We start from the raw sequence: 57671 nt of genomic DNA on the forward strand, positions 1-57671 counted from the left end.
TCAAAGCATTGAAGAGATGCAAAAACCAATGGTACGTCTAGATACTTTGGTTGCTGAGTTGAAAACGGGTTCTTACCCAGCGGAGAAAGAGCAAAACTTTATGGAAGGTTTCTCTAAGATCCAAGCATCAATTGACTCAATTGAGCAGAAACTAGAACAAGGCCAATTCGAAGAAGCGAAGCAAGAGCTACGCACAATTGATGGCCTACGTGAGCAATACCACGAGAAGCGTAACCCAAGCATCTGGAGCAAGCTATTCGGCTAACCTTTTGATGCTCCGCTCTGAGAGTATCCCTTAGGTCATACAGAATTTTAAACGCCACACCAGCTTTCGTTGGTGTGGCGTTTTTATTTCGAGCTAAATGACTATGTGAATGATATCAATAATGTGCGTTAGCTTAGGTTTTTAACATAATGTTAATTAATCCGTTTAAACGCCTATTTAGCTGATTCATAATGTTAGAAATTTATAAACCCTATTTATAGATTCGTACTAGATGCGTCAAACGTCGTTCAATTACTCCATGCTATGGGCTACCGCTTTAAGCTGGACGCTCATTACACTGATGCCTGTTATCAATGCTCATGGTAACAGCGCGGGCGTGTGGGCGACGTTATGTACGGTAAATGGGTTTGAGCTAGTACAAGTTGAAGAAGGTGAGCCGCAAACACACAATGGTAAGCCGTGCCCCTTTAGCCACTTTTCTAGCTTCCATCATGATGAAATTCCAACTGCACTACTGACAACTCGACTGAGTTTGATTGTCTCAGACAGCTACGCTTTTTTGGCTCTAAGCGAGGCTTTTAAGAGGCACTCTCCCAGAGGCCCACCTCTCGCTATTTCCTAACTTAAACAACAAATAAAACAACATACAGTAAAGTTAATCTGCTCACACCTTTCCTCACTTTCTGATGACCTCAGAAGGTGTTTTGGTGCGTGCAAAAGGAAATATCAATGTCGAGAATTGAATCTCAACCTGTTGCTTCGGCTCGAAGTAAAACCCTCTATTTTCTCACTTGGCGGTGGCACTTCTACGCAGGCCTGTTCGTTATCCCGTTTATGTTGATGCTGAGTATAACCGGACTGGTGATGCTACTTGATGACGAGCTTGAAAGTGTACTGTATCCAGAAGCACTTATCGTTCAAAGCAGTGCCACTGACGCTATGGTACCGATTGGCGACCAGTTAAATGCGGTTAAAGCGCAATACCCTGATGGCACAATCACTCAGTTCATTACCGCAAAGTCTGAAAGCTTACCAAATCGTTTCTCAGTCAACTTGTCTGACGGCCGCTCGGTTTTTGCCACTGTCGATCCATACTCTGGAGACGTCATCGGTGAGATCCCGCGCAGCGAGAGTTGGTATCAGCTGGCAAATGAAATACATGGCACCTTGCTAGTAGGGGATTGGGGTGACTATTTGATCGAGGTGGCAACGAGTCTCTCTATCCTTCTTTTAGTCTCGGGTATCTATTTATGGCTACCACGTGACAATGCAACTAAAGCTGGATTCTTAAAGATCCGTTTCTCATCTGGAACTCGTATTCTGATGCGTGATCTACACGCGAATCTTGGTGGCATTCTGTCTCTGGTTCTGTTGCTGTTCCTTCTCTCCGGTCTTGCTTGGGCTGGGTTCTGGGGCGGTAAAATGGTTCAGGCTTGGAGCAGTTTTCCCGCGCAAATGTGGGATGATGTACCACTGTCCGATAAAACACATGCTTCTCTGAATCATGGTTCCGAAGAAGAATTACCTTGGAATTTAGAGCAAACACCACTCCCGGAATCGCACGACCACTCCGCAATGACAGACGAGCATAGTCACCATGATGTCTCCACAGAGAGCATCTCCCTTGAGGTGGTCATGCAAACTGCGTCTAGATTGGGCTTTACCTATTATCGCGTCAATTTCCCGCGCTCTGAAACAGGAGTGTATACCATCACCGCCAATACCATGGGTGGCGATATTGTGGATCCGAGAAAAGACCGAACAACTCACCTAGACCAATACTCAGGTCGTATTCTCGGAGAGGTGACGTGGAACGATTACAACGTGATGGCAAAGACGCTCGCTGTTGGTATCTCTCTTCACCAAGGGGACATCAGTATCGTGAACAAAATCCTAAACGTTCTGTTCTGCTTGGCCTTTATTGCAGTGTCGATCACTGGCGCAGTCATGTGGTGGATGCGTCGCCCTGTGGGTAAAGGAAAGTTGGGAGTGCCGCCTAAGTTTGAAGACGCAGGTATTTGGAAAGCAGGCTTGGTGACTGTGGTTCTTATCTCTGTACTGTTCCCATTAGCCGGAGCAGCGATAGTCATCGCGATGTTACTTGACTGGCTCCTATTCTCACGTGTTGAAAGGTTGAGGATGGCTCTGAGCTAGATAGCTTTAAGCTAGATGGAACGCCGGCCCTCGATGCGCATTACTCATCGAGGGGCGGTATATTGATTTAAACGGCTAATGCTATGTATTCGATCGTTCTTTACGCCTGATAAAGCTCCAGAGGCAATCCATCAGGGTCTGCGAAAAAGGTAAACTCTCGACCAGTGAACTCATCTACTCGAATGGGTTCGACTTCCACGCCTTTACTTTCTAGGTAGCCTTTCATTTGTTGAACATCATCGACACAGAAAGCTAAATGTCTTAACCCTTGAGCTTCTGGAAAACTCGGCCTTTCGGGTGCATTTGGGAAGCTGAACAGTTCAATTTGAGCACCACTCGGTAACGCTAGGTCGAGCTTGTAAGATTGGCATGCTTCTCGATAGTTCTCGGCAACAATTTCCAGTTCTAGAATCTCGGTATAGAAGCGCTTTGAGACTTGATAATCTGAGCAGATAATCGCCGCGTGATGAATTCCTTTCAGCATTATTTTGTTTCTCCTGCCAGTTTGTCGCTTAAGTGTTCCATGGCGTAATCAATGAAAACGCGCAGACGCGCTGGCATGTATTTCGTTTGAGCAAACTGCATTGCGATAGCGCCGTGGTAGTTGCTTTTGATTGTCCAGTCATTGAGGACTTGAACGACGCTTCCTTCAGCGAGCGCATCCTGAATCACGAAGTCGTGGAAGATACCGATTCCCAATCCTTCTTGTACCCCTTTTAAACGCATTTGTGAGTGGTTTACTGCGTAGCGTCCACTGACCGATACCGTGTGGAACTCATCATCTTTAAGGAAATCCCAAATATGGTCTTTGTCGGTCTCCGCAAGGTACAGACAGTCATGTTGGCTAAGATCTGTCGGATGTGAAGGGGTTCCTTTATTCGCAAGGTAATCTGGGCTTGCACACAATACGAGGTTGGTTTTGCCGAGCTCCTTAAGCACCAAACTCTCATCGGGTTTATCTGTAAGGCGAAACGCGATATCAATTCCCTGACGCAGAATGTCGATGTCCCCATCGGCAGCGCGCAGCTTTAGTTGAATCTCTGGGTATTGATTAAGGAAAGGGACAACGAAGGGTTGCAACACAGAGTTTAAGAAAGCCTCGGGCGCTGCCACGATCAGAGAACCAGAGGGCTCAGTGTGATCAGAGGTGGAGAGCTCAACCGCTTGTTGTGCCGCGTTAATCATCACTACGCTCTGGTCGTACACCAGTTGACCTGCCTGGGTAATGATAAGACTACGAGTAGTGCGTTCAAACAGCTTTACTGACAGTGCTTTTTCCAAACGTGTTATTAGCTTGCTCAGCGCCGATGGCGTCACACCAAGTTGTTTGGCTGCGGCGGTAAAGCTGCCCTCATTAACCACCAAAATAAAGGAGGCAAGGTCAGGAAGTAGGGTTATCAGTTTTGGGTTGATCATAAAGTTAGGTACTCGGCCAGTGGGCTGATTTTTTAGAAATCGACAATCAGCATCATACGTCAAACTCCATTCAATATTAAGCGCAGTGTTTTGTGTGGCTTGTATCACGTTTTGGTGGCGGATTAAGCAGAAGATTCCGTGTTTTATAAAAACAATTACCGCCTATGTATTTATTCAATCAAATACATATACTGGCTAAATAGTCATAATTAAATCAGTTGGTTAAGGGAAAGGATATTTATGGATAGATCGGAGAGCTTATTTCAAAAGCAGCGTATAAAACGGTTTAATTTTTCAGTATGGACAGTTCTGACTGGAACGTTACTCGCCCGAACAAGCTACTTTATGGCATGGCCTTTTCTGATCGTCTTTCTCTATGAAGATTACGGTGCGTCTGCGATTGAAGTCGGCACCATGCTAGCGGTATCCGCCGTCGTTGGGGCTGGAACTGGTCTCTACTCGGGCTACCTTTCGGATAAGCTAGGGCGCAAATGGGTAATGGTGCTAGGCAGTTGGATTGCCTCGATATCCTACACCGGTATCGCATTAGCGAGTGAAGTGTGGCAGTTCTATGTGCTGATCATGATGACAGGTTTGATGCGTCCAATGATTGAAGCGCCAGCCAAAGCAGTAATAGGTGATAATCTCAGCGATTTGAAAGATCGTGAATTAGCACTGAACATTCGTTACTTCTTACTTAATTTGGGTGGCGCACTTGGTCCACTGATTGGTATCACTTTGGCGCTTGCCCAGCCACAAAACCTGTTCTTTGTTGCTGGTGGTACTTATGTCGTTTATGGTTTCTGGCTGCTGTTAGGAATTGAGCGCAAAGGTACTTTTACCAAGCCAGACCCCTCTCAACTGCCTAATTTTGCCGCGACGCTTAATGTGATTCGCAAAGACAATATTTTTGTAAAACTGATGGTCGCCAACTTCATCATGATGTTTGTCTACGCGCAGGTGGAGTCGTCTATTCCTCAGGTCATCGTACGTTCATCAATCACTGATGCCGCGCAACTCATTGCTGGGTTAGTGTTGGTGAATACGCTGACGATTATTGTCTTCCAATTCCCAATGCTTAAATGGCTTGAGCATGTGCCGCTGTTTGTACGAACTCGAATCGGCATGATTTTGATGGCGATTGCACAAATTGGTTTTCTTTTTACACCAAATGATTGGCCACTAGGTTGGGGAATTGCTTGTTTTATATTAAGTTTAGGAGAAGTGATTGCTTTCCCAACCCTTAATGTACAAATCGATAGAATGGCTCCGCCACATCTAAGAGGTTCTTACTTCGGTGCGGCTGCACTTTACTCTCTTGGCTTTGCTATTGCGCCACTGCTTGGTGGTGTGGTGATAGAGATGTTGAGCGCCTACTGGCTATTTGTGCTCTGTTTCATCCTATGTTTGGTGATGATTTGGTTGTACTGGTTGGCTGAGCATACCGAAGACAGTGTCGAAAGAGAGCCGATTACCCAGAGCTAGCGAGATAAGCCTTGGGTGTTAAGAGACCGATAATAACTAAGGCAACGTGAGTTATGGATAAATCGAATTTTGCACAAGAGTTAAAGTGCCTGCGTGAAGAGAAAGCTTTATCTCAGGAAGAGCTGGCCGATATTTTATCGGCCTCTCATCGAGCATTTTCCGGTATTAACCAGGTGATGGTTAGTCAGTGGGAGCGTGGCAAAACGCTCCCTAGCTTTGTACGTCGCTTGGGCATCGCCAGCTTCTTTCAGCGAGAGTATGAATTCTCGGTAGATGAGATGGGGCATGTGAAAGGTGCCTCTAAGCTGATGGACACACGTTTTAATATTGATATTGGCTACGATTATCACATCACTAGCGTTGAATCGACAGATGTCAGCGCGTTGTCTGACGAGCGTTTGAGTTCGATTAAGAACATGCATCAAAAGCTGTACGGGCAAGACTTTATCAAGGTTTCGAGTCAGCTTGGGATTGAACTTGCCAACATGAAAGCACTCTGTTTCCTATATAACGGTGTCATCATTGGGCACGTTATCTATGATGGTGCTTCTAAAATGTTATGTAGTTTGGCTGCGGTCAGTGTCACTATCCGACGCAAAATCTTCGATGATCTCGCTAATCGTTTTAAAGGTACCGAGTTTCGATTCCCAACGATAGATCCGGCAATGTGCCAGTTTCTCTATGACCTCTATTTTGAACCCTACACCACAAAAATGGGCATGGTGTTCTTCAAGGCTGAGATCACCAAAGTAGTGAGTAACCCGTTTTCGCAGACCATTCAAAACAAACACGATATCTATTTCAAATACTTGAGGTATCAAGATCTTAAGCAAAAGAAGAAAAGCGTCGAGTTTGTCTTAAGTTAAGCCTAATTACATTAAAAGCATTAGGTCCGGTAGAGCGACAGGCTTGCTGTATAAGAAGCCTTGGTAACTATCAAAACCCAGTTGCTGCACTCGATTTCGAGTCGTGTGGTCTTCTACACCTTCTGCTACTGTCGAAATCCCTCTTTTTCGGCAGTACTCAATCACCGTTTCGATCAGCTGTGATGCTTCGCTTAAAGGTTTGTTAATCAAAGAGCGATCGAATTTCACTTCATCAATACTGAGTTTTTGAATTTTGTCGATGTCTGAATAGCCGATACCAAAATCATCTACACTAAACTTTACACCAAGCGCCTTGTAGCTCTCCATTTGAGATGCCAACGAAGAACAAAGCTCATCATTCTCACTCAACTCAAAAGTGAGCTGCTTAGCTGGAAAAGAGCTGTTCCAAAGCATTTCTCTGACTCTCGCCACATTATCTGAGTTCGCTAACACTTGTTTACTGATGTTTACTGCCAAGTTTAACGACGGAGAAACAGTACGTATCTCAGTGAGCGCTTGCTCTAATACATTAAAGAAGATGGTCTCTTCATAACCAAGCGCAAACGCGCGATCAATGAATGTACCTGGTGCGAAGATACCGTGTTCAGGGATATCCAATCGGAAAAGCGCTTCTACTCCAATTACATCTGTATTGTCAGAGCCGTCGCTAGAGTCAGTTTTTACTTTTGGCTGGTAAAAGCATGTGTGCCACTCATTGGCGAAAGCTTCCTTGATCAATTGGTCAGATAAGTTCATTGGTCAGTGCGCTCATTTGTTAAGGGAGGCGCATTGTGGGGGCATATGCGTTTAGTCACTATATCGTTTTGCGGGAAAATTTTTTAATTCGACATAAATCGAACTATTAGTGTTTGTGAGTTCTTTTTCTAATCAGGTTGGGCGGTGAATTGTGACTCTCTTCATAGTTAAGGTATTTGATTCGTGCCTCAGGTTCATTAATGTTTTTCCAACTAGAGGGATAATCGAGATCGAGATGTTCTACTAGAATGTAGGCATAAGTTTTACAGTGTAAATGGCGCTCACGTCACCGTTTATACTCCCCCTATAAATAAGCAGCGAATGCGCTGTGAATAATAACTAGGAAGGAATTAGACAATGTCTTCTGCATTCTACCAACAGATTGAAAAACAAATTGAAGAAGTAAAGGCTGAAGGTCTTTACAAGTCTGAGCGTGTAATCACTTCTCAGCAGCAAGCGGCTGTTAAAATTTCAACAGGCGAAGAAGTACTTAACTTCTGTGCAAACAACTACTTAGGTCTAGCTAACCACCCTGAACTTATCGAAGCTGGTAAAGCGGGTATGGATCAACACGGCTTTGGTATGGCGTCTGTACGTTTCATCTGTGGTACTCAAGACATCCACAAAGAGCTTGAAGACAAACTATCTACATTCCTTGGTAAAGAAGACACGATTCTTTACACATCTTGTTTCGATGCGAACGCAGGTCTTTTCGAAACTATCCTAGGCAAAGAAGATGCAATCATCTCTGATGCTCTAAACCACGCTTCAATCATTGATGGTGTTCGCCTATGTAAAGCAATGCGCTTCCGTTACGCGAACAACAACATGGAAGAGTTAGAGCAGCAACTTATCGCTGCTAAAGAAGCAGGCGCTCGTCACACGCTAATCGTGACTGACGGCGTATTCTCTATGGACGGCGTAGTAGCAAACCTTCCAGCTATCTGTGACCTAGCAGACAAATACAACGCACTAGTAATGGTTGATGATTCTCACGCTGTGGGCTTCATGGGCGAAAACGGCGCTGGTACTCACGAGTTCCACAACGTTGTTGACCGTATCGACATCATCACAGGTACGCTAGGTAAAGCAATGGGCGGTGCTTCAGGCGGTTACACGTCTGGTAAGAAAGAAGTGATCGACTGGCTACGTCAGCGTTCTCGTCCATACCTATTCTCTAACTCAGTTGCTCCTGCGATCGTTAACGCGTCTATCCGTGTTCTTGATCTTCTAAAAGAGAGTGGCGAGCTTCGCGACCGTCTATGGGAAAACGCAGCACACTTCCGTACTCGCATGGAAGACGCAGGCTTCACAATGGGTGGTGCTGACCACGCAATCATCCCAATCATGCTAGGTGATGCAAAGGTAGCGGCTGAGTTCGCTGAGCGTGCTCTAGAGAAAGGCATCTACGTTGTAGGTTTCTCTTTCCCTGTAGTACCAAAAGGCCAAGCGCGTATCCGTACTCAAATGTCTGCTGCACACTCTCGTGAACAACTAGACCGTGCTATCGATGCATTCATCGAAGTAGGTAAAGAGATGGAAATCATCTAATTCCGAGGCTTTACTCAGAATATAGATAAAAAGTTTTTTGATTCTCGCCTTACAGTTAGACGAGATGAACTAGGTAACATTATGAAAATTAAAGCACTTTCTAAGCTTAAGCCTGAAGAAGGCATTTGGATGACCGAGGTTGAAAAACCTGAAATGGGTCATAATGATCTTCTTATCCGTATTAAGAAAACCGCCATCTGTGGTACAGACGTACACATCTACAACTGGGATGAGTGGTCACAAAACACAATTCCAGTACCTATGGTTGTAGGTCACGAATACGTGGGTGAAGTTGTTGGCATCGGCCAAGAAGTTCGTGGTTTTGAAATCGGCGATCGTGTATCTGGCGAAGGTCACATCACATGTGGTCATTGTCGTAACTGTCGTGGCGGCCGTACTCACCTTTGTCGTAACACAACAGGTGTTGGTGTAAACCGCACTGGTGCATTCTCTGAATACCTTGTGATTCCAGCGTTTAACGCATTTAAGATCCCTGCAGAGATCTCTGATGATCTAGCATCTATCTTCGACCCGTTCGGTAACGCAGTACACACCGCGCTTTCTTTCGACCTAGTAGGTGAAGACGTGCTAATCACTGGTGCTGGTCCAATCGGTATCATGGCTGCAGCAGTTGCTAAGCACGTAGGTGCTCGTCACGTAGTGATCACTGACGTAAACGAATACCGTCTAGACCTTGCGAAGAAGATGGGTGTAACGCGCGCAGTTAACGTGATGGAAGAGAAGCTAGAAGACGTGATGGCGGATCTAGGCATGACTGAAGGCTTCGATGTAGGCCTAGAAATGTCTGGCGTACCATCTGCGTTCAACAGCATGCTAACCAACATGAACCACGGCGGTAAGATCTCTCTACTAGGTATTCCACCATCAGACATGGCAGTAGACTGGAACCAAGTAATCTTTAAAGGCTTGGTTATCAAAGGTATCTACGGTCGTGAGATGTTCGAAACTTGGTACAAGATGGCTTCATTAATCCAGTCTGGCCTAGATCTATCTCCAATCATTACTCACCACTACAAAGTGGACGACTTCCAAGCTGGCTTCGACATGATGCGCTCTGGTATGTCTGGTAAAGTAATCCTAGATTGGGAATAAGCCCATAGGGAAGCCCCTTAGCTAGTTCTACAATGAAAATGCCCCAAAGAAATTTGGGGCATTTTTATATGTGTCGTTCAGATTACTTATCAACATCCCCGAGTACACCTTCGTGGGACAGGTCACCTGATAGTTCGGCTTGTATCTCAGCAAGGCTTTCCTCTTCTGAAGCTACGATCTTTCCTGTTATCGCATCGACTTCAACTTCATAAGCTTTATTCCCGTGCCTAATGAAAACATCCCACTGGGTATCGGGTTCATCGTGTCGAATTCCCAACACTTCTACGCCTACAGATTCTAGAGCAGCTTCAATGGCTTCTGCTTTACTGATGATATTCGCGTCAGACGCTGCATAACTCGGAATGCTTGCTATGCAGAGTGCTGTAATGGCTGCGCATATAGCGAAATTCTTCATAGGTCTCTCCATTAACTAAACATGCTTTGTGCTTTAAACCTAGTACGGAGTGTATGACTCATCAACGATGCGTAATGGTCTCTCTTGTTGGTTTTAGAATGAGACTTCTAATGCAAGTCATGTCTATTTGTACCAGTAGCATCAATACTACGCTTGAGTATGTGAATAAAATGTAAACACATTCAGACAGCTCTAACTAGCAGAAAACAAAAAATCCGACACTGGTCGCCCAATATCGGATTTTTAGATGCGTAGGTGGGGTGGATTAACCCGCAGCCGCCTGCATGATAAGACCGCAGATGTATGCGCCGTAAGTACCCAGTGCGTAACCTAGAACGGCCATAAGGATGCCCACAGGTGCTAGAGCAGGATGGAAGGCTGCAGCAACCACTGGAGCAGAGGCTGCACCACCAACGTTTGCTTGAGAACCGACCGCCATGAAGAACAGTGGTGCACGAATCAGTTTTGCCATCACAATCATAAGAATTGCGTGGATAGACAACCAAGTAATACCAATGAAGAAGTAACCTGGGTTATCGAAGATTGCAGTTACGTCCATTTGCATACCGATGGTTGCAACCAGAATGTAGATAAATGCAGAACCGATTTTAGATGCGCCAGTGTGCTCTAGGCTACGTGTCGATTTAAAGCACGAAGCAATCAGTGCAAATGTTGTCACCATTACGATAAGCCAGAAGAAGCCAGAAGTTAGGCTGTATTTTGCAAGCTCAGGTGCATTGGTTGAGATCCATGGTGCAATGATGTCGCTGAAGAAGTGCGCAAGACCAGTTAAACCAAAGGCAATCGCAACGATTTTCATCAGATCGGTCGTTGTTGTAGGACGAGCGTTCTCTTCTTGGTATTTAGATACCGTCTCTTTTAGCTCTTCGATAGATGATGTGTCGGCTTTCAACCATGCGTCAATTTTCTTCTGACGACCAGCCATAATCAGAAGTACTGCCATCCAGATGTTGGCACAGATAACATCAACGGTAATCATCGCAGAGAACAGCTGGTCGTCTACATCAAATACTTCTTTCATTGCTGCTTGGTTAGCACCACCACCAATCCAAGAGCCGGCTACTGTTGTGAGGCCACGCCAAACGTCACCAGATACAAGGTCAGGGTTAACCTGATCGATGATAAGAATTGCAGCAGGGCCACCAATGATGATGCCGAGCGTACCAGTAAGGAACATGATCACAGCTTTTGAGCCAAGACCGAAGATCTTACGAAGGTCTGCTGAGATAATCAGAAGCACCAGTGCGCTTGGAAGTAAGTATCGGCTAGCAACAAAGTATAGCTTTGAGTTAGAAGCGTCGATGATGCCAAAACTGTTAAGTAGTGAAGGTACGAAGTAACAGAGCAATAAACCCGGAACGAACGAGTAGAATTTTTTAAGTGCGCTATTTTGGCTACTTTCCGTGATAAATACACCGCCAAGAATAACGGCTAACAGGCCCATTATTACTGCATCATTAGTAATCATTATTATTTTCCTCCTTTAGGTGATGGCAAACGCCTCACTTTTTGAAGTGCAGGACTATACCCATAAGCCGTATTCGTTACAAATTGTAACAATAGAAATAGTTTGAAATGTTTTTGTTAAATTTAATGGGCTTTACGTGTGACTTTGCTGGTTAAATAATTGGCTGGGTGAATATTTATTGGTGGTTAATTATTTATGCATAAAGGTGTATGCAATGTTATTCAAAGCCAGTGAAATGGACGTTTAAGTGTGATGTATTCGGATTGTGTTCGGTAGGGTTGAGAAGGGTACGTATAAAATATCTAAAGAGAATGTCCTGCGATATGTTTCATAAATGTAAACGGGTGCATAAAAATACGAATTTCGTTCGAAATGGAAAATCAAATATAGATCACATAAATGCAGCTGTGATAGCGGAAATAGATACGATTTTATCCGCCATGTTGACGCAACTGAGAGTCTTCCCTGCGCTTAAACGAAAAAACGCGGCTGATTTAGCCGCGTTTGGGTGTGAGGTCGTGATGACTTACGCTTCTTCTTCCTCGAAATCGTCAGCGTAACCTTTCGGTGGTGGCGTCCAACCACGCTCCGAGCGGGTATGCTTGTCTGAACGGTCTTTCTTCATGTCTTCTTTCATCGCTTCTTCTAGATGAATGAAGATTTGACGATAGTTGTTGTCGTAACGAGGGTTATCTTCAGCCGCAGCCCAAGCTTTATATAGCTTCTCTGACTTACGATTTTCAACACGCATATAAGTCGACTTTTGCTGTTCAACAAAGAATGGATGGTGACCCAGAGAGCGAAGCGCCTCTGCACCCATTTCCAATGCTGAATGGTACGTCTCTGACTCAATAAAGTCGGCACCTACTTCTCTTAAACGGTAGCTGTGTCCACGGTCGAAGGCACGAGCCAATATTTTCACTTTCGGGTAAGTGTGTTTCACGTATTTCACCAGCTCGACACTCGCATCTTGATTATCGATGGCTACAACGAATAGTGCCGCATCTTCGATACCTGCTGTGTGCAGTAGATCTGGTCGAGTCGCATCACCAAAGTATGATTTGATGTTGATTGAGCGAAGTACATCGACTTGGTTGGCTTGGTGATCGAGCACCACCGTGTTTACGCCGTTAGATACCAATAGACGGTTAACGATTTGGCCGAAACGACCAATACCCGCGATGATCACAGTGCCTTTCTCTTCGATAGTGTCTTCTTCTCTATCGTTAGATTTCTGTTCATAACGAGGAAGGATCACTTTATCGAACAAGATGAAGAGACCCGGAGTTAGGAACATCGACAAGGCGACAACAAGAGACAGAGTTTGAACGATATCAGATGGCAATACATGGTTTTGAGCAGAGAAGCTCAATAGTACAAAGCCGAACTCACCAGCTTGCGCCAAGCTCAGTGTAAATAGCCAGCGGTCGCTGTTCTTGATCTTGAAGATTAGTGCCAAGGTAAATAGCACAGCTGCCTTTAGTAGCATGACACCTAGAGTCAGTCCGATGATTAGGATGAAATCATTGAACAGTACATCGAAGTTGATTCCCGCACCTACCGTAATAAAGAACAGACCAAGCAGTAGTCCTTTGAACGGGTCGATGTTGGATTCCAGCTCATGGCGGAATTCACTGTTGGCAAGTACCACGCCTGCGAGGAAAGTACCTAGCGCTGGAGATAGGCCAACTAGGCTCATTAATGCTGCGATACCAATGACAAGCATGAGTGCCGTTGCTGTGAAGATTTCACGCAATCCAGAGCTTGCTACAAAGCGGAAAAGTGGACGGCTTAAGAAGTGACCACCCACAACAACTAACGCAATCGAAGCGGTAATCACAAGGCCGTACGCCCAGCCCGGTAGTCCAGCAACCAAACTTAGCTCGTCATGATGATCTGCCGCGGCCGATACTGCATTTTGTGCAGCTTCAACTAATTCCGGTAGCGCCAATAGTGGGATGAATGCCAACATTGGAATCACGGCGATATCTTGGAATAGAAGAACAGAGAAAGCATTTTGCCCGCCTTCTGTTTTCGACAATCCTTTCTCATTAAAGGTTTGAAGAACAATCGCAGTAGAAGAGAGCGCAAAGATGAGACCGATGGTTAGTGCGATTGTCCAAGGTTGTTCAAATACCAGCGCGATGCCCATGACAATTGCCGCTGTACCGCCAACTTGTAGGCCACCCAAACCCATTAGACGATTACGCATTGCCCACAGCATTTTAGGCTCTAGCTCTAAGCCGACTAAGAACAGCATCATCACCACACCAAATTCGGCAAAGTGTTGGATGGTTGTTGTTTCTTCGCCCACAAGGCCAATGATAGGGCCGATAACCACACCTGCAATTAGGTAACCCAGAACAGAGCCTAAACCAAGGCGCTTAGCAATAGGTACCGCGATAACAGCGGCGACTAAGTAGATAAAGGCTTGTAAAAAATATCCCGTCATTCTTTAGTCCTTGTTCATGATTTCATCGAGGTAGTGGTTTAGTTTGGCGGCTTTTTTCGCTTTCTTATAATCGATATCGCCGGCAACTAATGACTCCAATAAGAATTTGTAGCGCTCAACGTGCCCAGCGATACGATTCTCTTCTAATGCGGTTCGTGAGCCAAACAGAGCATAAGGCGCTAAATACTCCATACCACACAGAGACGCAGTTTGTTCAAGAGGGTGGAGCAATTCTCGAATCGTAAAGTGGTTGTAGCCGTCTGTTTGGTAGGCATCTTCTTTACCGCCCGCAGTAATGCTACACAGGAACTTCTTGCCTTCTAGCTCATGGCCATCGGTACCGTAAGCAAAGCCGTACTCTAAAACTAAATCTTGCCACTCTTTTAGAATGGCTGGAGTCGAGTACCAGTAGAGTGGGAACTGAAAGATAATGATGTCGTGGTCAAGAAGACGCTTCTGCTCACGGTCAATATTGATCTTGAAGGTTGGATACTCAGCGTAAAGATCGACACACGTGACGTTTTCAATTTTCTTTGCTTGGTCAAACAGTGGTTTGTTCGCTTCAGAGCGGTGTTGAGATGGGTGTGCAAACAACACCAGAACTCGATTCTTCGACATATGGCCCTCTTTATATAATTCGAACAATATCTACTCGTTACAATAATAGAAGAGTAGTTGAAGAACAATGAATTAGCTTGGATTTGATCGAGATAACGTACGACTATTTGATAGAAGTGGAAACGTTTGCGATTTTGGGGCTTTTTGCGACAAGACTTGTGAAATAGAAATCTAAATATGCAGTATTAAGTGGCAAAATAGCGTCTTGTTTCGTGTTACCTTGAGTCAGAAATCAGAGTCGCAAAGACGACATCAATTGAACATCGAATAAAGGAAATACCCTATGGCTAAGGACCTACGTCAGCAGTGCAAACTTTTTCTCTCCGGTCATTTCGATCCGACACCGGCACAACTCTTTTCACAGATGGCTCAATGGTCTGAAAAGCATGAAATAACGCATGATACCTATGGTGATGGCGCGTTTATTCAAGAGTTCGAACAGAAAGTTGCCGAGCTTCTTGGTTTTGAAGCTGCGGTATTTGTGATCACCGGAACAATGAACCAACCGACTGCTCTACAAATCGTATGTGATGAGAAGCGTTGCCAGAACGTTGCTATGCATGAATCGAGTCACATTATCCGTCATGAGAGCCAAGGCTATCAGGTTCAGAATCGTTTCAATGTCCTGCCTTTAGGTAATGTGCATCGCACTTGGAATGTGGACGATTTGAGAGCGTGGCCTGATGAAATCGCTGCTGCGCTCTATGAATTACCTATGCGTGAAATTGGTGGTCAGCTCCCTGATTGGGAAGAGCTAGAAGCCATCAAAGATTACTGTCAAACCAATGATGTTCATCTCCATATGGATGGCGCACGCTTGTGGGAGTGTGGTGCCTATTACCAAAAAACTTATAAAGAGATTGCTAATGGATTCAACTCTGCCTATGTCTCTCTATATAAGGGCATCAATGGGTTAGGTGGCTCTTTGTTACTCGGTAGTAAGGCATTCATTGAGAAAGCATCACTATGGATGAAGCGACAAGGTGGTAATGTTTACCACAGAACTCCATTTATTGTTTCGGCTGCCATGCAGTTTGATGAGCGTTTGGCGCAGATGCCAGCATTGTTTGAACGCACCAAACAGGTTTATCAAATTCTTCAAGACTACCCGCAGTTCATTGTGAACCCTAAACAGCCCCAAAGTAATATGCTGCATCTTTACTTGCCGGTGAGTGTGGAAGAGGGCATTGAGTTAAGAGATAAAATTGCAACGCGAGACAAAATTTGGATTGGGAATCCGAGCCCTTGTGAGTTACCGCACCAATGTAAGATTGAATGGTATGTGGGCGACAATCTATTGAATCTTCCTGATCATGAATTTATCGATGTTCTTGATATGTTAGTTGCTGAGTTAAGCTGATTGAGCACTTAGTTCCAAACAAAAAGGCAGTGGTTATGCGCCACTGCCTTTCTCGTTCTGTCGTTTGTCTACATGTATTGATTGATGTAGACATCAACTAAAAACATAAACACTGGAATGGTGCTGAGTACGGCGAAAAAAACGATAGGTACCCAGTTTTTCATCTTCTTTTTTGGTTGCTCGTTGTTGCTCATAAAGCCCGACCTTTACTCTTGCTGTTTACTAGGTTTTATACCTACACAGTCTATTCGTTGACTAACTTGCAGCTATAGTAACAAAGAAGCTCACACTTGCTAGGATTTGTGTATGAGAATCGTGGTGAGTATCAAATGATCTTTATTTTCAAAGGTTCATTGGCGGTTCATCTTTGTTTTGAAATAATAACCTTAACAACGGCTTACAACGTGTAATGTCGCATCTTAGATTTATGGAGAGCACTCAATGAAAACAATCGGCAATATCATTTGGTTTTTGTTCGGCGGTGTATTTATGGGATTGGCGTGGTGGTTCTTCGGATTATTGGCATTCATCACTATTGTCGGTATCCCTTGGGGTAGAGCGTGTTTTGTGATGGGTAACTTCTCGTTCTTCCCATTTGGCCAGGAAGCTATCGCACGTGATGAGCTGACTAACGAGGGCGATATTGGCACCAGCCCACTTGGCATGATAGGTAACATCATCTGGTTCGTATTTGCGGGCGTGTGGTTGGCGATCGGTCATGTGCTATCTGCAGTAGCATGCTTTGTAACCATCATCGGTATTCCATTTGCCATTCAGCACTTAAAGCTTGCTGTGATTTCACTGGCACCTATCGGTAAAACGGTCGTCGACAAGCGCGAAGCTGAAGCCGCTCGTGTTAGAAATTACAAAGGCTAAGGCTTCACTGAGTTTTAAAAGGAAAAGAGCATGCGATTGGGCATGCTCTTTTGGTTTTAACTGACGTTGTTTTATTTTGTTTTATTCCTGAGTGACTTCCATATACTGGCCATCAAGTAATCCAGAGTAGTTATCTTTGATGAATGAGCCAGTGAGGGTACCGCCATTCTCTTCATCGACACCGTATTGACCGTGGCAACCACGTTGTAGGCTCAAGCCATTAGTATTGGACTCATCCCACTCAAAGGTGTCAGTCACGGTTAAATTACCTAAGATCTGGAACATCGAGTTAGATTCACACTCAAATACGCCACTTGAAACGTCACCATCCGATACAAAAGAGCTCGCTTGAGCGATTTGAGTTTCATTGGTGATGGTTGCATCACCCCAAACTGAGATTCGCGAATTACCCCAAGCTTCCATTTCATTACTTACGGACAATGCATCCGCTTCGAGTACCGATCCGGATTCAACAATGACATCTTCAGCAACCAAATTAGCCACGTATATAAAAGAACTGCCAATGGCTTCAAGGGTCGTGAAGGTGACATTTTCACTGTCTACCACCAAACTGGAGTTCGCATCGGCGATAGCTTGAGCAGCTGCACCGGTAATACTGCTACGAATATCGACACTGGCGTTTCGATTAAGGTGTAACGCGAGGTTGTTCACTGAACCAGAATTGACTCGAAGATAAGCGGTGCGAATTGTTACGTTGGTTTGATACTCATCACCATCTTGTACCGCAGTTGGTAAGGTGACGTTATCAAAGCGCACAGATGAACTGTTTCTCGCAAAAAGGGCCCCCCCAAGGGTGATGTCTTGAAGTCTGACACTGGATTGGCCATCAATGAAAACTGCTTCTGGTTCATCTTCAGTAGTACCAGCAAGGATACTCGCACCATCGGAGCCAACTATTTTTACGTCATTACGAACAATGAATACTGCATTACAGGCGCCTGTGACATTGTAGGTTGTTCTAGTGGTGGTATTTCTTGAATCATCTAGTGCGTCTTTTAACGCATCGGCATCTTCACCGCAATTGATAGCGACGGTAGTGTATGGGTCTGATGTAGTCCCATTTGCTTCTAAGCTGGTCACCCTTGCATCGATAGCGTCGACGTTATCGTCTATTCCATCTAAGTCGGCTCCCAACGCGGTGATATCGTTGTCGAGAGCTGTGAAGTTGGCATTCACTTCACTCGCTTTTGCTGGAGTATTTGCGGTAAAGACATTTGGTACGTCAGCCAAAGTAACAGAGGTAAACGCGCTGCTAACTGCGGTGGCCAACACAAGTTTCATCGTGGTGTTCATGTTAAATTCCTTATATATCCGTATTCTTCGAACAGGCGATTATTGCCAGTTACTGTCATCCCAATTAGTACTATCCCAAGTTAATGCTGTGCTTGTTTCACAGGCATCACCGATACCGTCATTATCTGAATCGGCTTGGTCAGCGTTCGCAGTATTCATACAGTTGTCATCGAGGTTATCGACGCCATCATTATCTAAGTCACCCGAACGAGTGCTGTCATTCGGATAATCATCATCTAGGTTGTCGTAACCATCTTCGTCGTCATCACCAGCACGGGTGTTATCATTCGGAAACTCATCGACATCGTTGTCGTAACCATCGTTATCCGTGTCGTTAGGATATTGGTCATCGTTATTGTCGATACCATCATTATCCAAATCACCGGAACGGGTAGGATCCTCTGGATATTCGTCATCTAGGTTGTCGTAACCATCTTCGTCATCATCGCCTGATCGCGTATTGTCATTCGGGAATTCATCTACGCTATTGTTGTAGCCATCATTGTCACTGTCGTTAGGATACGGATCATCGATTTCATCAATATTGTCGTTATCTAGATCTCCAGCTTTAGTCGCATCGTTAGGGAATAGGTCGACATCATTGTTGTAGCTGTCGTTATCGCTATCATTTGGATACTTGTCTTCCAAGTTGTCGCCTAATCCATCTTCGTCAGCATCGACCCACTCGTTAGGGTTGTTTAAGAACTCGTCGACGGAATCTTTAACGCCATCGCCATCTTCATCGGCGATAACGATGTCTGCGGCGTTGCTCAAGTCATCCTTTATCTGATCTGGGGTCTTCTCATCGTCAATGGTATCGAGAATGGCTTTGATCTCTTCGTTGATACCAGCCACAACGATGGTGAATTTTCCTGCTTCTGAAGAACCTTCTTCCGTTGCTTTTTGTAAATCTTCTGGCTCTTCTGGGAGGGCGCCTAGTTCAACGATTTTTTCTGCGGCATAGGCGGCTTTTGGTGCGCCATCACCTTCCAAGAAATCACCAAGCACATCGTCGGTATCTATGCCTAATTGAGTTGCGACTTGTTGAATTGCATCTTCTTTTGAAAGGTTCTCGTCCTGCTCTAACGTGTTGTGAACGAGTGTTGAAAGGGGAGTAATGGCTGTCTCGCCTGCCGGGGCAGACATGACATAGCTTTCGGTGACTTGGCCTTGGGTTTCATCGACGGTTTGTCCAGCTATAGCTTGAACAACAACTGGATATTGGGAGGGGTTTTCGATACCGCTGACATCTAATTCAGCAACACCGCCTTCTCCAGAGGTGGCTGTGGGCTCTCCGTTATCTAAAACGTAATTCCTATTGAGATCGAGCCAGACGGTGGCATTACGCAGATATCCATCAATGGCTGTCACACTATAAGAACTAGCACTGCTAGATGAGTCTGAATCGGAGTCGTCAAAACACCCAACCAGACCCACACTAGCAGTTAGCCCTAACACAATAGTGAGTGGGTTCTTTTTCATTAGTTCATCCTAAACTGACGTTATATTGAGTTGTCGCATAAGAAAGCTAGGAAACGAAATTCAGTTGTGCAAGGTGACTAAAATGCTCAGTTTCGTTATATGAATAATAAGGCTTGGTATGTATTGGCAGGGTTTATTGATCTTGTTGTTAATAACACTAAGACAAATAACAAGTAATTTACCGAATGGTGGCTCTGATGGGGGAATGTGGTGATTAGTAACTACGAGTTTGGAGTGTGAAAATAACAATAACCATTGTTTTAATATGTGATCTATTTCACTGCGTGTTTGTGGCTTATCCTGTCAATTATTGTGACTTTGCTCGATAAAAAAATGGGCTCACCGATGGCAAGCCCACTTTCAAACTAACATATAAAGTTTGGTATTTTATAAATTGAAGGGCTACATTGCCGCTTCAAAAATCGCTGAAATTTCTTCGTGCGTTGCTTGTTTCGGGTTAGTGAAACCACAAGCGTCTTTCAGTGCGTTGTCAGACAGTGTTGGGATGTCTTCTAGTTTCGCACCCAGTTGAGCGATACCAGCAGGAATGCCAACATCAGCCGCTAGAGTTACGATAGAAGCGATAGCTGCTTCAGCACCTTGCTCTGCCGTCATTTCTTCAACATTTACGCCCATCGCTTTAGCCACGTCACGTAGACGCTCAGGACATACTTGCGCGTTGTAGCGTTGAACGTGTGGAAGAAGAATCGCGTTACATACACCGTGTGGAAGGTCGTAGAAACCACCCAGTTGGTGCGCCATTGCGTGTACATAACCTAGAGATGCGTTGTTAAACGCCATACCAGCCATGAATTGTGCGTAAGCCATTTGCTCACGAGCTTCGATGTCGTCACCGTTGCTTACTGCTGTGCGTAGGTGCGCTTGGATAAGCTCAATCGCTTTGATTGCTACAGCATCTGTAATTGGCGTTGCCGCGATAGATACGTACGCTTCGATTGCGTGAGTCAGTGCATCCATACCTGTAGCTGCAGTTAGTGATGCAGGCTTAGCAAGCATTAGCTCAGGATCGTTTACAGAGATCAGTGGCGTAGTGTGCTTATCTACGATTGCCATTTTGATGTGGCGAGCTTCATCAGTGATGATACAGAAGCGAGTCATCTCAGAAGCCGTACCAGCTGTTGTGTTGATAGCTATCAGTGGCATCATTGGTTTTTCAGATTGGTCTACGCCTTCGTAGTCAGCAATCTTGCCACCGTTAGCCGCAACTAGTGCAATACCTTTCGCACAATCGTGTGGAGAACCACCACCTAAAGAAACGACGAAGTCACACTCGTTGTTTGTTAGTAGCTCTAGGCCGTCTGTTACGTTAGCCGTTGTTGGGTTTGGTTGAGTACCATCGAACACAACTGTGTTAACGCCACGCTCTTCAAGTAGATCTTGTACTTGTTTAACAACACCGATTTGGTTCAAGATTTTGTCTGTAACGATCAGACCTTTCTTAAAACCTTGTGATTGAATGCTGTCCGCTGCGTCTTTTAAACAGCCTGTGCCCATGAAGTTGATTGTAGGGATAAAAAATGCACTAGCCATGAATTGCTCCAGTTAAATTATGATTTTTGCTTGAGTTCTATGTTGGCGATAAAGACCTGTGGAACAATTGATCTGAGACAATTTTCGCGCCTAACTACCACTTTGTAGTTAGGGATTGTGACGTGCTTCATGAAGCAAACGGTTAGCTAGTTTCTAATGATAATTTGAATAATAATAGGTGGCGCCAACAGTACGCCATCTATATGAGAATGAATATTGTTGATGCAAGAAATACACATAAAGTTCTAATATGATTAACTTTTTGTTTTCTCAGTATCGATGGTTTCATCAGTAGTTTTTTCACTGTTTACGATTTCTTTATCGGTATCTTGTGCGGAGTTTTCACCGACGAAAGCATCGTAGTTTTTGACAAGAAATGGTGTGAGCATGACTGACGATGGTAAGAAGTGCTTCATAATACCTCCGGTATTGAGATGTGTTTCTTGTATGTTATTAGTTTAATATGTGGCAAAATTTGCGATACATCATAAGTTGATGCGTGACTTCTATAAAAAGTCAGAACTTTCTACAAGCTCACAGTTGTGTTGAAAGTGTGCAAGATGAGGCATCGCCTCTTAAGAATGATCAAACCCAAGTAGGATAGGTAATGAAGTACGACTGGATATTTTTTGATGCGGATGAAACGCTCTTTCACTTTGACTCTTTTAAAGGAATGAAGCTGATGTTCTCTCGTTTTGGCGTCGATTTTGACGAACAAGATTACGCGGCGTACCAAAAAGTGAACTTACCGCTATGGGTTGATTACCAAGACGGCAAAATTACTGCAGATCAGCTTAAGCACACGCGCTTTGAGTCGTGGGCGAAACAGCTAGATACAACAACAGCAGTACTTAACAGTGCTTTCTTAAATGCAATGGCCGATATTTGTACCTTGCTACCGGGGGCGAAAGAGCTGATGGATGCGCTGCAAGGCAAAGTTAAAATGGGCATCATTACCAACGGCTTTACTGAGCTGCAAGCCATTCGTTTAGAGCGAATGGGGATGACGGACTATTTTGACCATGTGGTGATTTCAGAAGAAGTTGGCGTCGCTAAGCCCGATTTCGCCATCTTTGACCATGCGCATCGCATTAGTGGTGCACCTGCCAAAGAACGCATGCTGATGGTGGGTGATAACCCTCATTCAGATATTCTAGGTGGCATCGATTTTGGTATTGAAACTTGTTGGTTGAACGTTGACTGTAAGCCACGACCAAGTGGAATTGAGCCGCACTACCAAGTTGCATCACTGAGTGAATTAAAGGCTCTATTGCTCGCTTAATCTCAACAAAAGATGGCAGATGTTGAAGGTACCTAATTTTTAAATTGGGTACCTTTTTATTGGGGTTGTTTGGTGAGTTGTGAGTTGGGCTTGAATACCACTACATAAACGGTAGCGGGAAAGCATCACTAGGTTCTGGTACTGCGAATTCTTCAGCATCAATGATCAGCGACCCATTTCGACCTTTATCCTTGATGGAATACAAAGCTTCATCGGCTTTTTGGATGAGTTCAGAGTCGAGCAGCAAGCTCTTGGTACTGTGATCGAATACAGCTCCTCCGATGGATACGGTGATCCTGTCACTGCATGGTGAAGCGCTGTGCTCAATGTTTCTTTGATACAGGTCTGCCATGAAGCTGCGTACTTTCTTCTCAAGTTCTGGCTTCATTATGCATTCCGTAAGAATAAGAAACTCAGCACCTCCAAATCGGAATACCTTACAGTGCTCTTTGGTGAAGTGGATTCGAAGTAGGTTAGCGATCTCCTTTAATACGTCATCACCTTTTACGTGGCCATAACTGTCGTTGTACTGCTTGTAGAAATCCACATCGCACAATAGAACAGCGATCTTATTCGCCGCTTGTGGGCATTTTTGTAGCCTCTGAATCGATGAACCGAGCGAGACTCGGTTAAAGAGACCTGTTAGGGGATCTAGGTTCGCCAAGCGATTAAGCTCTTTTTTCTGCGCCTCGAGTTGCTTCTTGTGCTGTTTATTCTGCAAGTCGACCGCGATGTAGGAGCCAAGGTGCTTAATCAAAGACATATGATAGTCCTGGTAAGCATGTGGTTGGTGGGTCTGTATCGTGAGTACTCCCAACGTCTTATGATCGAGCGTTAATGGGATCATGATAACAGACGGGTAATCCTCTTGTGTTGTACCGACAAATGCATGGGCAGTCGGATCGTTATTGACAAGTTTTTGGAGCACTTCAGGGGAAAAACTGCCGTGTACGAAAGGCAGATTGTTCTTAATACAATAGGTGCTTAAAGTCGACTCACCACGACAATCGATAGTGAACGGTGGTAGCAGATTACCAAGGTCAATAAACTGCTCGTAATGGAGCTGCTCAGTCGCCTCGTCGTACAGACCCAAAGCGAGACAATCGACAGACATCAGCTTTGAAAGGTCGTTGTACAGACGAAATACCATGTCGGTAAGGTCATTGTGTGAGCCAAGGTACTCGCCAAATGAAGAGATCAATTCTAAGTTTTTAGCCAGTGACTGTGCGTTCTCTAACTGGGGACGCTCAGAGTGGAGCTGATAAAGCTGAGAGATCGATTCGCTGTTACTTTCACCGTGCAGCTTGAGCGCCTTTGACTGTAAATTGAAGGCTTGCTCTAGTCGTTCACTCTTCACCGCTGCGTCACGGTTAAACTTCGACTCTTGATGCAGGATTGAGGCAAACGCCTCCAACATCTTAGCGCTTCCGAATGCTTCAACGAGAGGCAGTGCTTTTTGGATATGCGTGTCGAGATGATCAATATGCTGGTTCTCGATAGCACAACGACAATATTCAAGCAGCGCATCTAATAAGTAGAAATCATCTGATAGTTGCTCTGCGCATTGAATCGCCTCGCAAAAGTGCTTAAGCGCGTGTTGTGGCTCTCCTAAGAGCTCTAAATGGGCACCGAAGGCGTTGTGATAAAAGAATTCACCGAGTGGACTTGCGTGTCGCGATAACGTTTCGCTGTACTGCTCAAACTGTTTGATAGCCACATCAAACCGACCCAGTTTGCTATTGGTGAACGCAAGGTTGGTTAATACCGGCGAGATCACCATCTGTTCTGGGGTTTGTGCGCTCGTTTCCCAAGCTAATTCACAGTAGTAGTGCGCTTTATGAAAATCCTCTGCTTCGAGAAAGATATAGCCTAAGTTCGCGTAGATTCGCGCAAGCAAGTAGGGGCTATCAATGTGTTTGCACTCAGAAGCCTTAGTCAATTCAACAATGGCTTCGGTGAAATTTCCCGAACGAATCATGGCGATACCCAAACCATATTCGATGTAATATTTCAGGATCAAAGAGGGTGAAGCATCGGCTTTATTCAGAGCTTGACTAAGATAGACAAGCGCCTGTTTAACCTTGCCTTTTCTCAGTACACAAAAACCGTCTACAAACAGTTTTATAGAGCTTGGGATGGTTTTATCTTGTCGAACTGCTTCGGCATCCATCGCTTTTTTGACTTGGCCGATAGCCTCTGCGCCTTGAGAAGCAATGACTTCTTTTAATTGCAGGTCTAGGTAGTGAGTAAAGCTATCGGTATAGTTCATTAAAGTAATAGTGATGGAATAAATATGATTATATTGTACGAAGTGTTGTTTATTTTAGGAAGTCTTATTTTGTTTTTTCTATCAATTAGCTAAGTTTCTGGTTTATGCTCGCCATTTGGGAAATGGCTTAAGTTCGCTTTGTAAAAAGGTAATCAAGTGTTAAAGACTCATCGTTACAGTTGTTATGGCGTGATGGCCATTCTATTGTGGAGCTGCTTAATCGCGCTCTCACGCAGTGTATCTGAACAGTTAGGACCGATTGGAGGGGCAGCCAGCCTTTATACCGTGAGTTCGATCCTGTTGGTCTTTACCATGGGGTTACCGAAAATTTCGCGCTTCTCTAAATCGTATTTGCTGATTGGAGGCTCGCTTTTCGTCTGCTACGAGATATTTTTGGCGCTTGCACTGGGTATGGCGAACAGCCGTCACCAAGCCATCGAAATGGCCGTCATTAACTACTTATGGCCTGCGTTAACAGTACTGTTTGCCGTTTTACTCAGTAAGAAGAAAACTAACTTATTGGTATATCCAAGTATCGTCCTTGCTTTCTTTGGTGTGGCTTGGAGTATCAGTGGTGATCAAGGCCTCTCGGTACAACAGATTGCCGCTAACGTCGCGACGAACCCGCTGACGTATTCCATGGCGTTCTTTGGCGCGATTATTTGGGCGGTGTATTGCAACTACACGCAGCGCGTGGCGAAAGGTCAGAATGCGATCGTGTTGTTCTTTATCGCAACGGCTGTAACGCTATGGATTAAATATGCGCTGAGTGACGAACCAGCAATGGTGATGACAACGAGCGCTGCTATCGATCTTGTTTTGGCGGGCGCGGCAATGGGAGCGGGTTATGCGTTGTGGAACACGGCGATACTCGGCGGAAACATGGTGTTTCTTGCAACCATGTCTTACTTTACGCCAATCTTCTCGACGCTATTCTCTTCAATGCTGCTTGGTCTGTCACTCACAGTCACTTTCTTGCAAGGCGTGTGCATGGTGACCATTGGTTCATTGGCGTGTTGGTGGGTAACAAGAGAAAAGCCGATACAGAAAGCATCGGCTAAATCAGAGAGTAGTGATATCGAACAAGCGAAAACTTAGTTGTGAATTCCTTCTTATTCTAACTAGCAATGCTCAAGTTGAGTTTCAGCTCATAAGGCATTTTTGATAGGCGTCGCTTCAGTAAGCGGCGCGTCTTTTCAATATCATTGACCGCTATGGTTTCTTGGTTATTGGTGTGAATATCAACGTTGATTCGCAGCTCTTGACCTACTTTCGTTACGCCTTTCAGCTCTAGGTCTTGTTCCGCTTCCTTATCAACAGCGATAACGTTCTCATCAACCTTTTCACAAATCTCTTTGTTCGCCGACATCATCAGTAGTTCACGCATTGCTTGCTTAAGCATATCGAATGGTACTTTGATGAAGTAGAACGACATCAGAACCATCATCATCGGGTCAGCGTACACAGCAAACTCGGCGTAAGGTGACAAGGTGATTAACCACGCTGCAACGAAACCTGCAGTAACCGCCACACTCAATAATGTATCCATCTGCCACTGTTTCGATTCTGCTTCAATCAAACCTGAAGAGAATGACTTACTTTTGTTGGCGATGTACCACCATGCGTAACCACAACCCAGTACGTTCAATGCACCAAAGATGGTCGCGATTGAAGCGTCGACTTCACGACCGCCAGTCATTAGCGCGCCAACGGCAGAGTAAAGTGAATAACCTACGACGATAAGAATTACCGCGGCTTTAAAAGCGATAACGATAGGCTCAATAATCGCACGACCAAAAGGGAAGTTAGAGTCTGATGGGCGATTAATGTACTTAGATGCAGCTAGTGACAATAAAGTTAACAGTAAACTGATCAGCGAATAAACACCGTCGAATACGATGACGAGGGAACCAACAATTAAGCCTAGTGCCAAGCCTCCCAATGCAAAGCCAGATGCAAGAAGGGCTGAGAACATTAATACTCGATTTTCGTTTTGGTTTGTCCTGTCACACATAATGATTTCCTAGTGTCTTCGATATCTTCATTGTTCTAATACTGAGCGAGTTTTACAAACTCAATCTGCCTTCACACAGAGAAGAAAATGTAGTGTTTATCAATTATTAAATTAAATCATAAGGTTAAGTGAAATTTTACCTGTCACATTTTTTGACGCTGACTGATATCGATAAGGATAGTTTGAGGAGTACTAAAGGGATGTGAGTCTTAAATAACAAACGCAGTCAATAGCTATTGCACCGACATTGATGGTGTTGATGAGCACTAAGCGTGATTAATGCTCATCGAAATCGAAAAGAGATTAAACGAAGTGTCTGGAGAAGACCGAGATATAGCCTGACATTTAAAAATCAAACAGATAGTCGCTGATCTTGTCCGCCAACCAGTTCATACCTGGGTGTTCCGCCATACCTGCCGCAGTAAACATACAGTAATCTTCTTGAGTTAAACCGTAAGTGTGTTTAATCACAGATAGTTTTTGTTCGCGGAGTAGATGACGAATTAACGGCTCTGGCATTACGCCCCACGCGTCTTCACGCATGATGGTATCGAGCATGTAATCGAAGCTCGAAAACCCTATGTAGCGACGCGAGAATGGGTCTAGCACTGGGTTGTCTTTCTCGTTGAGGTAAACCATGGTCGCCTGCATTGAGTTACGTAGCACTTCATCAGAGACTCGGCGCATTTGACTTAGTGCGTGTCCTTTCTGGCAAACCGACATCATTCGAATCTTACCCAGCGGGTTGTAGAGGATCCTCGGGTCATCAACACGTTCGTAATCGACACCAAAGGCAAAGTCGACCTGTTGGGTTTCAACAAGGTTGGCCAAATCACCACTCGAAGCCAGAACAATATTGAATGAGGTCGAAGGGTAGCGGTTGTTCAGCTTATGCGATAGGTCTTGCCACATCTCATCGGGAAGTGAGTCGTCACGTGCTATCCAAATCTCGGCGTTAAACTCACCAGAAACATGCAAACAAGTCTGCTTTATGCGAGCAGCCGTGACCAACATGCCTTCGCAATCCTTGTAGATAGCTTTTCCCGCTTCAGACAATTCAACGTGGTTGCCACTGCGAATGAACAGTTCAACATCCAGCTCTTTCTCAAGTGCTTTGATCGACATGCTGAGCTTAGTACGGTTGCATTCGAGCTGGCGTGCAGCCTCTGACACTGAGCCGAGGTCTGCCACGGAACAAAACGCTTGGATTTGAGACAAGTTCATAGATTTTCCGGAATGAGCGAGAATCGTAAGATTTATATGTGAATATTGTGCTGATTCTCTTAGAAATAGTCCATCATTGCATGATAACTCTATGACGAACGGGTCAATTTAGTTTAATCTGAGAGGGTTCCGAACGTACAAGAAGTAAAGATGGAGGCCATGATGGCGAAACAATGGGACGAGTACGCAAAAGACTGGGATAAAGAACCTGCAACGGCTGAATTCGCAAAAGCCGTATTTGACCAGTTGAGCCAGCTCGTTGATCTAGACGGAACCCGTGTCCTTGATTTTGGTTGTGGCACAGGTCTGCTTAGCCAAAAAGTGTCCCCTTTTGCAAAAGAGATTATTGCTTTAGATTTCTCTGAAGCCATGATTGAAGAACTCGACAAAAAAGAGCTACCCAACGTAGAGCCCGTTGTTGATATTCTTTCTCGTGGTTTAGCAGCTCAACACCCTGCATTTCGAAAGCAATTTGATGTCGTAGTCGCTTCGTCTGTGTGTGGCTTTATTCCGAATCTGCAAGATACGGTGAGTTTGATTTACACACTTCTAGAAGAAGATGGACTGTTTGTTCACTGGGATTGGTGTGTAGAGAGCGATGACGAAGCGTCTGGTTTAACACTGAGTCGCTCAGAGAACGTGTTAATGGCGGCAGGCTTCTCAAACGTAGAAGTGTCCGTACCATTCTCGATTGATACCCCTCAGGGTGAGTTAAAAGTGCTAATGGGTGTAGGTCGTAAGCAGTCTTACCATCCGTACTAAATCACGCTAACGTATTGATACTAAATAGATAGAATAAACCCATGCTGTTTTGCAGTGTGGGTTTTCTTTTGGGCGTTACATTAAACGGTCGTTTTCCATAATGGAAATGTTTAATTGATTAAATATCAATAGTGGAAAAGTAATTACTCTATTAAAATAAGACCATATAAATATAAAGGGTTTTATCATGAGCCACCAAACAACGTCATCACCAATGCCTGAACTTCAGCAACGTTTCCACAATATTATTTCGGATGCCAACCTTTCACCTAAGCAGAAGTCGAGCTATTTAGCGCTAGAAGCGGAAGCAAGCCTACCGTATATGCCAATCAGCCAAGAAGCTGAACAAGCACTCAAAGACGGGGTGCTGTGTGACATGTTTGAAGGCCATGCGCCGTTTAAGCCGCGCTACGTCTTGCCAGACTACTCTAAATACTTACATCAAGGCTCAGAGTATTTAGAACTCAGCGCGGCGACCAATTTAGATGAAGCGCTCAACATGTTGACGATCATCTATCACCATGTGCCATCAGTGACCTCTATTCCTGTATACCTTGGTCAACTAGATGATGTGTTAATGCCATTTGTTGGCGATCTGACAGACGAGCAAATCTATCAAAAACTAAAACTGTTCTGGATTATGCTGGACCGCACACTCCCTGATGCGTTCATGCATGTGAATATCGGCCCTGCAGATAACATCATTTGTCGCACTATTTTGCGAGTAGACGCTGAACTTAAGCAGATCGCACCTAACTTAACCTTTATGTACGATCCTGCAGTGACACCTGACGATCTTTTACGTCAAGCGGCGAGCAACATCTGTGAATGCAGTAAACCTCACATCGCCAATTATCCAGCACACGCGAGTACTTACGGTGATAAGCGCTTTGGAATCGTGAGTTGCTATAACTCCCTGCCGCTTGCGGGTGGTTCAAATACCTTGGTTCGTATGAATCTAAAAGAGGTCGCGCTAAAGTCTAAAGGCGGCGCTGATTTTCTACAGCAGGTACTGCCGACATACGCCAACATCATGGTTGAGCTGATGGATGCTCGCAGTCGTTTCCTTCATGAAGAGTCGAATTTCTTTGAAGGCTTCTTAACGAAAGAGGGCTTGATCGAGGAAGCGCGATTCGCGCCTATGTTTGGTATCTACGGCATGGCGGAAGCCGTCAACATCCTGATGGAGAAAGAGGGTGTTGAAGCTAAGTACGGACACGACGAGGCAGCCAACACACTTGGCCACACCATCTCTGAAAAACTTGCAGAGATCGTTGAATCCTCACCAGTTCAGTATGGATTAAATGGCAAAGCACTGTTGCATGCACAAGGCGGTATTAGTCTTGATAAAGATGTAACCCCAGGTGTTCGTATTCCTTACGGAACTGAGCCGGATCCGGTCTCTTACGTACGAGCAACCGCAGGTCATCATAAGTTCTACACATCAGGCATCAGTGACATTCTAACGATTGATGAGACTGTAAAATCGAACCCTGAGGCGATGTTCAACCTATGTAAAGGTGCGATTCAAGCCGGTTATCGTGAGTTTACTGCAAACGTGGCGTCGAATGACTTGGTGCGTGTGACAGGGTACATGATTAAGCTCTCTGATATCGCAAAATATGATGATGAGGGTTCTCGTACCAATACCACTTTCTTGGGCGCAGAGGCGGCAAAAAATACCGGCATTTTGGAGCGTAAACCACGTGTGGCGAGCCTAGAAATGTCGCCAACCTACGAACAATAAATTTTCTGATCTAACGACTCACATGGCTAGGGTTACTAAAAATACAAAGGCAGAAAAACAAGCGAAGGTCAGCCGTGTGCTGACCTTTTCTTGTGTTGACGGGCCGGGAAATCGCTTAGTGTTGTTTCTACAAGGGTGCAACTTTGATTGCATCACTTGTCACAACCCTCACACCATCAATCACTGCAACCATTGTGGTGATTGTGTTCCTGAATGCCCAAGTGAAGCGCTAACTCAAAATAGCGATTCTGGAACGGTTACTTGGCATCCGGAAAAATGTACACATTGTGACAGGTGCATTGATGTGTGCAGTCATAAGTCGAGTCCGAAAATATCATTGATGACCGTTTCCGATGTTCTTGAAATCGCGAGAGAAAATCAGTTCTTTCTGAGTGGGGTTACTATCTCAGGCGGTGAAGCAACAATGCAGTTGCCGTTTATTATCGAACTCTTTAAAGCAATCAAAACGGATCCTCAGCTCTCTCATTTAACCTGTTTTATTGATAGTAATGGTTCACTTTCACCGGAAGGCTGGAATAGAGTTCTACCGTACCTTGATGGCGCAATGATCGACCTAAAATCATGGCAAAATGAAACGCACCAATGGTTAGTTGGACGCGAGAACCACCGCGTACTCTCTTCAATCAACTTCTTAGCGGAACATCAAAAGCTGCATGAAGTTCGCTTGCTGCATATCCCCGGAAAAAGCGACTTAGATACAGAAGTCGAACAGGTAGGGCGTTACCTTAGTTCGTTGCCAGAAAACGTAGTGATTCGACTCAATGCGTTTCAGCATCATGGTGTGATAGGGGAAGCCTTAAACTGGTCAAAATGCACTAAGCAACAAATGAATGAGTTTCATGACCAGTTATTCGCTTACGTCCAGCGACCAATGCTGACACCGCAAGTCTACACCTAAACTCACTTTTGCCCCTACAAAGCCTAATACCAAGTTCATGGCTGATTTGCTTATTATCTTTACTCTCTTTTCTGTATATCTAAACAGTTTATTAAATTTGAAGGTTGTTTGAATATGGAAAGTGGCATGATTTATTGAGTCTTTGGTCTCGTTTTGTCGATGGCTAGCTCTGTAAGTTGTGGTTTCTTAATGGTTTTGTGGCTTTCATACCTTGGATAACACGCATTGTTAAAAAGTGATAACACGCAGGCGCGTTTTAATGTGAGGTTAGAGTACATATATCGATATCTTTTCTTTAATTTTTAACAGCTTATGGTAAGTTGAACGGAAGTTAGGATGCTCGAAGAAGTAACCGTTTATGTGTAGAGAGTTTTGATCAATTATCAAAACCAACTTTTAGCTGAAGAAAAAATTTGCTTATAATACCGTTACATATGTAATTTAGTCCTGAGTTTTTTATAGATGGGAGACGTTGTGTCAAAGAGAGATTTTCTGTTTTATACTGTTGTTATAGTATTCATTGCTACATCGATAGTCGCTTTGCTTGGTTTGGTCAATGTAATTGCCATAGATAAGGATTATTTGGTACCGCTTGTTGGTAGTTTGCTCATTCAAAGTGGTGTAGTGGTGTTTACACTACTTAAGGGTGAAGGAAAAGAACTATTCGAAGATAGAAAACGTCAAGTAAAGGATTTAGAAAAGAAGAACAAAGAACTCCAAGAACAAGTGAAAGAGCTCCAAAACAAAACAATTGGGAGTGATGCCGAACATAATCAAAGCTGTAGTGAATGCGAGACAAATAAAAGTCAGCTTGATGAAAAGTCAGAACAATTAAAAAAGTATGAAGGTTTAACCACCGCCATAGGAGGCTTGTTGTCTGGCGGAACTTCATTTACTCTAGACAGTGTAATGAAAGAGCTTCCTGGACATGATAAAGCCGATATCTTGCGAGTGCTGAATTTCTTGGTAAAAGAGGGCGTAGCAAAAGGAAGTGCGGGGTATTGGAGCCAAAGCACCTAACAAGAGACTATGGCGTCAATAGTTAATTTTTGGCGCTATCCTTATCCTACATAACACCGTCTCTTAACATCGAATTTAAGATCACAACCATCTTTCTCATACAGGCAACTATAGCTACCTTTTTGGGTTTTCCTGCCGCAAGTAATCGTTCATAAGTCGTCTTAAAAACAGGGTTACATTGCATGGCCGACATCATCGCCATGTACATAACGGTTCTAACTTGAGCTCGTCCTCCTTGTATCACCCGTTTTCCTTTAAAGCGTCCACTTTCTCTTGTTATTGGTGCTACACCAATGAGAGAAGAAGCTTGTTTGTTAGTGATAAATTCCAACTCCGGTACATTACTGATTAAGGAGGCAGCAAGGACTTTACCAACGCCTGGCATGCTTTGGAGAATGGTATTTTTGGATTGATACTCAGGGCAGCTATCAATTAGTTTCGTTATCTTTGCTTCGACTTTTTCTATCTGGTTTTTTAGTGCAGTAAGAATGGGAGAAATTGTGGATGCGATATTCTTTGGTAATATTTGTAGTCGATTTCTTTCCATGGTCTGCATGGTGAGTAGTTGGTTACGTCGTGTCACTAAGTCACTCATAAGACGTATATTTTCGCTCTTTAGTTGAGTGAGTTCTGGCTGAACTCGTTCGGCATAATATGCGATAAGAGCGGCGTCTAAGCGGTCGTTCTTAGCGCGCTGACCAATGGCACCAGCGAACTTTTTAATGCGTAGCGGGTTAGCAACAACGTAAGGTAACTTCGCTTTATCGCAGGCAAGTATAAAGGGCATTTCTAATCGGTCTGTCGCTTCGATAACAACGCGTTGAGGTTTGTGTTTCTTAATGGTTTTGATGGCATCATTGATGCCTTTTTCGTTGTTTGGAACGGTGAAGTAAATGTTGAGTGGGCGGATATAGATATCTAATTGTGACTTACCCGTATCAACGCCGACATTAATATTTTGAAGTGTGTTTGTATTCATAATAAGCTAACTCTTGCTTGCAAATGCGGGCTCGAGACCCAGAAGACTATTCGAGTGTGGTGCTTGGAGTTCTATCTAGCGTTCGTACTTGTTATCGGTCTCTCATTAGAGGAGCCATCATTTAATCGAACTACCAGATAGAAGAACTTTAGTTGCAGCTAAAGTCTGGGTCTCAGCTTACCCGATTGGAGTGCTTATTTTCCATACAAGTATTTAAGACTGATTCGCAACGCTCGGCGCTTTTGGTTTCAATTTGTTTGGTGATTAAGGTGCGGTGTTTTAGTAAGGTGGCAGCGTTGCTCACAACTTAATTGGGCGTTATGTTCTTTTCCTCTTGATTGCAGTGAAACTGCCCCCATATAAGTGGCTATATCCATCTAAATATTGGGGTTTATAATGTGGGATAAACGCTTCAAACCAGCCATTGATAGTGGCTTTAAACGCAATGAATTTTCTCGAGATCGCGCAAGGATTATTCATTCGGCTTCATTTCGCCGTTTGCAGGGAAAGACGCAAGTTCTCGGGTTAGGGGAAAGCGACTTTTACCGCACCCGTCTAACTCACTCATTAGAAGTAGCTCAACTTGGTAGCGGTATTGCTGAGTTTCTAAAAACTAAATACCCTGAAAATGAAAATCCAGAAATCTTCGAGCTAATCCCAGAGCAAAATTTAATTGAGTCTATTGGTTTAGCACATGATATCGGTCATCCACCTTTTGGTCATGGTGGTGAAGTTGCATTGAATTATTCTATGCGCAATGACGCTGGTTTTGAAGGGAATGCTCAAACGCTTCGTATTTGTACGAAGCTCGGTGAATATTCTGAAGAAGAAGGGCTAAACCTAACCAGACGTACATTACTAGGTCTAATCAAGTATCCTGCATACCACAATGATGTAGTTAACAGGGAGCTTTATACTGAAAATGGTGGCATCAATTTAGATGGCTTTAAGCCGCCTAAATGTATTTATGACTGCGACAAAGACCAAGTGGATTGGATCTTGCAGCCTTTCACAAATGATCGTGCCAAATTCATGTCATCAGAGCCTAAAGTAGGCAAGCATGCTAAACCTAAATATAAGTCGTTCGATTCGAGTATCATGGAATTAGCTGATGACATCGCCTATGGTGTCCATGATTTGGAAGATGCAATAGCACTTCGGTTGGTTGATCAATCAATGTGGCGTAGAGAGGTTGTTGATAAACTTACCGACCCACTAAATACCTACCCATTGGCCAGCAAGATCGAAGAACTTACCCAATTATTGTTTTCTGGCGAAAACAAGACAAGGAAGCGCGCGGTTGGACAATTGGTAAACTATTTCATTAACAAGACAGAAGTAGTGGTATTAGGCAAATTCACACATAGATTGTTTGATTATCAAGGTGAACTAGATAAAAAGGCTCGTGAAGAACTCGATATTTTCCAAGAGTTTGTTGTAAATAACGTAATTTTCACTCCTGAAGTACAAACACTTGAGTACAAAGGGCAACAAATGATAGTTCAGCTGTTTGATGTAATTTCGAATAACCCTAAGCGATTGCTGCCTAAGAAATATTACGAAATGTATAAAGCTCAGAACGACAACCTAAGAGTTATTAGTGATTATATTGCTGGTACAACTGATGACTACGCAACTCGGTTGTATCATAAGATTTTTACGCCTTCTTCTGGTTCGATCTTTGATCGCCTCTAAACGAACATAACAATCTGTTTAAGAGTGATTCGCAACGCGTGGCATTTTTACTATGCGTTGCGTTTTGTGTTTAAGGTGGTATGCGGCGGCATCGGTATTGCGTCGCTCACATATATGGTCTCCCCCAGTTTTGCAAGCCAGCAGTATGATTAAAAGCGCAGGTTAACTTCCATATATACGGCCTGTTTAACGGCTATTGCCTTGGCCAAGATGAGGAAGTCGAACACGAAGTCCTAATCACCTTATCGACTTTATAAGACAGTGTGAGCATAAGGTTTTCAACGTGTAGGATTTATCCTGTTATTCATCTTACTACGTACTTTGCAAAGGGGTGGTGATTCTCATTAGCTTTGTGTTGGTTGATACTCTTCATTTTTAGTTATAACAGCCCACGCTATACGCATGAGTTTGTTTGCTAAAGCGACAGCGGCTCTGTTTGGTCCTCGTCGCTCTTGGAGTTCAAGCATCCACTTACTGAGATTATCGGATTTAAATTTGGCGCGCCTTAGCGCTGCTCTTGCTCTATGAACGAGTAGGGAGCGGATATACGTGTTGCCTCTTTTGGTTATCCCAAGAAGAATGGCGTTGTCACCGCTGGTATCTTGCTTCGGCACAAGGCCCATTGCGGCGGAGGCATTTCTACCGGTTTTGAACTGTTGTCCGGAGCCAAGCCATACCGCAACGGCTTGGCTAGTGAGTGGCCCAAAGCCTGGAATAGACATGAGTCGCTTTGCGTTTTCGAACTGCTTGGCGGTTTGGTTAAGTTTATCGTCGAACCATTTTACTTGTTCGTCGATGTATAAATATCGCTCGTACTGATGGGATAATAGCTCTCTTAATATACAAGACAGTTGGTTTTCATCGTTCTCGAGTATTTCGGGAATGGCTTTTCTGAAGGCTGTGGCTCCTTTGGGCATGATAATACCGTATTCAGATATGAGGCCACGCACTTGATTAACGACACGAGTTCTTTCAGTGACGAGCAGACGTCTCATTCGAATAAGAGATTGGATGTCTTGTTGCTCGATGGATTTATGAGGCATAGGGTGAGGTCTTTTGTAGAGCGCGACTTCGGCAATGGCTTCGGCGTCGTTATAGTCGTTTTTCTGTTTACGCCTTTGAGTTTTTACATGCTGCGGTGCATAAAGTAGGACTAGATGTCCGAGCTTAGAGAATTCACGAGCCCAGTAATGGGCACCAGAGCATGCATCCATAGCAATGGTACAAGGCTCTTTATTGGCGATGTAGCTAATTAGCTTACTTCGTTGAAGTTTTTTACGAGAAAGGTTCTTTCCTTTATGATTGATTTCAAAAAGAAAGAAGATATTTTTTGCTAAATCGATGCCGATGATTTTATGCATGAGTCATGGTCTTCTCCTTTTACTCCGGACCTGAACACTCCAAGCATGGCTTACGGCCATGTGAAGTGGTAGGGGGAGACCATCTCATCACCTTAATGCGGCTACATGGATTCCCCCGGTTGTCAAACATCCGCTAAACTTATGTTGATGGGTCTTGGACTGCCGCTCTACATTCGGCCTACTTATCGATGATTCGCATACGTCGTGGCCCTGATGACTTTGCGCGACTGCGGCGCCTTATTCGTTAGATGACATCTCGTGTGTCCGCCGCATTAACAGGCTCTCCGCAAGTGGTCTTAACCTATCTCCATCATTAGCGTCTGCAATGACCCGGTGGGTTTAACTCTTTATGCTGCTTAAGGTTCTACTTAAGCAGCATAGTTTTCATATTCAGTTTGATTGTGTAAAAGCGACCATATAATTCGCGCGTTCTTCGCGGCAAGTGCCACTATCGCTCGATTCATTCCTCTGCGCTCTAGAACGCCTCGACACCATTGACTTAGCTTATCTTGCTTGTCGCCAAGGTTGGCAATCACGGTCCTTGCGCCGTGAACCAATAGTGTTCGTAAGTATTTATCGCCGTGTTTGGTTATCCGACCTAAGCGAGGCTTTCCTCCTGTGGAATATTGCTTTGGAACTAAGCCTAACCAAGCAGAGAAGTCGCGACTTTTGTCAAATTGAGAGCCATTACCTATCGAAGCGAGTATCGCTGTTGCGGTTTGTGGCCCAATACCTCGAACCTTCATCACTCGCTGGACATTAGTGCTGACCTTGGCAAAGGAATCGAAGACTTGTTCAGTATCGGCGATACGTTGGTTGAGTCCGCCAAGGTGATGATAAGCATCAGCTATCAATGTTCTTGCAAGGAGTGGCAGTTCATTTTCTGCATCTTCGAGCATTAAGGGAACCTGTTGCATCAATGAAGAACGACCAACAGGAATGATTAATCCGAATTCCGAAAGCAGAGCACGCATGCGATTCATAAGCGCGGTGCGTTCACGAACCCAATGTTCTCTCATTCTATGTACAGATAGGATGGCTTGTTGTTCGGGGGATTTTATGGGCACAAAGCGAGTTGAAGGTCGCTGAACAGCTTCACAAATAGCAACAGCATCATTAAGGTCGTTCTTTCCCTTAGTTCGATAAGGAATTACGTATTTAACAGCCATAATGCGGACGTCATGACCCAGTTTATTGAGTGTTCTGGCCCAATAATGTGCACTACCACACGCTTCAACGCCTATACGCATGAGTGGCATATTTGCTATTGTAGTCAATAGTTTAGAGCGTGTTACTGACTTATGAAGTATGACTTTACCATTTTGGTCTACGGCATGAAGGCTAAAGTGGTTTTTAGCTAGGTCGATACCGCAAAAATAAGAATAATCAGACATGGTGCCTCCGATGCATTTAAGGGCCACATAAGTGTGGCAGATCCTCGGTAGGGGGAATCCATGTCATTCGTTATGACGATTAGGTAAGTTATGAGAATTGAAATTAATCCTCCAAGTTCTTTTTCTAAGCAAGAACTTGATGAGTTTGAAAAAATCGTAGTCGATGCTGGAGAAGTTCAGGCTGCGGGTTTTAGGGAGCTACTGGGTGCTGCACATCGTTTGGTTCTACTGTATGTAGATGATGAGTTGGCAGCGACAGGTGCGATAAAAACACCAAGAGAGACGTACAGAAATCGTGTGTTTCGCAAGGCATCCGTTCCAGAATTGACTAATCAATTTCCTTTCGAGGCTGGCTGGATTTTTGTATCCGAACGTCATCGTCGCAAGGGGTTTTCAACTAAAATACTCCAAGCTATAGCGTCAGAACTTGAAGGTCAGGGTTGCTATGCCACTACTCGAGCGCACAATTTGGGTATGCATGAGATATTTAAGAGAACGAAATTCAAACAATTAGGACAAGACTATAAAAGTACAAATGGCGATTATAACCTTGGTCTATTTGGAGTATCGTCATAACAAAAACATCAAGGTGACGCGTTACACTCGGCGGTTTTGGTATGGAGTTCGCTGCACTTGGCTAGTTCAGTGGGGCGCACCTTATGTTAGGCGTTAAATTGCTCAAGGAATTATCGGGATTCATATGCAGAACAAATACCAGTATATATATGAAAAATTAGTTAAAGTTCTACCTAACAAGCCTTGGATAAAGGCATACTCCAACCTAATGAATGGAGGAAAAGTACCATCGTTGCCAAAGCTTATGAGCAATATGCTTGTCTATGGCTTACACCTATACGAAACAAAAGCGCACTTCCTGAAAGATCATTATGAAAAGGGAATTGTGGCTGAATCAATGTCAACGTGTAATGCTTTTTTGGGTATATATCACTCTTTAGAGAAAGATAATCAAAGTAAACTCCTGAAAAGGTTCCAATCATCATTTTTTCAGCCAAATGATATGCGCGCCATTTACTATGAGTTATTTATGTATTTTTACTTAGTTAGCCAAGAGCACGAGGTTGAAGTAAAAGATGATGATACTAGCGGTGATACTTATGACTACCTAGTCAGAACGAAAGCTGATGAGTACATCCAAGTAGAATGTAAGTCTTTTGCCTACGACAAGGGGCTGTATGTTTCGGGCGAAGATGCGAGTGAGTTATATAGTGCGATATTGAGCCAGTCACATGGCTTAGAATGTAATATTGACAACCAAATCAACGTATATACTATCGAGCTTGAGCGAACAATACCAAAAAATAAGAAAACTAGAGATCTGCTCGTTGCTGAGATAATCAGTCGTTTAAATAATCCTCACGCACCTGCAGATAGTAAAGTAAAGATTCACCATGAAGTGTATAGTGATGTTGCGAATATAGATGAAGTAGATAGCCATTTAGATTTACCGATCCAAAAAAACGGCGTTGAAGTTGGTCGAATAGCTTCTCCACCAAATGACTGTAAAGGTAGGTTTTGTTTAATTATCACCACTAATGTCAAAGCTGCGATACTGCGTGAATTTGAGGGGATCTGCAAAAGATCAGCTAAAGAGCAACTCCCTAATACAAAGCCATCATGCATTTCGGTGGAAATTTCTAATTATGAAGTGTTTAATGCTCTAAAAGACAGCCCTAGATTTGAAAATAAAATAAAGAATATTTTTAAACAGCAGCACTTAACAAGTATCCTCTTGTTTACTAATACTCAAGGAAATATTGCTTCTGATGGTTCTCACTTTTACGTATCACCAATAGTTAAAGAATTCAAAAATACAAGCTCTTATTTTTCTGATGTATCAAGCCTTAAGTTGGAATGATCCGCAATTTAACAAGTTGCTCAAACGGACGTGAAAACAGTTGGCTCACGCTCGTTCCTCGCTAATTTTAGCCAACTGCTTCACGCAGCTTTGCAAAGCGTTATGTGTAATCGAGGAAATATGAAAATTTCATTATTAGCGGATTGTCCTAATGAAGCATCGAACATTGCCAATTGGTATCTACAAGAGTGGGCACATAATGACCCAGCAGCAACATTAGAAAGTGTGACTCAAAAAGTGGCATTAGGTGCCAATAGAAGTGAAATACCAATGGCTTTTGTTGTGCATTTTGGAAGTGAATTAGCGGGCGCTGGTGAAATCAAATATCGAGAATTACCAGAGTACCAGGGATTTCATTATTGGCTTGATGGAGTCTATGTTCCTGTTGAGCATAGAGGAAAAGGTATCTCAACAATGTTGATTGAGTTTGCAAAATCTAAAGCTCTTGAGTTGCAGGTGCCAGCTTTGTATCTACGCTGTGAGGAGCATAACGTTAAGCTATATGAGTCTCATGGTTTTAATGTTGTTTGTTTAGAGCAGAACAAGTTCATTATGGAGCTTCAAGTTAACACATAACAAGAGACTATGGCGTCAATAGTTAATTTTTGGCGCTATCCTTATCCCACATAACACCGTCTCTTAACATCGAATTTAAGATCACAACCATCTTTCTCATACAGGCAACTATAGCTACCTTTTTGGGTTTTCATGCCGCAAGTAATCGTTCATAAGTCGTCCTAAAAACAGGGTTACATTGCATGGCCGACATCATCGCCATGTACATAACAGTTCTAACTTGAGCTCGTCCTCCTTGTATCACCCGTTTTCCTTTAAAGCGTCCACTTTCTCTTGTTATTGGTGCTACACCAATGAGAGAAGAAGCTTGTTTGTTAGTGATAAGGCCCAACTCCGGTACATTACTGATTAAGGAGGCAGCAAGGACTTTACCAACGCCTGGCATGCTTTGGAGAATGGTATTTTTGGATTGATACTCAGGGCAGCTATCAATTAGTTTCGTTATCTTTGCTTCGACTTTTTCTATCTGGTTTTTTAGTGCAGTAAGAATGGGAGAAATTGTGGATGCGATATTCTTTGGTAATATTTGTAGTCGATTTCTTTCCATGGTCTGCATGGTGAGTAGTTGGTTACGTCGTGTCACTAAGTCACTCATAAGGCGTATATTTTCGCTCCTTAGTTGAGTGAGTTCTGGCTGAACTCGTTCGGCATAATATGCGATAAGAGCGGCGTCTAAGCGGTCGTTCTTAGCGCGCTGACCAATGGCACCAGCGAACTTTTTAATGCGTAGCGGGTTAGCAACAACGTAAGGTAACTTCGCTTTATCGCAGGCAAGTATAAAGGGCATTTCTAATCGGCCTGTCGCTTCGATAACAACGCGTTGAGGTTTGTGTTTCTTAATGGTTTTGATGGCATCATTGATGCCTTTTTCGTTGTTTGGAACGGTGAAGTAAATGTCGAGTGGGCGGATATAGATATCTAATTGTGACTTACCCGTATCAACGCCGACATTAATATTTTGAAGTGTGTTTGTATTCATAATAAGCTAACTCTTGCTTGCAAATGCGGGCTCGAGACCCAGAAGACTATTCGAGTGTGGTGCTTGGAGTTCTATCTAGCGTTCGTACTTGTTATCGGTCTCTCATTAGAGGAGCCATCATTTAATCGAACTACCAGATAGAAGAACTTTAGTTGCAGCTAAAGTCTGGGTCTCACCTTACCCGATTGGAGTGCTTATTTTCCATACAAGCATTTAAGGTTTCAAGATACTTTGTCTAATCGATATCGAGCGCGTTAGATCTCGAACTCTAACGCGTTTCTATCCAAAAACCTGTTTCATCAGGAGCAGTACTTACTTTCCAAAAGTCTCGATCTTAGTGGTCTACCGACGTTTAAAGCCGTTTCTCTGGCGTGATGAACTGATCACATAGCCATTTCATTGCTTGATCATTCATGTTTGGACGATTCCATACCAAGCTGTACGCGACTTTTCCATAATCGAAAGGCAGCGGCTTCGCGATGAGCCCTTTGGCTTGTAGGGCTTTCTGCGACCATAGCTTTGAACAGGTAAACAAGTATGGCGTTTGATGGCAAAGCACGGCGGCTGAGCCAAAGTCAGCTACCGAAATAGCGACGTCACGAGGTTTGTGGCACTGCACCAAATTTTGTTCAAAGAAGGGCTGTGAAAGCTCGTTATCGAAGATGCCGATGTGTTTATAGCTGAGGTAGTCTTCGATAGTCAGCGTTGTATTGGCGAGTGGATGATCAGCTCCCATCAAGCATACCATTTCATCTGATAGGATGGTCTTCCATACCAACTCTTTGTTTTCTGTTGGAGGTTGTGAAATATCGTGAGGCAGTAAAATAGCATTCACTTTACCGCTCAAAAGCGAGTCAAAACCGAATTGCTGCTTCGAGTACACCTTTAGCGCTGCGTTAGGAGCTAACTGAGTGGTTATCTGACTGATGGTTGGAGAAAACACTTCAAAGGTACTCTCACGCATCGATAAGGTGAAGCTGCCTTGGTAAGTCTCGGGAACGAAGCTCTTTTGATGCAGAAGGCCATTCATGCTCGATAAAATGGCATGTACGGTTGGTGCGATCTGGTGTGCAAACGGAGTAGGGATGAGCTTGGTACCATCGCGGTAGAAAAGCTCATCATCAATAATCTCTCTAAGCTGAGAGAGTGTCTTACTGACGCTGGATGGCGTTACATACAACTGTTCCGCAGTTTGGGTCACGCTATGAGTATTGAGCATAACGTGAAGAACAGTAAGGTGTTTAAGGCTAACGCGCGATAGGTGGAGATAATCCATCTCTACTCCAGAATCAAAGAATGAGTCTGGATTCTAACGCGCTAGCTTGTGATGAGCACGCGAAAAGTGACCTGCGCAGAAAGCACCGACAATAGAAAGTTCGCCTGCCAAACAGAGCGCTGCACACACTTCAGCCAACGCTTGTGATTTACCGTTGCCGTGAAGCCCTAACAAGTCCAGACACGCTTTTTGGCTTGGCAAACCCGTACCACCGCCTACAGTGCCGAGCATCAAGTTCGGGAGGGTTACGCTAGCGTATAAGCCGCCTTCTTTGTTGAGTTCCATACGAGTCATACCAATAGCCGACTCAGCCACACATGCTGCGTCTTGGCCGCAAGCGATATAGAGCGCAGCCAGGGCATTCGCATAATGGGCATTGATACCAATGGTACCGCTGAGTGCGCCGCCAACAGTGGTCATTTGTCCAAACTGAACCATTTTCTCAGGGGTTGTATGGAGATACTTCTCGACCAACTCCGCAGGAATATTCACTTCTGCCGTCACTTTTTTACCGCGCACGCTGCGCAGCGTCTGTGTATTGGCTTTCTTGTCGCCCGATAGATTGCCATCAAGAAACGCATGGTCAGGTTTCACGGGTGTATGTTCAATGATGTACTCGAACACGGCATTGGTAGCAATCGTCACCATGTTTTGACCAGAAGCGTCGCCTGTCAAAAACTCAAACACAAGGTAAACGTGGTTGCCTTCGATGTTGCAACTGATGTCAGTGAGTTTGCCGTGCGATGTCGTAGATTCTGCAAGCGCTTTAAAGTGATCGTATTGCGTCACGACCCATGCGACGAATTGACCAGCTTGCGCTAAGTTCTCGAAGGCAAAACCAGGAGTGCGAGTTACACCTTCGTTGAGCAGCATCGCGCTTGCACCACCACAAGCAGAAATGAGCTTAGAACCACGGTTATACGAAGCGACGAGCGCAGCTTCTGTGGTCGCCAATGGCACCAAATAATCGCCTTCGGCAAACAGACCGTTTACACGCAGTGGGCCAGAAATACCGACAGGGACTTTAACGGTGCCAATGAAGTGTTCAATGTTCTTTTCGTAGGCAGAAAATTGCGAAAGGGTATGAGCATCAAGCAGTTCAGCTTGGCTTTCTGCATTATCAAGGGCTGTCCAACGGCGAGTAAGGTTTTTCTCAGTCAAGTAAGGGCTTGGAGTCAGCTTTTTACTTGGCTTGTCGAAATGGGGTTGAAGCTTTTGTTCTAATTCTTCTGCGGTGATATCGCCACCTAAGATTGAAACATAGTCGCGACGGTGCAGGTTGAGTTTTGGCATAATTATTATTGGTACAGTTGGAACAGCAAGAGATATTTTGCGCTGATTCTACCGAGTAATGAGGGAGAAACAAGCGTCAGATATAATGAGTTACAGTTTGTGCAGCAATCGACAAAGAAACGCGAGGCTTTGTTCAGAGATTATGAGCAAGCTGTTAATCGCCATATTAGATGTGAATGTCTAACAGGCTTCCAATGGCTTCGTTCTGGCGCTCGATGACAGAAGCGCCCACGCGATTGTAACTGGCGCTTTGTGTGAGTTTTACTAGCGCATCGCTGTGAGAAGGCATTGGTTCACTCACGGTTTCTTTTTGAAGTGGGTCTGCAGTAGGGAGTTGATTAAAGCTGAGATCGCTTTTAGGTGCCATTTCTTGCTCTAACTGAGGTTCATTCTGAGCAAGCTGATTCAGCTCCACAGCCGCTTCTTCCGCCATGTTGGCAGACTGCTGCATGATTGCGTAACCAGAATGTATACCTGAAATGGACATTCATTAACCTCATTAAATTCCTAACTTGAGTTTAGGTTGGCTAAATATTGAACGCAAGGGAAATGTGTGATCTATGAGTAGGTTAATTGTAACTAAGTGGTCGTTAGGGGAAAGATATAGGAAGTTCTGTGCTTGTTGGAATGTACTAAGAAATCCATCCATCAAACTATTGAAGAGATAATAAAAGGGCTGATTTGTGGAGAAGTGTGAGTGAACTGCTATATTGATAAGTTGTCAGGCGTGGTAAGAAGGCAAACGCTTGATAGTAGATCAGTCGGGAAGATAAGGGAGCTGTTTAGCCGATTTTATCTTAACTAAACAGCTCGCTTAGTGCTTTCATTTCTTCGTCCGTAAGCAAAGGTTGTTGCTTATTGTCGACTTTGCTGTCGATTGTCTCGTCTATTTCACCTTGAAGAGCGATAAGTTGTTGATTGCTCAATAGATGAATCTGCTGTTTTAGAGCTTCAAATTGTAGTGCGTTCATGATACGGCCTTACGACATCTGTTACGCTACTGTAAGCATAGTACTCTAGTAGCATAGATCCAGTAAAATGATAGGAAAATCACTAAATATTTTGTGATTCCAATTTATAAGACAACTATAAGTTTATGTGACCAATTTTTGTCCGAGAAATGTCAGGCAAAGTTAGTGCTCGGTCAATCAAAGTCAGAGGATTTTAGTAATGTAAATTTCAATGGTGCCAGCAGTGGCGGGGCTTGGTAGGGTTGGGTTCGTAAGTTGTTGATTTATATGGTATGGCATTGAGATTAAAAAGATAGCTCAAGATGAATGAATTTTGAGCTATCTTTTTGTTTGTTATAGTCTTTGTTTTTGTATGGTTTTTTAGCGTTCTATTGAACTATTTATTGAACGTTACTTTAACCGCAAACTTAGTTGCCAAGGTATGCAATTCAGGCAGCATTCGGTAGATAAGGTGGAGTTGTTGCAACACCATTCGGACAGAACTTTCGTCTTCTTCTCGCCACTCACTCAAACGATTATCCAATTCAGGGTCGTAGCTATTTTTGATTTCACATTGCTCGCTATGGCTATGAAGCTGAGAGTACAGAGCATCTAAGTGCTCGTGAATTACGCGATGTGCATCTAGCACTAGCTTGTGAGTCGCTTCATCATCAATACGCGTTCTGTGCGCGCCTAATGCGGAGATGTAGCTAAGTAGAGCATGATTGAGAGTCAGGAAACGAAAACTCTCATCGACTGAGGTTCGATATTTGCCGGGCTCTACCAACATGCTACTGATTGCCACGGTTAAGTTGGCATCATTGTTGTGCGCGCTACGACGAGCGATACGATAGCTGAGACTGTCTTTCTTACCGATACGATATTGCCCAATGATCTGCGCCAGATAGGACTTGTTGGCGTCTAGCGCATCGGCCATCACTTTATGCAAACGCTTCGACTGCCAATCCGGGAACAGGTAAACCACCGCAAGTACGGCTAACGCACAGCCAATAAATGTATCTGCAAGTCGAGGTAGAACCACGGCATAGCCTTCACCGAGTTGATTGAAGCAGAACAGCACCAATAGCGTGATGAAGCCGGTGGCAAACCCGTAGTTATTAATACGGAAAGCAAAGAACATCACACCGCTGACCACGATAAACACCAGTTGGCTCTCTTGAGATGGGAAGAAAGTTAGAAGTGGGACACCAATCAACAGGCCGGCCACGGTACCAATCACACGCGCAGTAAGCTTTTGACGAGTCGCACTGTAGTTTGGCTGACACACAAAAAGAGTCGTTAGCAGGATCCAGTAACCTCTCTCAATCTCGAAGCCCTGAATGATTCCATAACCCAACGTTAGCGTCACCGCCATACGTATAGCATGACGAAATAGCATTGAATCTTTGTTAAGGTTGGCACGTATTCTATGCCACATAGCCTTTAGAGTGTGAGGGTTGGTGTCATCCAACACATCTTCTTCAAGCTTCTCGGCATCTGGGTTATTGATGTTTGATAGCTGCTTTTCTACCGTCGCTAAGTTGTTAAATAGGAAATCGAGCTGACTAAGCAGTGGTTTCCATTCCGGACGGTTTTGTTGATGAAGGTGGTTTAAAGAAGACATCAACTCATCTAAAGCCAGAACTGACTTATCACTGTGTTGATATTCTTCCCCGACTTTCAGAGAACTCGCGATTTCATGACAGGCTTTTGCTTGTGCCTCTAGTAGATATTTAAAGCGGAACAGTACGTCTGATCGTTCAAAGTGTTTCGCCAGCTCTTGATAGCGATAGTGGGTAGAGCTGACGCGCTCATGAATATCTTGGGCGATGAAATAGGTATTAAGAAAGCGGTCGCTTGGCCCATCAATGTGACCTCGCTTAGAGCGATTCAGCAGCGTGGCTTTACACATATTGAGGGCATTAACTGTGCTTGCGTTGAGTTTCGCTTCAATAATGCGGTGTGGTTGAGGGACTAGGTCAGTCACTGGATAGAATAGCTCTGCCTTCGACTCCATGTAGTTGCCAATCTGGTCAAAAACGGTCGCAAGGTTTTGTTGTACAGGCTGCATTGGCCAAACGATTTGCCAAATCATCGACATAAAGTAGTACCAAGCCGCACCAGTTAACAGTAGCAATGGCTGGAACCACAAATTGGTGCTTTCGTGTGCACCTAGCATGGTGTAAATGGCCACAAGCAGCGAGCCAAAAGCGATACTGGCGTATTTAGGACCAATGGCACCAAGCATGATGAATGCGAATGTCGACATGAACAAGCCAATCGCGAATAACCATGGCGTTTCGAAAAGCAGTTCTATGGAAAAAGCAGCAATGGCAAAACAGATAAAGGTTAATGTGAGTGCTTTGAGCCTTCCAGTAAAGCTATCGTCACTTTCAGCCAATGCGGCGGCAATAACGCCAAGAATGAGAGGGGTGATTAACGTATTTTGTTCGTAGTACCAAGCGGGCACCACAACACCCAATAAGGTGATAAGAATGAGGACGCTGTAATTTATGGTTTTGTTCGCCCAGTAGAGGCGTAAATTATCGGAGAAGTTCACAGTCGCTCGCTATTCAAGCTAAAAACATAATCCTAACAGAAATCAAGCACAAGAATTTGATACTAATTCATAATTAACCCCAGGTGGTCATGAAAACGGCGATAAGAAATGGGATATTATTAATTCTTATTGCAACATGATATAAATTCACTATCTCCCAATTAAGAGCAAGCCCAATGCAGCTAAGCGCAAATAAGACTGCACAGTTTTTTATCCAAAATGAATATCATCAAGTTGAGCTAGATGGCTCACGTTTACTTCTCTCATCTGTTGGTAGCGAGGAGCGTATCCCGTTCACGATATGGAGTGGTAAAGTCGCGATAAAACGCGGTTTGTTTTGGGGATCATTGCAGTTCTTTGCCAATACGCATGAAGGAAAACAACGCAGCTGGTTGGTTCAAGGTTTGCCATGGGATGAGTGTCGCCAGTTTGCTCGCAGCGCGGTGAATGCATATCAACAGTGGCATGATACTCAATGTGAACAACTGGCAGAGCATGTACCTGAATGGGAAGCCGAGCTAACACGTCTTGAGCAACTGCCTGCTTTCTTGCCGCACTCTCAAGTCGATCAATGGGTGAATAAAGTCAATCAAGGCTTAGAGTCGATGGTTATGACCCTTGATGAAGCTGCTCTGCGCATGCCTAAGCGAATCGCGCGCCTTTCTCCATGGTTACTCGATACGGAAGAGCAGCAAGCTGAGCGCAACCGACTATGGCTTGATCGCGAGCGTCAAAACTGGGAAGTGTTATTTGCGCAGTGTGAGTCTTCACCACTTAACCTTTCTCAGCAATATGCGGTGTTGATGAACGACGATCATAACTTGATTCTAGCGGGTGCCGGTTCGGGTAAAACCAGTGTTCTTACTGCTCGTGTTGCTTACCTGCTTCAGAGCCATCAAGCTCAGGCAGAGGAAATGCTATTGCTGGCGTTTGGTCGTGAGGCCGCTGACGAAATGAAACAGCGCCTAGATAGCAAGATTGGTCTCTCAGCTGAAAAAGTGCAGGTGAAGACATTCCACCAGTTAGGACTCAAGATCCTTAACCACGTTGAAAATGAACCCGTGACCATTTCTCCATTGGCACTGGACAGTAATCAACGTCAAGCGTGGTGTATCGACTGGCTGAAAAAGCACTGGATGACTCCGACTAACTTCAAGCGTTGGCAAAAACACCTCGCCAAATGGCCTATTGCTTACCTGAAAGGTGATGAAGAGCTGGGTAGTCACGTTTCCAACCTTAAGCTAATCGGATGGTTAGAGAAGCAATTAGAGCAGTTAAATAGCTCAGGCTTAACCAAAAAAGAGGTTCAGCAACAGCTTATCGATCACCCAGATTATACTCGGTTGAATAGCGAGCTCGCGCTTTGCTGGCCGTGTGTGACCGCTTGGCAGAAGAATCTGAAAGAGCAGAATCAAATCGATTTCTCGATGATGATTAGCCGCGCCACTCAATACGTGGAAAAAGGACGATTTATCTCGCCTTGGAAGTTCATCATGATCGACGAGTACCAAGATATCTCTCCAGACCGCTTGGCTCTAGTAGAAGCACTGTGTAATCAAACCAAAGCGGAACACCAGGCGTCTATTTTTGCGGTGGGTGATGACTGGCAATCTATCTATCAGTTTGCTGGTGCGGATGTCGATCTGACCACAGGGTTTAAAGATCGATTTGAAAGTTCGACGATTCATCATTTAAACACAACTTATCGTTTTAATAACCAATTAGGCGCGGTTGCGAATCGATTTGTGCAAGAGAATCCGATTCAACTGCCGAAAGAGCTCAATAGCTTTAAGCAGCAGAAGCAGAAGGCGGTTTATACAGCACCGAGTAAAGATGTTGAGAAGATCCTCGATCAGCTCAACCGCCAAGTAAAAGGAAATGCGACCAAGTCAGTATTGCTACTAGGGCGCAACCATTATCATAAGCCTGAGTTGTTGGCGGATTGGCAGAAGATTTACACATCATTAGACATGAGTTTTATGACCTGCCACGCAAGTAAAGGTAAAGAAGCTGACTTCGTGATCATTCTTTGTGTAGATGAAGGGCAATTCCCAACGAAGAAGAAACAGCTTCATATTGATGGCGCATTGACAGAGTCTTCAGATAATTTCCCTTATGCTGAAGAGAGAAGACTGTTCTACGTCGCAATGACACGAGCAAAGGAAAAAGTCTGGATTACTCACAGTGGTGATGGTTCTGGCTTTGTACAAGAATTGCATCAATCGGATTATCCGGTTGTCCGTAAAAAATAAACCGTAGCCAAGCCAACATTTTTGGTAAGGAGGCCGAAATGGAACATGGTTCGATCAATTATATTGAGTTTGCAGCAAAAGATTTAGACAAGACCAAAGCGTTCTTTGAATCCGTATTTCAGTGGCAGTTTGAAGATTATGGACCAGAGTACACGGCTTTTACCGCTAAAGGGTTGATGGGTGGTTTTTATCAGTCTGAGTTAGCCTGTGACGCGAGCGCTGGTGGTGCTCTGATGGTGTTTTACAGCCAAGGTTTAGAACAGACTGAGCAAGAAATAGTGGAAGCGGGTGGCATGATTAAGCGAGATATATTTGCCTTTCCGGGCGGCCGACGTTTTCATTTCTGCGAACCAAGTGGGAATGAAATGGCGGTGTGGAGCGATAAGTAAGCTCTACCTGTTTGAGTGCGTTTTCTAGTCGTGCCCAAACATTCGTCGTTACCAAATAAAACAGCCTGCAAGTGCGCAGGCTGTTTTTGTATTTTTGTTGTGAAGCTTAATTAAGTGCGGTCTGCTAAGTACGCTTCGTAATCTGGGATCTCAATCGACACTTCTTCTTCAAGCATTGAAGAGTTAAATAGGAAGTTTGCCGTTGCACGGTTAGTTGCCACTGGGATGTTCCATACACTCGCAATACGCAGTAGTGCTTTCACATCTGGGTCGTGAGGTACAGCATTAAGTGGATCCCAGAAGAAGATCATCATGTCGATCTTACCTTCAGAAATCAGCGCGCCAAGTTGTTGGTCGCCACCCATAGGGCCACTGATCATGCTCTTGATCGCTAAGCCAGTCTCTTTGCTCAGTAGATGTCCTGTTGTACCTGTCGCGTACAGAAAGTGCCCTTGTAGTTTTTCTTTGTGCTCTTTTACCCAACGCAGTAATTCTGGCTTGAAGTTATCATGAGCCACTAAAGCGATGTGCTTATGAGCAGGCATCGTACGTGTTGTTTTTTGCATGAATGTTTCCTAAATTATTGGCTTATATTTTTTGATTTTTTCAATTTCTAATTAGCAATATATCACTAAGGTGTGACACTGAATACCGGACGAAACTCAGAAGGTGACAACGAATCGGCAATCACCTCTTTTTTGAGAGATGAAGGCGTTAATGCTTCAATTTTAGGCACTTGATGAAACTCATAAGGCTGTTTTCGTAGGTAGTGTGTCGCTTGGTTCACGGATAAGCGGCCTTGCTCGACCATCTTATCTGTCGGCGCGAATAGCACCTTGTCACGAAGTAACCCACGGTAAACACCGTGACTCAAGTAACTTGAGACCAATCCAATCTCTTTTTCTTTATTGGCCGCTCTTACTTCACTGATGGCCGCTTCAATTGCGACCGCGCTACCAACGATGTATTTGATATTTGGTAAATCAATCACCTGTTGAACCAGGTTTCTCTGTAGCTCTTTGTCATTATCCGCCCAATAACTTACAGCAATATTAATATCACTGGATTTAATCGCGTCATAAAAGCCGATAGCAACAGGCTTGGTACCACCACTTGCTTGTGGGCCAAGGAGCAAAGCTATGTCTGTTTTTCCTGAGCCTTTCGGGTGCCTTGCTTTGAGAAACTCACCGACTTCATAACCCATTTGCCACCAATCAACCCCCACTGTGCCTTTAAGCACTTTCTCTTTTTGAGTGTCGCTAAGGTTGAGCTCGTTCACGGTGGCGAATACAGGAGTAGAGCCTACCCATTTAGTCAGGCTGTCATAGAAGGCATCAGGAGAGACGGTTCCTAAGATAATGGCATCTGCTCCCCATTGATTACATAACTCAAGTTGCGAAGCCTGTTTACCGATATTTGGGTAACCGCCAGCTTCAAGTACACGTAGCTCAACCTTCTGCTCTTTCGCTTCTGAAATCATGCCGTAATTGACTGACAACCAGTAAGAGTCTTTCAAGTGTGGGTAGATTGCGCACACCTTCTCTTTCTGTTGTGTGACAGAAGAAATCTGGTCTTTGACTACTGCTTTATTGTCCGCTGTGAGGTCGTTTGCGATAGCAGAGTAACTGGCCGCACTCAGTGAGCATGAAACTAGAGTTGAAACTAAACGTTTAGATAGCATGAATTGTCAGTTTATTGGCTTTGGATAAGAAACACTGCAAAATATAGCGTATTCTGCATGGGTAAAGAAGAACGTTTTAAGGTTATGGGTTTATGTTGTTAGCCACAGCAAGTATAGGTAGAAAGCTGCTCGCCTCATTTTTGGTGATGGCCTTATTGGTTGTCGTGTCAGCTCTAATTGGTGTGTCAGGTTTTAGCTTTGTGGCAAAAACAGAACGAAACGTTGTAGATTCCGCACTGCCAGCAATGATTGAAGCGCGTCAGGTCTCGGAATTGAGTAACCGCATTATTGCATCGGTGCAAACTCTGAGTAATGCGCGTAATGAAGAACAACGAAAAGAAGCAGGCTCAGAACTGTTTGAGCTACTTGAATCCTTGCTGCGTCATATCAAAGAGCTGGGCTCTGATAGTTTTGATTCAGAACTACTTAGCAATCTTGAAAACAACGTTCAGAGCGTTATCAATACCTTAGCGGAACTTGGAGTTTCTGTAGAGCGCAAACTTTGGCTGACCAAGGAGCTTGGCTCTCGCGTAGAAGAGATGCGCTTGTTGGCAGAAGAGCTTGAACAACTTACCCGTACTCAAGTATTGAATACCGCAACCATCGCCGTTGCCAACGTAACCCACATCTATGACCTACTAGAAAAGAAGCAGACTGACCGAGCATACAAAGCGCTGGATGCCCTAGTCGAGGTCGATCTGGATCTTTCTGAGCGACTGCACGAACTGCATCTTTTGGCTTTTAAGATGCTCAATCAGATTGAAGAGACGCCGACGGTTACTGATGTCGATCGTATTCACCAAATTCAGACTGAGTTTGAATCGAATCTAAAAATCATGGCTCGTCGCGTCAAAGCGGTAGAAGACCCAACTCGTTCAGAACAGATGTCGCAGCTTCTGGATGAGCTTCGTCGCCGTCAGGTGGTGTTTGAGATTGCACTAGAGAAGTCAGAAAACGCTAAAAAGTCAGAATTCTTAATGCAGAAAACATTGGAATTGTTTTCTCAGCTAAATACCACAGTCAACGTACTAGTGGATGATTCAAACCGCAGTACCAAAGAGGCGGTTGACGAACTGACCACCACCTTGAATTACGCTCAATGGACACTATCGGTTATCTCGTTGATCGGTCTATTCATCGCAGCCTTTATTGTGTGGCGTGTGGTGTACGTTTCCGTCGTGAAAAGGCTTGCAGAGTATTCCGTCGCCTTGATGTCGATAGCTCAAGGTCGCTTGAATATCGATATATCAGTTAAAGGTAACGATGAACTTGCTCACATGGGGCAAGCGATCATCACCGCGCGAAATACCGCTCAAGCGCTGCAAGTGGTGGCTGTTGGTGAGGCCAAAGCCAAGCGTGAGCTAGAAGAACACAAAGAGCACCTTGAAGAGCTGATCACGGAACGCACTTATCAGCTGCAACAAACCAATGAAAAGCTCAACATTGAGGTGGTGAACCACGCCAAAGCACGACGTGCCGCAGAGCAGGCCAGCCGCGCTAAATCGGCGTTTCTTGCCACAATGAGCCACGAGATTCGTACACCAATGAATGGGGTATTAGGTACGGCGAGGCTGTTGAAGGATACAGGACTAAACTCGTTGCAATCTGGCTATGCAGACATCATTAACCGCAGTGGTAAGAACTTACTTGCGATACTCAATGATGTTCTGGATTACTCAAAAATCGAAGCTGGCCACTTAGAGATCCGCGTTGCCTCTTTTAACCTTCATCAAATGGTTGAAGATACCTATCAGTTGATGGAGGGAAGAGCCTCCGAAAAGAACATTGATTTCAGCTTCCATATCGAAAGTGATGTGCAAACTTATTGGCGCGGCGATGTAACACGCCTCAGTCAGATCTTGAATAACTTGGTTGGTAATGCGATTAAGTTTACCGATAGCGGCTCTGTTGATATCTACATCAGCTTGGATATTGAAGATCCAAATCGCGTGATGTTTGAAGTCGCGGACACTGGCGCAGGCATTAAAGCCGACGAGCAGCAATGCTTGTTTGATGCCTTTAGCCAAACAGAGAGTGGTCGTAACAAAAAAGGAGGCACTGGACTGGGCCTCGCGATCAGCAAGAGTATTTTAACCGCGATGAATGGTGATATTGGCGTACACTCAGAAGAGGGCGAGGGTAGTCAGTTCTGGTTCTCGGTTCCGCTCGAGCTGGGTGAAAAAGTAGAAGTTCAAACTCAGACGGTAGAGGCATGTGTTAAAGCCAAAGTACTCTTGATTGAAGATAACCCGGTTAACTGTATTGTCGCAGAGGGTTTCTTGAATAATCTTGGACACCAAGTTGCCATCGCGACGACAGGCGCACAGGCTCGAGAGCTGTTTAAAGAGCAAGACTACGATATTGCGTTGGTGGATATTAATCTGCCTGACTGTGATGGCACAGAGCTTATTCGAGACCTGAAAAGCGATCTTAAGGTGCTCAACAGTCATTCTGACCAACAGCGAACAGAGCCGCCAATGATTGCAGTCTCTGCTCACGTGTTCAATGAAGAAGTGGAAGAGTATTTAGCTTCTGGTTTTGATGGGTTCTTGCCAAAACCGTTGGAGAAAGAGGCGTTGGCAAGGCTGATTAGCGCGCAGCTGACAGGTCGTCGACTGTTACTCCCGCAGCCTGACCCATCCGATCGTATGTGTAGTGCTCAAAAAGGCGAAATTGATTCGGTAAACGAAGTGGATGACACAATCAAAGAACAGCAGGAGGTGGATGTGTTGATCATTGACCCTAAGGTCATCGAGGGTGACTTAGCGATTCTAGGTAAAGAGAAAATGCAGTCGATTGTGGGGCTGTTCGAAGAGAGCTCGCAAGTTATTCTCGATGAGCTAAAAGCGGCGAGTGAGGCGAAGAACTCGCGAGAAGTGAAGTCGCTTGCGCATAAACTGAAAGGCTCAGCTGGTAGCTTGGGTCTAGGTAAGCTGCATCAAGCTTGCTTAGCGATTGAAGCGGCAGCTGAACCTTTGACTGAATATGGCAATACCGCAGAGGCTTTAATTGAAATAGTCGATGCATCGAATCAGGCTCTGAAATCCTACTTTTAGAAACGATGTTCAAGTGACCAATAACAAAAATCCTCTGCATTGGCAGAGGATTTTTAGTTTTAACTCAATCAAGCAACAATGACTCAAACTGCGTCATGAGCTTTAACGGTTTTCAAAGCGATTGTAATCCAGTAGACCAAACTCAATAGGTTGGTTCTGCTGATACCACTGGTGAACACGGTCGCTGAACGGCCAAAAGTCGCTCGAGCTTCTGCGTACCGCAAACTTATCGAGTAAGGCGACATAATCCTCCTCAGTTTCAATGGTTTGAAGCATAGAAACAAGCTGAGGGATTTCAGCTTCATTAAGTTCTAGGAAAGCGGCCGGGTAACTACCCACAACGCCTCTTACCAAAGTCAGGTCATCGTTCTGGTAATCTCGGTTGCTCTCTTCGTTAAATAGGCTTGAGATGTTGGTATGAGAGTTGTTGTGAATCATCGTAAACAGCTGCTCTTCACCGTCCTGAGCCTTGATCATCATCATTACGAGTTGAGGCACATGCTGTAGACCAGCGCCTTTAATCGTGTCGACTTGTTGCAGCAGAGCTTCATGTTTCGGTTCAAACCCCGTATCAACGATCTTGTAACGGTCGTTAAGAATAGGTTTTAGTTTCTCTTCCAACATATCGAACAACTCCGCCTTAGGATTGTCGGTTTTGTAGACGACGCTAGACGGTTGATCGAACGGTGCGATGTTACGCTGCAAGAAGTCACTTAGCTGAGTGTTTTGGTTTTGGTACCAGCTTGAGTGCTCCTCATGACGAACATCTTTAGGTAATAGGGTTAGGAAGTTACTTTCACCCTCTAAACGTAAGAAGTCCATAAACATGCGAGTCATCAGCTGGTGGCCAAAGTTACCGTAGACATCAAAGCCAGCGACCAGCAGGTAATGAATACGCTCTAGTAGAGCATAATCGAGTACCCATGCTGTCTTTGGTTGCGTGCCGACCAAGCCTTGCACAACAGAAGCACTGTCGAAGTGTCTAAACACCGTTAGCGCTGCATTTGGATTGGTACCGCCACCGTCCCAAATCACGTTCATGGTCAGGTTCTCACCGTTTTTGAACCATTTGTTGGTGAACTCAGATTTGCCTTCTAGATAGCGAGCTTGCTGCTTCGAATATTTAACCCAGTTGGTCACAGGTAGCGTGTTACTTTCAAGTTCGCCCGGTAGTTTGAGGTTATCTTTTTGGCTAGCATAGAAATCATTGATCTCAGGAAGATCGGCTTTATCCGGATCGACAAATACCACCCAAAAACGGTCATTAATAACGTTTAACGCCAATTGTCCACGACACACAGGGCCTTTGATGTAAGCCATGATGGTGTTCTGGGCATTGTCGAGCATGAATTTAAAGCGCGAGTTTACAGGCAGGTCTTCAAATGCGGTCATAGGGTTGGCTGCAACATCGACCTCATAGCTTGGCAGCTCTCGAACTATGTATGGGGTATTAACAAACCAAGTTGTCCAGTCTTGTAGGCGCTTCTCGTTAAGAGCAAACGGCATGTGCGTTTTGTCGACAATGGTACCTTGCTCAGGAATGATACGGTAATAGACACGTGGCACCTCAGGGTCATCGTATGGGCGTCGTGTCGTAATACGTTGCACGGGTTGACCTGGTGGAGTTGCAGAGCGAACCAAGGTGAAGAAGCGAGTTGGTCCCTCTAATTCAGAAAAGTAGAGGTGAGAAAGGAATAAGTGCTCGTAGATGTACCGAGCAGACAGCTGACTCTTACGCGCGCTTTTGTTTAAGAAACTCTCATAGGTATCAACCAGCTCCTGCTCATCTTCAGTCAAAGGGATGTGAGCGTTCATGATTGCCCCGTTCTCTAACCAGCTCATCAAGGTCGCGTATTCACCTTTATCTAGGTTTGGCATCCCGTAAGGCATTCCCCATGTTGGGTAATCTCTCTCGTATTGGGCATACTCTTCAATGGTCGGGCACTGCTGATCGCGGTCAATAGCGAAATCAAACCCTTCCAACTGTTTTTGATCGGGAAGTGGGTGGTTCTCTTTTTGAATCAACATACGAGCAACCAAACCAGCATCTAAGTTAGCGGTCGAGTTTTGCATACGCTCGTTCAGCACAGGGTGGAAGTCCGCATCGCGCCACTCTTGAGTGGTCAACGCATCTTCAAACAGGCGAGTGGGTGCTGATGCTGTTAAGCGTGTGCCTTGATAAACCAATGCTTTACTTGCACCTCGGTCAATCCCTTCAACTGAAGACATCTTCAACTGACATGGCGCATCGTAACAGGCGTGACATACCACGCATCGGTTATCGATAATCGGTTTGACTTCATTAATGAAATGTTGTGCTTGTGCAGAAACCACTGGTGCTTGGCGGTCACGAACTTCGGGTTCACCAAACAGCTCATCGAAGTTTAAGCCAGCGTACATTGCACAACCTGAGAAGAGGCTGACCAGTGCGACAACCCATATTCTTTTTAGATTCATAGAGACTTATAGTTTTATCATTTTTCTTAAGTATATCGAAAATGATTGAAAATGCTCATGTTCTAGTAATTTGCTGAATAGCGTTGGCGAGAAAAGCGAGTAGCGTAAAGGGAAGTTTGACGCTACTCGCTAGGTTTGATTAGGTCTCGACAGTATATCTAGAGGTATCTATTAGTTAGAACCAGAAGTATCAATCGATTAGAACCAGAAGTATCTATTGATTAAAAAGAGTAGCTCGCGTTGAAGCGGAAATCGCGGCCTGCACTTGCGTAACCTTGTGCGACAGGGCTACCAATGTACTCCATGTAAGAGGCGTGATCGAAGTAGAACTTATCAAACACGTTTTTTACTGACAGAGTTAATGTTAGCTCTTCACTCGACATTGGAATCCATTGTGCGTAGAGATCGTGAACCCCGTAGCCAGGTTTTTCAGGATGAACACTTGGATCAGCAACGTCGGTTAAGCGCTCTACAAAACGAGCATTCCAACCAAGCTCTAAGCTTTCTGTTGCTGTGTAACCTAAATCAAGAACCCA

The 57671-nt window shown here is 44.4% G+C and carries 49 protein-coding genes and 1 pseudogene (2 of these 50 only partly in view); 22 read left to right on the forward strand and 28 right to left on the reverse strand.

What is annotated here, in order from left to right:
* The 3 genes from FIV04_RS20725 to FIV04_RS20735 all read left to right on the forward strand — a co-directional run.
* Window positions 1–265, forward strand: the 3' portion of a protein-coding gene (locus FIV04_RS20725; protein WP_032550337.1) for a cytochrome b562. It extends 131 nt beyond the left edge of the window; the window shows 265 of its 396 coding nt (coding positions 132–396); its start codon lies off the left edge, out of view; the stop codon is at window positions 263–265.
* A 232-nt stretch (window positions 266–497) separates the two neighbouring features.
* Entirely contained in the window at window positions 498–848 is a 351-nt protein-coding gene (locus FIV04_RS20730) for a hypothetical protein (RefSeq protein WP_152470361.1), read from the forward strand.
* A gap of 107 nt (window positions 849–955) precedes the next feature.
* Complete coding sequence (locus FIV04_RS20735; RefSeq protein ID WP_152470362.1) at window positions 956–2380, forward strand: PepSY domain-containing protein; 1425 nt, start codon at window positions 956–958, stop codon at window positions 2378–2380.
* A 100-nt stretch (window positions 2381–2480) separates the two neighbouring features.
* Here FIV04_RS20735 and FIV04_RS20740 read toward each other — a convergent pair whose 3' ends face one another.
* Window positions 2481–2864, reverse strand: a complete 384-nt coding sequence (locus FIV04_RS20740) for a VOC family protein (protein ID WP_152470363.1) — start codon at window positions 2862–2864, stop codon at window positions 2481–2483.
* Window positions 2864–3796 carry a LysR family transcriptional regulator gene (locus tag FIV04_RS20745; RefSeq protein WP_152470364.1) on the reverse strand — a complete coding sequence of 311 codons (933 nt, stop codon included), beginning with the start codon at window positions 3794–3796 and terminating at the stop codon, window positions 2864–2866. Before FIV04_RS20745 ends, FIV04_RS20740 begins: the two co-directional genes overlap by 1 nt.
* 240 nt (window positions 3797–4036) lie before the next feature.
* Between FIV04_RS20745 and FIV04_RS20750 the strand changes: the two genes are divergently transcribed.
* Together FIV04_RS20750 and FIV04_RS20755 are read left to right on the forward strand one after the other, a co-directional pair.
* On the forward strand, window positions 4037–5281 hold the full coding sequence (locus tag FIV04_RS20750) for an MFS transporter (protein WP_032550343.1): 1245 nt from the start codon (window positions 4037–4039) through the stop codon (window positions 5279–5281).
* Window positions 5282–5334: 53 nt separating this feature from the next.
* Entirely contained in the window at window positions 5335–6147 is an 813-nt protein-coding gene (locus FIV04_RS20755) for a helix-turn-helix transcriptional regulator (RefSeq protein ID WP_152470365.1), read from the forward strand.
* A gap of 6 nt (window positions 6148–6153) precedes the next feature.
* Here FIV04_RS20755 and FIV04_RS20760 read toward each other — a convergent pair whose 3' ends face one another.
* Entirely contained in the window at window positions 6154–6903 is a 750-nt protein-coding gene (locus FIV04_RS20760; protein WP_152470366.1) for an EAL domain-containing protein, read from the reverse strand.
* A gap of 357 nt (window positions 6904–7260) precedes the next feature.
* On the opposite strand from FIV04_RS20760, the gene FIV04_RS20765 reads away from it, so the two are divergent.
* Both FIV04_RS20765 and tdh read left to right on the forward strand, forming a co-directional pair.
* A complete protein-coding gene (locus FIV04_RS20765; protein WP_150897293.1) occupies window positions 7261–8454 on the forward strand; it encodes a glycine C-acetyltransferase in 1194 nt (397 codons plus the stop codon).
* 81 nt (window positions 8455–8535) lie between these two features.
* Window positions 8536–9567 (forward strand): L-threonine 3-dehydrogenase, encoded by a 1032-nt coding sequence (gene tdh, locus FIV04_RS20770; protein ID WP_061031177.1) that lies wholly within the window; start codon window positions 8536–8538, stop codon window positions 9565–9567.
* Between the two features lie 82 nt (window positions 9568–9649).
* On the opposite strand, the gene FIV04_RS20775 is transcribed toward tdh, so the two are convergent.
* The 4 genes from FIV04_RS20775 to FIV04_RS20790 all read right to left on the reverse strand — a co-directional run bounded on the left by FIV04_RS20775 (window position 9650) and on the right by FIV04_RS20790 (window position 14541).
* Window positions 9650–9982 carry a PepSY domain-containing protein gene (locus FIV04_RS20775; RefSeq protein ID WP_152470367.1) on the reverse strand — a complete coding sequence of 111 codons (333 nt, stop codon included), beginning with the start codon at window positions 9980–9982 and terminating at the stop codon, window positions 9650–9652.
* 265 nt (window positions 9983–10247) lie between these two features.
* Window positions 10248–11471 carry a DUF819 domain-containing protein gene (locus FIV04_RS20780; RefSeq protein ID WP_152470368.1) on the reverse strand — a complete coding sequence of 408 codons (1224 nt, stop codon included), beginning with the start codon at window positions 11469–11471 and terminating at the stop codon, window positions 10248–10250.
* Between the two features lie 526 nt (window positions 11472–11997).
* Window positions 11998–13923: a monovalent cation:proton antiporter-2 (CPA2) family protein gene (locus FIV04_RS20785; RefSeq protein WP_032550350.1), complete on the reverse strand. Its 1926-nt coding sequence runs from the start codon at window positions 13921–13923 to the stop codon at window positions 11998–12000.
* A gap of 3 nt (window positions 13924–13926) precedes the next feature.
* Window positions 13927–14541 (reverse strand): NAD(P)H-dependent oxidoreductase, encoded by a 615-nt coding sequence (locus FIV04_RS20790; RefSeq protein WP_032550351.1) that lies wholly within the window; start codon window positions 14539–14541, stop codon window positions 13927–13929.
* A 283-nt stretch (window positions 14542–14824) separates the two neighbouring features.
* On the opposite strand from FIV04_RS20790, the gene FIV04_RS20795 reads away from it, so the two are divergent.
* On the forward strand, window positions 14825–15901 hold the full coding sequence (locus FIV04_RS20795) for a low specificity L-threonine aldolase (protein ID WP_152470369.1): 1077 nt from the start codon (window positions 14825–14827) through the stop codon (window positions 15899–15901).
* A gap of 68 nt (window positions 15902–15969) precedes the next feature.
* On the opposite strand, the gene FIV04_RS27335 is transcribed toward FIV04_RS20795, so the two are convergent.
* Window positions 15970–16095, reverse strand: a complete 126-nt coding sequence (locus FIV04_RS27335; protein WP_268844467.1) for a hypothetical protein — start codon at window positions 16093–16095, stop codon at window positions 15970–15972.
* A gap of 247 nt (window positions 16096–16342) precedes the next feature.
* Here FIV04_RS27335 and FIV04_RS20800 point away from each other — a divergent pair, with 247 nt between their 5' ends.
* Window positions 16343–16777 carry a YccF domain-containing protein gene (locus FIV04_RS20800; RefSeq protein ID WP_032550353.1) on the forward strand — a complete coding sequence of 145 codons (435 nt, stop codon included), beginning with the start codon at window positions 16343–16345 and terminating at the stop codon, window positions 16775–16777.
* Window positions 16778–16858: 81 nt separating this feature from the next.
* Here FIV04_RS20800 and FIV04_RS20805 read toward each other — a convergent pair whose 3' ends face one another.
* The 4 genes from FIV04_RS20805 to FIV04_RS26995 all read right to left on the reverse strand — a co-directional run bounded on the left by FIV04_RS20805 (window position 16859) and on the right by FIV04_RS26995 (window position 21540).
* Window positions 16859–18091 carry a hypothetical protein gene (locus FIV04_RS20805; RefSeq protein ID WP_152470370.1) on the reverse strand — a complete coding sequence of 411 codons (1233 nt, stop codon included), beginning with the start codon at window positions 18089–18091 and terminating at the stop codon, window positions 16859–16861.
* A 39-nt stretch (window positions 18092–18130) separates the two neighbouring features.
* Window positions 18131–19573, reverse strand: coding sequence for a hypothetical protein (locus FIV04_RS20810; RefSeq protein WP_150868746.1), 1443 nt, complete (start codon window positions 19571–19573; stop codon window positions 18131–18133).
* Between the two features lie 402 nt (window positions 19574–19975).
* Entirely contained in the window at window positions 19976–21124 is a 1149-nt protein-coding gene (yiaY, locus tag FIV04_RS20815) for an L-threonine dehydrogenase (RefSeq protein WP_032550357.1), read from the reverse strand.
* A 254-nt stretch (window positions 21125–21378) separates the two neighbouring features.
* Complete coding sequence (locus FIV04_RS26995) at window positions 21379–21540, reverse strand: hypothetical protein (RefSeq protein ID WP_172974293.1); 162 nt, start codon at window positions 21538–21540, stop codon at window positions 21379–21381.
* 191 nt (window positions 21541–21731) lie between these two features.
* Here FIV04_RS26995 and yjjG point away from each other — a divergent pair, with 191 nt between their 5' ends.
* Window positions 21732–22406: a pyrimidine 5'-nucleotidase gene (gene yjjG / locus FIV04_RS20820; RefSeq protein ID WP_152470371.1), complete on the forward strand. Its 675-nt coding sequence runs from the start codon at window positions 21732–21734 to the stop codon at window positions 22404–22406.
* Between the two features lie 100 nt (window positions 22407–22506).
* Here yjjG and FIV04_RS20825 read toward each other — a convergent pair whose 3' ends face one another.
* Window positions 22507–24675 (reverse strand): diguanylate cyclase, encoded by a 2169-nt coding sequence (locus FIV04_RS20825; RefSeq protein WP_152470372.1) that lies wholly within the window; start codon window positions 24673–24675, stop codon window positions 22507–22509.
* 156 nt (window positions 24676–24831) lie between these two features.
* Between FIV04_RS20825 and yddG the strand changes: the two genes are divergently transcribed.
* On the forward strand, window positions 24832–25773 hold the full coding sequence (gene yddG, locus FIV04_RS20830; RefSeq protein ID WP_152470373.1) for an aromatic amino acid DMT transporter YddG: 942 nt from the start codon (window positions 24832–24834) through the stop codon (window positions 25771–25773).
* A gap of 19 nt (window positions 25774–25792) precedes the next feature.
* Here yddG and FIV04_RS20835 read toward each other — a convergent pair whose 3' ends face one another.
* A complete protein-coding gene (locus tag FIV04_RS20835; RefSeq protein WP_032550361.1) occupies window positions 25793–26689 on the reverse strand; it encodes a cation diffusion facilitator family transporter in 897 nt (298 codons plus the stop codon).
* A 345-nt stretch (window positions 26690–27034) separates the two neighbouring features.
* The gene (locus FIV04_RS20840; RefSeq protein WP_032550362.1) at window positions 27035–27913 is read right to left on the reverse strand and encodes a LysR family transcriptional regulator; all 879 of its coding nucleotides are present in this window, start codon (window positions 27911–27913) and stop codon (window positions 27035–27037) included.
* A gap of 162 nt (window positions 27914–28075) precedes the next feature.
* Between FIV04_RS20840 and FIV04_RS20845 the strand changes: the two genes are divergently transcribed.
* The 4 genes from FIV04_RS20845 to FIV04_RS20860 all read left to right on the forward strand — a co-directional run bounded on the left by FIV04_RS20845 (window position 28076) and on the right by FIV04_RS20860 (window position 32361).
* On the forward strand, window positions 28076–28675 hold the full coding sequence (locus FIV04_RS20845; protein WP_150868751.1) for a class I SAM-dependent methyltransferase: 600 nt from the start codon (window positions 28076–28078) through the stop codon (window positions 28673–28675).
* A 187-nt stretch (window positions 28676–28862) separates the two neighbouring features.
* Complete coding sequence (locus tag FIV04_RS20850) at window positions 28863–30422, forward strand: YjjI family glycine radical enzyme (protein WP_152470374.1); 1560 nt, start codon at window positions 28863–28865, stop codon at window positions 30420–30422.
* A gap of 22 nt (window positions 30423–30444) precedes the next feature.
* Window positions 30445–31341 (forward strand): YjjW family glycine radical enzyme activase, encoded by an 897-nt coding sequence (locus FIV04_RS20855; protein WP_152470375.1) that lies wholly within the window; start codon window positions 30445–30447, stop codon window positions 31339–31341.
* Window positions 31342–31815: 474 nt separating this feature from the next.
* A complete protein-coding gene (locus FIV04_RS20860; protein ID WP_152470376.1) occupies window positions 31816–32361 on the forward strand; it encodes a bZIP transcription factor in 546 nt (181 codons plus the stop codon).
* A gap of 46 nt (window positions 32362–32407) precedes the next feature.
* Here the strand turns inward: FIV04_RS20860 and FIV04_RS20865 are convergent, their stop codons facing one another.
* Window positions 32408–33340, reverse strand: a complete 933-nt coding sequence (locus tag FIV04_RS20865; protein ID WP_152470377.1) for an IS110 family transposase — start codon at window positions 33338–33340, stop codon at window positions 32408–32410.
* A 396-nt stretch (window positions 33341–33736) separates the two neighbouring features.
* Here FIV04_RS20865 and FIV04_RS20870 point away from each other — a divergent pair, with 396 nt between their 5' ends.
* Window positions 33737–35035, forward strand: a complete 1299-nt coding sequence (locus FIV04_RS20870; protein WP_152470378.1) for an anti-phage deoxyguanosine triphosphatase — start codon at window positions 33737–33739, stop codon at window positions 35033–35035.
* 344 nt (window positions 35036–35379) lie between these two features.
* On the opposite strand, the gene FIV04_RS20880 is transcribed toward FIV04_RS20870, so the two are convergent.
* Together FIV04_RS20880 and FIV04_RS20890 are read right to left on the reverse strand one after the other, a co-directional pair.
* Entirely contained in the window at window positions 35380–36396 is a 1017-nt protein-coding gene (locus tag FIV04_RS20880; RefSeq protein WP_152470379.1) for an IS110 family transposase, read from the reverse strand.
* A gap of 368 nt (window positions 36397–36764) precedes the next feature.
* Window positions 36765–37790 (reverse strand): IS110 family transposase, encoded by a 1026-nt coding sequence (locus tag FIV04_RS20890; protein WP_152470380.1) that lies wholly within the window; start codon window positions 37788–37790, stop codon window positions 36765–36767.
* Window positions 37791–37880: 90 nt separating this feature from the next.
* On the opposite strand from FIV04_RS20890, the gene FIV04_RS20895 reads away from it, so the two are divergent.
* The 3 genes from FIV04_RS20895 (at window position 37881) to FIV04_RS20905 (ending at window position 40242) form a co-directional block, all read left to right on the forward strand.
* Window positions 37881–38366 (forward strand): GNAT family N-acetyltransferase, encoded by a 486-nt coding sequence (locus tag FIV04_RS20895; RefSeq protein ID WP_152470381.1) that lies wholly within the window; start codon window positions 37881–37883, stop codon window positions 38364–38366.
* 124 nt (window positions 38367–38490) lie between these two features.
* Complete coding sequence (locus FIV04_RS20900; RefSeq protein WP_152470382.1) at window positions 38491–39666, forward strand: hypothetical protein; 1176 nt, start codon at window positions 38491–38493, stop codon at window positions 39664–39666.
* Window positions 39667–39786: 120 nt separating this feature from the next.
* On the forward strand, window positions 39787–40242 hold the full coding sequence (locus tag FIV04_RS20905) for a GNAT family N-acetyltransferase (protein ID WP_152470383.1): 456 nt from the start codon (window positions 39787–39789) through the stop codon (window positions 40240–40242).
* 22 nt (window positions 40243–40264) lie between these two features.
* Here the strand turns inward: FIV04_RS20905 and FIV04_RS20910 are convergent.
* From FIV04_RS20910 to yccS, 6 genes and pseudogenes are all read right to left on the reverse strand, one after another.
* A pseudogene (locus FIV04_RS20910) lies at window positions 40265–41221 on the reverse strand (IS110 family transposase).
* Between the two features lie 352 nt (window positions 41222–41573).
* Entirely contained in the window at window positions 41574–42497 is a 924-nt protein-coding gene (locus FIV04_RS20915; RefSeq protein WP_152470384.1) for a LysR family transcriptional regulator, read from the reverse strand.
* Window positions 42498–42530: 33 nt separating this feature from the next.
* Window positions 42531–43790: a hydroxymethylglutaryl-CoA reductase gene (locus tag FIV04_RS20920; RefSeq protein WP_150897316.1), complete on the reverse strand. Its 1260-nt coding sequence runs from the start codon at window positions 43788–43790 to the stop codon at window positions 42531–42533.
* 166 nt (window positions 43791–43956) lie between these two features.
* Complete coding sequence (locus FIV04_RS20925) at window positions 43957–44277, reverse strand: hypothetical protein (protein WP_150868759.1); 321 nt, start codon at window positions 44275–44277, stop codon at window positions 43957–43959.
* 310 nt (window positions 44278–44587) lie between these two features.
* Entirely contained in the window at window positions 44588–44761 is a 174-nt protein-coding gene (locus FIV04_RS27000) for a hypothetical protein (protein ID WP_172974294.1), read from the reverse strand.
* Window positions 44762–45137: 376 nt separating this feature from the next.
* Window positions 45138–47300, reverse strand: a complete 2163-nt coding sequence (gene yccS, locus FIV04_RS20930; RefSeq protein WP_152470385.1) for a YccS family putative transporter — start codon at window positions 47298–47300, stop codon at window positions 45138–45140.
* 176 nt (window positions 47301–47476) lie between these two features.
* On the opposite strand from yccS, the gene helD reads away from it, so the two are divergent.
* Together helD and FIV04_RS20940 are read left to right on the forward strand one after the other, a co-directional pair.
* On the forward strand, window positions 47477–49552 hold the full coding sequence (helD, locus tag FIV04_RS20935) for a DNA helicase IV (RefSeq protein ID WP_152470386.1): 2076 nt from the start codon (window positions 47477–47479) through the stop codon (window positions 49550–49552).
* A gap of 38 nt (window positions 49553–49590) precedes the next feature.
* Window positions 49591–49941, forward strand: coding sequence for a VOC family protein (locus FIV04_RS20940; RefSeq protein WP_032552292.1), 351 nt, complete (start codon window positions 49591–49593; stop codon window positions 49939–49941).
* Window positions 49942–50051: 110 nt separating this feature from the next.
* Here FIV04_RS20940 and FIV04_RS20945 read toward each other — a convergent pair whose 3' ends face one another.
* Window positions 50052–50507 carry a methylglyoxal synthase gene (locus tag FIV04_RS20945; protein ID WP_032552293.1) on the reverse strand — a complete coding sequence of 152 codons (456 nt, stop codon included), beginning with the start codon at window positions 50505–50507 and terminating at the stop codon, window positions 50052–50054.
* 65 nt (window positions 50508–50572) lie between these two features.
* Window positions 50573–51622, reverse strand: a complete 1050-nt coding sequence (gene torT / locus FIV04_RS20950; RefSeq protein WP_152470387.1) for a TMAO reductase system periplasmic protein TorT — start codon at window positions 51620–51622, stop codon at window positions 50573–50575.
* A 92-nt stretch (window positions 51623–51714) separates the two neighbouring features.
* On the opposite strand from torT, the gene torS reads away from it, so the two are divergent.
* Window positions 51715–54678, forward strand: coding sequence for a TMAO reductase system sensor histidine kinase/response regulator TorS (torS, locus tag FIV04_RS20955; protein ID WP_152470388.1), 2964 nt, complete (start codon window positions 51715–51717; stop codon window positions 54676–54678).
* Between the two features lie 102 nt (window positions 54679–54780).
* On the opposite strand, the gene FIV04_RS20960 is transcribed toward torS, so the two are convergent.
* On the reverse strand, window positions 54781–57135 hold the full coding sequence (locus FIV04_RS20960; protein WP_152470389.1) for a fatty acid cis/trans isomerase: 2355 nt from the start codon (window positions 57133–57135) through the stop codon (window positions 54781–54783).
* 221 nt (window positions 57136–57356) lie between these two features.
* A protein-coding gene (locus FIV04_RS20965; RefSeq protein ID WP_152470390.1) for a TonB-dependent receptor crosses the window boundary here: on the reverse strand, window positions 57357–57671 show its 3' portion. The gene runs 1605 nt beyond the window's last position; the window shows 315 of its 1920 coding nt (coding positions 1606–1920); its start codon lies off the right edge, out of view; it ends in the stop codon at window positions 57357–57359.

Origin of the sequence: Vibrio sp. THAF190c (assembly GCF_009363355.1) — a bacterium.
GTDB lineage: Bacteria > Pseudomonadota > Gammaproteobacteria > Enterobacterales > Vibrionaceae > Vibrio > Vibrio fortis_A.

Bases quoted from the DNA above. Each gene is read 5' to 3' on its own strand.
- FIV04_RS20730 (WP_152470361.1), top strand. From the start codon at position 498: ATGCGTCAAACGTCGTTCAATTACTCCATGCTATGGGCTACCGCTTTA.
- FIV04_RS20735 (WP_152470362.1), top strand. From the start codon at position 956: ATGTCGAGAATTGAATCTCAACCTGTTGCTTCGGCTCGAAGTAAAACC.
- FIV04_RS20740 (WP_152470363.1), bottom strand. From the start codon at position 2,864: ATGCTGAAAGGAATTCATCACGCGGCGATTATCTGCTCAGATTATCAA.
- FIV04_RS20745 (WP_152470364.1), bottom strand. From the start codon at position 3,796: ATGATCAACCCAAAACTGATAACCCTACTTCCTGACCTTGCCTCCTTT.
- FIV04_RS20750 (WP_032550343.1), top strand. From the start codon at position 4,037: ATGGATAGATCGGAGAGCTTATTTCAAAAGCAGCGTATAAAACGGTTT.
- FIV04_RS20755 (WP_152470365.1), top strand. From the start codon at position 5,335: ATGGATAAATCGAATTTTGCACAAGAGTTAAAGTGCCTGCGTGAAGAG.
- FIV04_RS20760 (WP_152470366.1), bottom strand. From the start codon at position 6,903: ATGAACTTATCTGACCAATTGATCAAGGAAGCTTTCGCCAATGAGTGG.
- FIV04_RS20765 (WP_150897293.1), top strand. From the start codon at position 7,261: ATGTCTTCTGCATTCTACCAACAGATTGAAAAACAAATTGAAGAAGTA.
- tdh (WP_061031177.1), top strand. From the start codon at position 8,536: ATGAAAATTAAAGCACTTTCTAAGCTTAAGCCTGAAGAAGGCATTTGG.
- FIV04_RS20775 (WP_152470367.1), bottom strand. From the start codon at position 9,982: ATGAAGAATTTCGCTATATGCGCAGCCATTACAGCACTCTGCATAGCA.
- FIV04_RS20780 (WP_152470368.1), bottom strand. From the start codon at position 11,471: ATGATTACTAATGATGCAGTAATAATGGGCCTGTTAGCCGTTATTCTT.
- FIV04_RS20785 (WP_032550350.1), bottom strand. From the start codon at position 13,923: ATGACGGGATATTTTTTACAAGCCTTTATCTACTTAGTCGCCGCTGTT.
- FIV04_RS20790 (WP_032550351.1), bottom strand. From the start codon at position 14,541: ATGTCGAAGAATCGAGTTCTGGTGTTGTTTGCACACCCATCTCAACAC.
- FIV04_RS20795 (WP_152470369.1), top strand. From the start codon at position 14,825: ATGGCTAAGGACCTACGTCAGCAGTGCAAACTTTTTCTCTCCGGTCAT.
- FIV04_RS27335 (WP_268844467.1), bottom strand. From the start codon at position 16,095: ATGAGCAACAACGAGCAACCAAAAAAGAAGATGAAAAACTGGGTACCT.
- FIV04_RS20800 (WP_032550353.1), top strand. From the start codon at position 16,343: ATGAAAACAATCGGCAATATCATTTGGTTTTTGTTCGGCGGTGTATTT.
- FIV04_RS20805 (WP_152470370.1), bottom strand. From the start codon at position 18,091: ATGAACACCACGATGAAACTTGTGTTGGCCACCGCAGTTAGCAGCGCG.
- FIV04_RS20810 (WP_150868746.1), bottom strand. From the start codon at position 19,573: ATGAAAAAGAACCCACTCACTATTGTGTTAGGGCTAACTGCTAGTGTG.
- yiaY (WP_032550357.1), bottom strand. From the start codon at position 21,124: ATGGCTAGTGCATTTTTTATCCCTACAATCAACTTCATGGGCACAGGC.
- FIV04_RS26995 (WP_172974293.1), bottom strand. From the start codon at position 21,540: ATGAAGCACTTCTTACCATCGTCAGTCATGCTCACACCATTTCTTGTC.
- yjjG (WP_152470371.1), top strand. From the start codon at position 21,732: ATGAAGTACGACTGGATATTTTTTGATGCGGATGAAACGCTCTTTCAC.
- FIV04_RS20825 (WP_152470372.1), bottom strand. From the start codon at position 24,675: ATGAACTATACCGATAGCTTTACTCACTACCTAGACCTGCAATTAAAA.
- FIV04_RS20835 (WP_032550361.1), bottom strand. From the start codon at position 26,689: ATGTGTGACAGGACAAACCAAAACGAAAATCGAGTATTAATGTTCTCA.
- FIV04_RS20840 (WP_032550362.1), bottom strand. From the start codon at position 27,913: ATGAACTTGTCTCAAATCCAAGCGTTTTGTTCCGTGGCAGACCTCGGC.
- FIV04_RS20845 (WP_150868751.1), top strand. From the start codon at position 28,076: ATGGCGAAACAATGGGACGAGTACGCAAAAGACTGGGATAAAGAACCT.
- FIV04_RS20850 (WP_152470374.1), top strand. From the start codon at position 28,863: ATGAGCCACCAAACAACGTCATCACCAATGCCTGAACTTCAGCAACGT.
- FIV04_RS20855 (WP_152470375.1), top strand. From the start codon at position 30,445: ATGGCTAGGGTTACTAAAAATACAAAGGCAGAAAAACAAGCGAAGGTC.
- FIV04_RS20865 (WP_152470377.1), bottom strand. From the start codon at position 33,340: ATGAATACAAACACACTTCAAAATATTAATGTCGGCGTTGATACGGGT.
- FIV04_RS20870 (WP_152470378.1), top strand. From the start codon at position 33,737: ATGTGGGATAAACGCTTCAAACCAGCCATTGATAGTGGCTTTAAACGC.
- FIV04_RS20880 (WP_152470379.1), bottom strand. From the start codon at position 36,396: ATGCATAAAATCATCGGCATCGATTTAGCAAAAAATATCTTCTTTCTT.
- FIV04_RS20890 (WP_152470380.1), bottom strand. From the start codon at position 37,790: ATGTCTGATTATTCTTATTTTTGCGGTATCGACCTAGCTAAAAACCAC.
- FIV04_RS20895 (WP_152470381.1), top strand. From the start codon at position 37,881: ATGAGAATTGAAATTAATCCTCCAAGTTCTTTTTCTAAGCAAGAACTT.
- FIV04_RS20900 (WP_152470382.1), top strand. From the start codon at position 38,491: ATGCAGAACAAATACCAGTATATATATGAAAAATTAGTTAAAGTTCTA.
- FIV04_RS20905 (WP_152470383.1), top strand. From the start codon at position 39,787: ATGAAAATTTCATTATTAGCGGATTGTCCTAATGAAGCATCGAACATT.
- FIV04_RS20915 (WP_152470384.1), bottom strand. From the start codon at position 42,497: ATGGATTATCTCCACCTATCGCGCGTTAGCCTTAAACACCTTACTGTT.
- FIV04_RS20920 (WP_150897316.1), bottom strand. From the start codon at position 43,790: ATGCCAAAACTCAACCTGCACCGTCGCGACTATGTTTCAATCTTAGGT.
- FIV04_RS20925 (WP_150868759.1), bottom strand. From the start codon at position 44,277: ATGTCCATTTCAGGTATACATTCTGGTTACGCAATCATGCAGCAGTCT.
- FIV04_RS27000 (WP_172974294.1), bottom strand. From the start codon at position 44,761: ATGAACGCACTACAATTTGAAGCTCTAAAACAGCAGATTCATCTATTG.
- helD (WP_152470386.1), top strand. From the start codon at position 47,477: ATGCAGCTAAGCGCAAATAAGACTGCACAGTTTTTTATCCAAAATGAA.
- FIV04_RS20940 (WP_032552292.1), top strand. From the start codon at position 49,591: ATGGAACATGGTTCGATCAATTATATTGAGTTTGCAGCAAAAGATTTA.
- FIV04_RS20945 (WP_032552293.1), bottom strand. From the start codon at position 50,507: ATGCAAAAAACAACACGTACGATGCCTGCTCATAAGCACATCGCTTTA.
- torT (WP_152470387.1), bottom strand. From the start codon at position 51,622: ATGCTATCTAAACGTTTAGTTTCAACTCTAGTTTCATGCTCACTGAGT.
- torS (WP_152470388.1), top strand. From the start codon at position 51,715: ATGTTGTTAGCCACAGCAAGTATAGGTAGAAAGCTGCTCGCCTCATTT.
- FIV04_RS20960 (WP_152470389.1), bottom strand. From the start codon at position 57,135: ATGAATCTAAAAAGAATATGGGTTGTCGCACTGGTCAGCCTCTTCTCA.